The organism is Peptoniphilus grossensis ph5 (genome assembly GCF_000311825.1).
Taxonomy (GTDB): Bacteria; Bacillota; Clostridia; order Tissierellales; family Peptoniphilaceae; genus Peptoniphilus_A; species Peptoniphilus_A hominis.
The window spans coordinates 1-52,749 of the sequence record NZ_HE978568.1; the positions used below are offsets into that span (position 1 = coordinate 1).

Consider the following 52,749-nt stretch of genomic DNA (forward strand, 5'->3'; position numbering starts at 1 on the left):
TTGCTACTTTTTGAAGTAGCTTATTTATTGTACTCTTGTAAATTCTTTTTGTCAAGCTTTTTTTACAATTTTTTAAATTGTTTTTTACTCGACCTTTACAAAAGCCAAGCTGTCTAAATCGACAACTTCTATATGTTATCATTATGAAGTTGTTTTGTCAACTGTTTTTTTAATTTTTTGTTTTTTTAAAATAACAGCTGTCTTTTTCGACAACTGTTATAGTTTACTATTTTCATTTTTATATGTCAATGATTTTTTTGTAATTTTTTTATTTTTTATTCATAAAATATTAGCTAATAGATTAGTCCTTAGTCTTGACCGTATTGGTCCTTTATTCTTTCTTTTAATTCTTCAAAGTCTTTTTGAGTTTCTTCTAGCCTATTGGTCAAATTAGGAAAGGCCATTAATAGTCTCTTTTCGCCCAATATATCTTTTTTCTCTTTCAGTTCTCTTATTCTCTCTTCGATTTCTATTATTTCGGACTTCTTCTTTAGTTCTTGTTGTTTGTTTTCTATTTCTATTGTCTTGTCGTAAACTTTTATTCCTATTCTGTCTGAAACCTTCCTTATGTCTGCGCTAATTTTGTCTAGTGCCTTCATCTTCTTGTTTATGCCTATAATTGTATTAATTGTTGCAAGTAGGTCAATGGTCATAATTATTACAAGTCCAATATCCAAATACTTTAAGGCCCTTAGTGGTATTAGGTCCACTAGACTTTTTGTTACAGGGTGAACTGCTTCGTATAATAAAAAGCAAAACAAGCCCCATATTACTGAAAATTCCATACATATGTAGCCGCCAATATTTAGTTTTTTGTCAGTGTAATCCCACCATCTTTCGTGGAATATCTTCTCCAAAAGAAAGCCTGCCACAAATTCTATTGCCGTTGCAATGACAATTGAGCCTAAAAATAAGACAAATTTGTTTTTTCCTGCTATGTCTGTGAGAAAATATATTACTGATATGGCGCCAAAGCCATAAATGGGACAGTAGGGTCCTGATAAAAATCCTCTATTTATAAACTTTCCAACTGTTACTGCGTGAAAGCTCACTTCTACAACCCAGCCTATAAAGGCATAGATAAAAAAGTACATTAAGTACAAGAAAAAATATCTTTCCATTTAATCCTCTATTCTTAATTTAAAAATATGTTAGGATTACTAACATATTTGATAAAATTATTAAATTTCACTGTAGTTTTTTATGACTTCTCTTCTTCCACTTACTTCTAATTTTTTGTAAAGCACTGTTAGATTATTTTTTATTGTCTTCTCACTGATGTAAATTTCCTTTGAGATGTCCTTATTGGTTTTGCCTGCTATTATTTCCTCTAATAAGTACTTTTCTCTCCTTGTAAGTGTCTTTATCTTGTCGAACTTTTTGTTCCTATTTCTCTTAGCTTCCTTTAAGCTTTCTTCTATATATACATGCCCTCTTAAGGTCTTATCCACTGCTTCAAGTATTTCTTCTTCTGATGACTTAAGGCTTAAAAGGGAGTAATCGATGTTAAGTGGAAGATCCCTATCTTCAACTATCCTTATTTTTTCTTCTCTTCTATTTTCTAAGTTTTTGTCTTCAAAGATCAAGAGATCAAAGTCTTCCCTTGTCAATTCATAAAAATCAAGGACTTCATAATCCTTTAATATATTCTGAAGTCCTCTCTTTATAATTTCACAATTAGTTTCAATGGCAATTCTAGTCATTTAAACTTTTTACACTTTCTCTTTCAAGTATTTCTGATGGAAGCACTACGTTTTCTGAAAAGTCGCTATCTTCCTTGGCAATTTTCTTTAAAATCTTTCTAATGGAAACTGCTCCAATGTCATAATAAGGAATCTTGACAGTAGTAAGTTTTGGTCTATAAATATCTGAAATGTAAGAGCCACCAAAGCCTGTTACAGAAATATCTTGAGGTGTCTTGTAGTTGTTGTCTAAAAGCAAGTTCATTAGGTGAATTGCAATTGTGTCGTAGGATGTGAAGAAGGCTGTAATTTTTTCTTTTTTAAGTGTCTTTATTATTTCTTCTCCTTCATTTTCTACATCCCCTGCATTAAGACCTTCAACAAATAAGTTTATCTTCTTTAGACCATGTTCTTCCATGGCTCTGTTGTAGCCTTCGATTTTTTTCTTTTCAAAGGTTCTGTCATAGTCCTTTCTAATTCCTAGAGAGGCAATATTTTTGTGTCCCTTAGCAATTAAAAGATTTACCATGTCATAGGATGCCTTTTCATAATCAATTGTGGCAGAGAATTTTTCTATGTCGTAGAAATTGCTTATGATGACGTAAGGAATTTTGCTTTCTTCCAACTTGTATTCAAGTTTAGGATTGTGCAAGTTTGAAATTACAATTATTCCTTCCACTTGTTTTTGTGCCAACAAGTTTGCAAACTTCATTTCAGATTCTTGGTCGCCATAGGAGCTTGACAAAAGTATGTCGTATTTATACATTCTTCCAACTTCTTCCACTCCTCTTAGGATTTGTGAAATAAAGTTAGACCCAATGTCTTCTACAATTACACCTATTAAATTAGATTTTTTTGTAACTAAACTTCTAGCCACTTCATTTGGCTTGTAGTCCAAAACATCTATGGCGTGCAATACTCTTCTTCGTGCCTCTGGGCTAACGGGCTTTGAGTCATTTATTACCCTTGATACTGTAGAAATGGACACATCTGCCATTTTTGCTACATCTTTAATTGTAGATGCCATACTTTCCTCCTTATGGTACTATTATTTTCAACCTATTTTCCAACACTTTAAAATTCATAGGAAGTGTAGAAGTCTTTTCTCCGTCAACATCTATTGTCACTTCTTCATCAGATTCTATACTTATGTTTTTTGTCTTTAGGTAAATTACCTTGTTGTGATCTATGTGCTTGCCTCCCATTAGTGAAGCAAAAAGTTCAGGCGCATCAGATATTTTTATTCTCTTAAAAATCAAAACATCTAAATATCCATCAGATACATCGGCAAAGGGCGACATCCTTTTAAAACCACCCACTGAAGTTGAGTTGGTTATTAAAAATAAAAGTGAGTCTACACTTTCGTCGATCTCGTCGCTTTTTACCTTTAAATTAATTGACTTTTGATATTTAAAAATTCTCTTTTCCAAAAGTTCCCTGGCGCCTTCAAGATAGTATGCCATATTGCCAAGACTTGCCTTTTTCTCAGCAGAGACAGTGTAGGCAATTTCAGTTAGCATTCCGCCTGCAGCTACATTTATAAAGGCCCTATCACCAGCAAGGCCAAGGTCAATGGTCTTTATATGGTAATTTTTTATCATTTGATAAAACTTAAAGGGTGAAGTTGGCAGTCCCTGAGCATTGGCAAAGTCGTTTACAGTTCCACTTTGAAGAATTGCAAGGGGAGTATCTCTCTTTGAAAGATATATTCCATTTACAACTTCATTTACTGTGCCATCGCCACCAGAACATATTATAAAATCTTCTCCCGTGTAATTTGCAGCGAAATTTTTGCCGTCGCCTTCCTCATGGGTAAATAATAATTCAATTTCATATTTATCATGGCTCATTAGCTCAATTAATTCTAAAATTTTGCCAAGAGCTGCACCTCTGCCCGAATTTGGGTTTGCAATTATCTTAACTCTCTTCATTCTACTCCTCGTACTATGTAAATTAAATCTCAATCCTTCCTCTTGGTCAAGACTTAATTTTGAAAATAAAAGAAGACGAAGCAATAACTCCGTCCCCTAGATCATTTTAAAAAGACTTCTTTAACTGTCTTTGCAACTTCTCTTAAAATATAAAAATAGTCGATGGCGTTATTTGAACTAAGCGAAATAGTTTTAGCAGTATCAGAAATAACATCTGAAACATTCATAACTGTGTTTGATACCCTTAAAGAAGTATCATCGACCTTTCTTGTAATTCCATTAACAGTGTCTGAAACTGAACCAACTGTGGCAACAACTTTTTCAATTTCTGGTTTTACATCATTGACTAGCTTTGTCGCATCAGTTGAAATTGAATTTACATTTGTAGAAATGTCCTTTGCATTGTCCATTATTGAAGGAACAGTCTTTATAGTGTGATCAATATCACCTTGGTTTCTTTCAATAATTTCATTGACATTTTTCAAGATTTTCATAACATTTAGCAGCGCTAAAAATAGTGCAACTAGTGCAGCTATGCCAGCTACATACAATAAGAAACTTAGTAGGCCACCAATTGTAAATGCTTGATCTAACATTTTATGCCCCCTATCTTATTTTCTAGCTTCTTTTTCTGCCTTTTCTTTTGTTTCTTCAAGAGTTTCCTTTACATTTTCAGAAGATTTTTTTGCTTCTCTCTTGATGTCTTCTGCGCCTTCTTTTAAGTCGCCCTTAACTTCTTCTGCTGTATCTTTAACTTCTTCACTTGTGTTTCTTACATCTTTTTTGATATCTTCAGCTCCAGCCTTGACAACTTCGCCAATTGCTTTAGCCTTTGCCTTAGCTACTTCCACATCTTCGTCAAATTCATATTTTTTAATAGCAGCCTTGTCTCTCAAGTCGCTATAAGTTTTCTTAGCTTGTTCGCCAGCTTGGTATGCCTTAAATTGAATAGTATCTTTAGCATCATTAGCTGCGTTTAGTGCTTGATTAGCAGCTTCCTTTGACTTGTTTGCAATGTCTTCACGAGTTTTTTTGCCTTCTTGTGGTGCAAATAAAATTCCACCAAGAGCTCCAAGTGCAATACCTGTAGAAATCTTAGAAATTTCTTTAAGTCTTCTTCTTCTAGCTGCTTCGTTACGTTTTTCTTCTAAATAATCAAATAGTCCCATAATAACTCTCCTTTTTCTTTGAAAATATCTCTTCCGATTCCTTAATTTATTACCCTATTTATATAAAAATAATCAATTAATTAAAGTCTAATAATAGTAAAAACCGCAATGCCGTTTCCTAATTAATTCACCCCGCCCATTTTCATGGTGGGTTAAAAACTTGATAGCGTCTTCTGACTTCCGCTCAAAGGCGGCTTGTCATATCTCACTCATACACAGTTTCCCGTGTTCTATTTGTCGGTTGAATTAAAAAGGATTCTTTCGAACATCGCAGAATTTACCTAATTAAATTATAACTCAATGAAATCACTTTTTCAATAAAGCGAAGGAAAAAAATGAAAATCTTCAGGAAGATTTGCAAGAATTTCTATTTCCTCATCCTTCCTTGGAAGCTTTAATTTTATGGAATAAGAGTGGAGGGCTTGCCTACTTATTAAATCAGATTTTTCTCCGTAGAGACTATCGCCAATAATGGGGTGACCAAGGTGACTTAGGTGGACTCTAATTTGATGAGTCCTTCCAGTGTGAAGAGTTAAAATTACTAGACTCATATTGTCATATTCACTAAGGACCTTATAAGAGGTCATGGACTTTTTGCCAATTACATAATTTACCTCTCGCCTAATTCCATCTTCACTTGTGGCTATGGGTGCGTCAATGATTCCTTCCTTATCTTCAAAGATCCCCTGGCAAATTGCCAAATATTTTTTCTCAACCTTGTCTCTAAATTCACTAGAAATTTTATCTTGAGCAAAGGGGTTTTTGCAGGCAAGGACTATGCCCGATGTGTCTCTGTCAAGTCTATTAATAAACCTAACCTTTCTCTTAATATTATTTTCCTCAAAATATCCTAAGATATAATTTAAAAGAGTGCCCTGGCTGTCGTCCTTTGCTGTGTGAGTCACCATTAGTGGCTCCTTATTTATTACAAGGAGGTCATCATCTTCATATAAGATGTCAAGAGGTCTTTTTTGGACCTTGCCATTGGGCTCTTCGTCTTCAAATTTTAGAGAAATTATGTCATTTATCTTTAACCTTTTATTTTTTCCTATTAACTTTCCATTTAAGTAAATATTTCCATCTTTTACAGACTTTCTTATCAGGCGAGAAGAGACTCCACGCTCTTTTAAGTAGTCGTTGACCTTCATTTTTTCACTAGCTCTGAAATTTAAAAAGTCTTTTGAATTTAATCTATACATTTTACACCTCTAGTCAAGGAGACTTTATTCGTTTATAATATAAATATTAGAGAAAAAAATCAAGGGGGTTTAAGCTTGTCAAAAATTATAAATATACTTACAAATGCAAATTTCGAATCAAAAAAAACTGCCACAGAATTGCATAAAGTTTTAACAAGATATGGCTACGAGCCCTTTAACGGCTTCAAAAAAAATGCCGAGCTTTCCATTTGCATTGGCGGCGATGGTTCCTTTATAAAGGCTATTCACAAAAATGACTTTCCAGAAATGCCCTTCGTGGGAATAAATACAGGTCACCTTGGCTTTTATCAAGAAATAAAGCCTGACGAAATCGAAAAATTTGTAAAGGACTACAACAGCGGCAACTACATTGTAGATGACATAAAGCTAATAAGATCGGACATCTACACAAAAAATAAGGTCTATAAATTTTATTCAGTAAACGAAGTTGTCTTAAAGGCAGCTCACTCAAAGACCATACACATGAATGTCTTTATAGACAGAAACCATGTGGAAAAATTTTCTGGCGACGGCATCTTAGTTGCAACACCATCGGGCTCCACTGCCTACAACTTTTCATCTGGTGGCGCCATAGTTTTTCCAAGCCTATATGTTCTACAGATGACGCCAATTTCACCAGTGAATTCTGCTGCCTACCGCTCCCTGGGTTCATCAGTAATCGTTCCTGGAGCTCACACAATTTCTCTTGTTGTTGAAAAGCGCTACAAGGATTCAAATCTTTTGTTAGTTGACGGAAACGAATATTTTTTCAACAACCTTCACAGGGTAAACATTAGGCTATCAAACAAGACCATAAAAAAACTCGTCTTCTCAAGTAATTCCTATTGGGACAATTTAAAAGACAAGTTCCTATAAGTTCTGAAAAATTTTCAGATCTTATTAATTTATTTGTGATGAAGCTAAAGCAATATAATAAAAGCTCTTGCTAAGAATAAAAAATCTCACCCAAAATTTATGGATGAGATTTATTTTTTTATTTGTTTTTATTTTTTATTGCTGCCTTTATGAAGCCATTAAATAGTGGATGAACTTTTGTTGGTCTTGACTTAAATTCTGGGTGGAATTGACAAGCAAGGAAGAAGTCATTGTCCTTCATTTCAATTATTTCAACTAAGTCCTTGTCTTCGTTGATGCCAGAAAAAGTCACGCCAGCTGATCTGATTTTTCCACGATAGTCGTTGTTAAATTCGTATCTATGTCTGTGTCTTTCCTTGATTTTTTCTTCGCCATAGAGCTCATAAGTCAAAGTTCCCTTTTCAATTGTGCAGTCATAATTTCCAAGTCTAAGAGTTCCGCCAACATTTTTTACATCCTTTTGATTTTCCAAAAGGTCTATAATTGGATAATTTGTCTCTGGATTTATTTCTGTTGAGTTGGCATCCTTTAAGCCAAGTTTGTTTCTGGCAATGTCAATTAAGGCAACTTGCATTCCGTAGCAAATTCCAAAGTAAGGCACATTGTTTTCGCGAGCGTACTTCGAAGCCATGATCATGCCTTCTGTTCCACGAGAGCCAAAGCCGCCTGGCACAATTATTCCATCAAGCCCTTCTAAGATGCTAGCGTCCTTTTCTATATCTTCAGAATCTATCCATTTAATCTTTACCTTGTAGCCATTTTCACAACCTGCATCAGTAAGTGCTTGGGTTACAGATAGGTAGGCATCGTGAAGGCTTACATATTTACCCACAAGGCCAATTGTAACTTCGCCCTTGACATCCTTAAATCTCTCAACCATTTCTTTCCACTTGCCCTTTGATGCTGGCATATCTTCAAGTTCAAGTTCCTTTAAGATGTAGTCGTCTAAGTGTTGTTCGTGGAAAACTAGTGGCACTTCATAAATTAAGTCTACATTAGTTGATTGAATAACTGCTTCCACTGGCACATCGCAGAATAGAGAAATTTTTTCTCTCAAATCCTTTGTTACAATTCCATTAGACCTAACAATAATTACATCAGTTTTAATTCCGTTACTCATAAGCTCCTTAAAGGAGTGTTGAGTTGGCTTAGTCTTTAGCTCGTCAGAACCTGGAATGTTTGGCACTAGAACTGTGTGGACAAATAAGACATCTGATGTTTTATTTTCTGAGTGAATTTGTCTTATTGCCTCTAAGAATGGTAGGGACTCAATGTCTCCTACTGTTCCGCCAATTTCTGTAATTACAACATCAGCCTTAGATTCTTTGGCAGCCTTATAAACTGCATTTTTAATTTCGTTGGTGATGTGTGGAATTACTTGCACAGTTGCTCCATCATAATCGCCACGCCTTTCCTTGGCAATTACAGTTGAATAAACTTTACCAGTTGTAATTGATGCGTCCTTAGTTAGTTCTTCGTCGATAAATCTTTCATAGTGGCCAAGGTCAAGGTCAGTTTCTGCTCCGTCCTTAGTTACAAAAACTTCTCCATGTTGGTAGGGACTCATAGTGCCTGGGTCCACATTTAGGTAGGGGTCAAACTTTTGCATAAATACAGAGAGCCCTCTGTCCTTTAAAAGTCTTCCAATACTTGCTGCAGAAATTCCCTTGCCAATTCCTGAAACAACTCCACCTGTAACAAATATAAATTTAGTCATACTTCCTCCTAGCTTAGTGAATTAAAAATATCTTCATAAGATGGCAGCGTAATATTTTTTCTTGAAATTAATTTTTCCATGTCATCGGCAACTTCTCTTGTGGCGCGAAGTTTTGTGGCAATATTTCTTTCAACATACTCTGCCTTTTTGTAAATGTCATCTATTTTGCTTGAATGTAAAAGCAAGGCTTCAATTTCACTTTCACATTCCATTAACTTTGTAATCATCTTATCTATTTTATCATACTTAGAGCTTAGCAATTCATTATTTTTAAAATTTAAAACATGACTCAGGTCACTTAGCTCGGCAAGACCCATAGGGATTATGTCCTTTTCAAGCATAGACATCATTATCTTTGCCTCTAAAGTGTGATAGATTACAACTTCTTCTAGGTTTACTTCATAGCTTGCCCTTATTTCCTTTTCAGTATAAATTCCCCTCTTTAAGAAAATATCATTAAAGTCAAAATCCTTTAGGGCAACTAAGGCATCAAAATAAGTCTTGTGATTTGCAAGCCCCCTTCTCTTTGCCTCTTCTCTCCACTCAAGAGAATAATTATCTCCGTCGCAAATTACCCTGTCGTGAGAAATCATAATTTCCCTCACTATTTCAAGGACAAGCCTTCTTAGTTTCTTGTAGTCATCCTTATAGGGCTCAAGTCTTTCATAAATCCTTGAAAGAGAATCTGTCATGGCGCAGTTAAGTGCAATATTTAAATCAGAGCCAGTCTTTGATGAGCCAAGCATCCTAAATTCAAATTTATTTCCCGTAAAGGCAACGGCTGCAGTTCTATTTCTGTCGCTGGAATCCTTTGGCACGCTTAAAAGATTGTAGCCCCTAAAAGTATTATCGTCTTCCTTTTTATATTCTACTTCTTCTTTTATGTCTCTAAAGAGTTCCTCTAGGTCGCTTCCCAAAAATAATGAAACTATAGCTGGTGGCGCTTCGTCTGCTCCAAGTCTAAAGTCATTTGAAGTTGATGATGCGCTAACTCTTAAGAGGCTTTGATACTTGTCTGTTGCCTCAATTAGTGCTGCCACAAATAATAAAAATATGTCGTTGTTGTAGGGATCCTCGCCTGGATCAAAAACATTTAAGCCATAATTTGTGACGATGGAATAATTGTTGTGCTTGCCAGAACCATTTACACTGGCAAAGGGCTTTTCGTGGAAGAGACAGACCAAATTATTTTCTAGGGCAGTTTCCTTTAAAATGTTCATGAGAAGTTGGTTGTCGTCAATTGCCACATTTACATTTTCAAATAAAATTGCCATTTCAAATTGATTTGGGGCAACTTCATTGTGCTCAGCCTCAGAATAAATTCCAAGCTGGTAAAGTTTTTCGTCAACATCCTTATAAAATTTTTCAACTCTTGCAGGAATTTGACCAAAATAGTGGTCAGACAACTCTTGTCCCTTGGGAGATGGAGCTCCAACTATAGTTCTTCCAATATTTTTAAGGTCGCTTCTCTTCTTATAAATTTCCTTGTCAACCAAGAAAAATTCTTGTTCAAGACCGACCTTTACCCTCATCCTGTAGGCATATTCGTCCTTCTTAAATAAATTTACAATTTTTACGCCTTCAGCACTTAAAATTTTTGTGGAATCAATGAGGGGTCCTCTCTTGTCAAGCTTTTCACCCTTGTAAGACATGAAAATAGTGGGGATGTAAAGGACATTTCCAATGATAAAAGAATTTGCTGTAAGGTCCCAATAAGTGTAGCCTCTAGCCTCAAAGGTAGACCTCATGCCACCACTTGGAAAGGATGAGGCATCTGGCTCGCCCTTTACAAGTTCCTTGCCGGAAAATCTATTTATTGGTTCACCATCAGAAGTCCTTGAAATAAAGGCCTCGTGTTTTTTTGCAGTGTGACCACTTAGGGGCAAGAACCAGTGAGCAAAGTGGGTTGCACCATTACTTAAGGCCCAATCCTTCATGGCATGGGCAATGGCATCGGCAGTCTCTCTGTCCAAGTCCTTTTCATTTCTTAAGGCATCCTTCCACTTTAAATAAATTGGATAGGGAAGTGCTTCCTTCATCTTTTTCTTATTAAAACTTTTTATTCCGAATTCCTCGATCATAAGTTTCCCCCCATAAAGTTTTTGAAAAATAAAAAAATGACAATTAATTAAAATTGCCATTATGAAAAACCTGTGGTTTCTTTTTATTTTATTTCAAATTCTATTTCTTGTCAATAAAATATAATCACTCTGAATCCTTTGAAAGCAATACATGGACATCAAACCACTGACCGTGAATGGAAATTTTTACATCGCCACCCAGGATTTCTGAAAGATTTTTTACAATGTTAAGTCCAAGTCCTGAGCCTTCAGAGTGTCTGGACCTGTCTGCCTTTAAAAGTTCTTCAAAGAGTTCATCACTATTCATATTTAATTTTTCATTCATAATATTTTTTACATAAAATTCAACGCTGGACTCCCTTTCAATTACACCTGCAAGGACCTTTGTGCCAGCTCTTGAGTGTTTAGCCGCATTGGAAAGAAGATTTTCCACGATTCTCACAAAGAGATTTACATCTGTGTAAATTAAAATTTCGTCGCTAGTTGAGTTGTAGAGAAAATCCAAGTCCTTTTGCTTAAAGAGAGAATCATAGTCGCCATAAATTTGTAAAATCATTTCATTTAATTCAACTAAGGACCTCTCCACAGCAATGTCCCTGGTGCTAGTCTTTGATGCAAATACTAGGTCCACAATTAGGTCCCTTAGCCTTGTGGAATTTCTCTTTAAAATGCCTATAAATTTTTTTGCCTCCTCGTCTAATTCATCTTTCTTGGACAAGAGGTCGGCATAATTAATTATTGAAGTGAGGGGCGTCTTTAAGTCGTGGGAAATATTTGTTATTAGCTCCACCTTTAATTTCTCTGACCTAAAGTTTTCTTCCAGCCTCTTCCTGTCACGCTTTTTGAAGTCTTCCATTAGGACTGTGATTTTTTCCAGGTACTCATTTTCAAAGGGCTCTGGAATGACAAAGTCGTAGCCATAGAGTATGGACTCCACTAGCTCAATGGATAGGGTGTTTTGTGCAAACTGAACTTCAACAATAAAGACTGCACGAAGTATCATAAAGAGAAGGACATTTAAAAGGACTATGCCCTTGGTAAGTAGGCTGTAAAATAAGATGTATAAAATAAATAGGGTCACATTTAAGGTGCCAAATAGCCTAAAATTTTTAAACTGTCTGTACTTAAAGAGGTTATAGGTAAAAACTGTGTCCAATAATTTTCTTCTCTTGATTTTTATAAGGACAAAAAGAAGAGTAACTATCCAAGCCAGGATAAAGTGTTTGTTGATGTTAAAGAGCTCGAAAATAATTACGCAGGAGGCAAAAATATTTTCCACAAAAATTTTATCTGAAAGATTTACAAAAATTTCCTTAAAATAATCTTTTATATCAGAAAGCATTACTTTGCCTCAATTTTATATCCCATTCCATAGACAGATTTTATTAAATCAGGTTTTCTTGGATTGATTTCCACCTTGTCGCGAAGGTGAGAGATGTGGACAGAAATAATTTTTCTCACATCAATTGCCTCGTCTTCCCAAACTCTTTCATAAATTTCATTGGAAGAAAAAACTCTGCCAGGATTTTTTAAGAGAAGATACAAAATTTTGTATTCATAGGGAGTAAGGCTTACAACTTCTCCCTCAACTCTCACTTCCTTTGACTCATCAGAAAGACTCACTCTTCCAATTTTTATGTCGCCCTTTTTAATTTCTGATGCACCAAGGGAAAAATACCTTCTTATAAGAGAGTTTACCCTTGCAGTAAGCTCCACTGCGTTAAAGGGTTTTGTTATGTAATCATCTGCCCCCACATTTAAGCCCACAATCTTATCTGTAACTTCACTCTTTGCAGAAAGCACAATGATAGGAATATTTGTAACTTCGCGCATTTTCATAATTAGAGTTATGCCATCCATAACGGGCATCATAATGTCTATGATTGCAAGATGTATTTCTTTTTTTTCTAGTATTTCAAGAGCAGAGGCACCGTCTTCTGCAGTAAAAACGCTGTAGCCTTCTGCCTTTAAATAAATTTCTATTGCGTCTAAGATATCTCTCTCGTCGTCGCAAACTAATATATTGTAATCCATAATCATCATCCTTTACTCTATTTTATCATGTAACGAATTGTTATAACATAAAATTTAATATATAATACACAAGAGGTGTTCAATGAAATTTTTAAATAATTTTATAGATAAATCAAAGGACAAAAAAGCCTTTACTTTTTTTGACAAATTAATTTATAGAATATTAAATCACGACACTCTCTCCTATGGAGGCAGTCTCACATATTTTTTAGTTCTATCAATTTTTCCTTTTTTAATTTCATTAATAAATGCAATTAATTTTTCAGGGATTTTAGACCCAGAATATATTTTTTCACTCTTAGATGTGCTTCCCAGTGAAATCCAAAGCATTGTCACAGATTTTTTGAGAGAGCTTCAAAGTTCATCTTCAGGATCTTTCTTCACAATTTCCTTTGTGGCAGGACTTTTTACTGCATCAACTGCAGTTTTTAAATTAATAAAAATAATAAATTCATCCTATGGTTTTGTTGAAAAGAGAGGTTTTATTAAGCTAAGGCTCATTGCCCTCTTCTTCACTCTTTCACTTATCACCATGTTTTTTATGCTGATCCTAACGCAAATCTTTGGCGAAATAATTTATGCAACGGCTATAAAATACTTGGACATAGACAATGAATTTTTCGACAAGATGTGGCGGATAGCAAAAAATATAATCCCCCTAGCCTATATGTTAATTACCTTTATGCTCCTCTACAAGTTTTCTCCATCAAATAGCAAGGAGAACATGGTGACTTTTAAGGGAGTCCTTCCTGGTGCAATTTTTTCAACATTGGGCGTAATCATTGTTTCCATAGTCTTTGGATTCTATGTGTCAAACTTTGGAAATTACTCCATCACCTATGGGTCTCTTGGAGGTATTATAATTTTTTTAATTTGGCTTTATTTACTTTCAATAATTATTTTAATTGGGGCAGAGATAAATGCAACTCTCTACTCCATGAAAAATTTTAAGTCTTTAAATATTTGGCCAAGACATGATTCCATTTTTAAAAATTTTGATAATTAGGCAATTTCTGTGGCTGCAATAAGTGCAGTCACTTTTTTTATGCCTGCAGCCTTGGCAACTTTTACAAGTTCAGAAATAGTTGTGCCTGTAGTTATTACATCGTCTACAATTATTATTTCCTCTGGAGCCTTTTTTACAACAAAGGCATTTTTTAAGTTTTCTTGACGCTGGTCTTTTTTTAGACCTACTTGAAATTTTGTGTCCTTAACTTTCTCGAAGACTTCTTGGCACTTTAAATCAAGTTTCTTTGCAATAGTCTCTGCCAAAATTTTCGATTGATTGTAGCCTCTTTCCCTCTCTCGGCGAGGGTGCATGGGGACAAAGGTCAAAACTACTTCAGATAAATTTCTCTCCAAAAGTTTTTCTATCATAATTTCAGAAATAATTTCTCCATAGGAGAGCTTACCCTTGAACTTAAAGTCGATTATGAGCCTTCTCATTATGCCAGCATAAGTTGAGGAGACAATTAAATCGTCAAGGCCATCTATGTCATAGTAAAAAGTTGGGTTTTTATTGACAAGCTCATAACAAGCAGGGCAAAGTCCATAGTTTTTTACAATTTTTCCGCAGAGGGGGCAATTATTTTCCATTAACTTCATTTTGCTTCCTCAATTTTTCTGCCAAGTTAGAATATCTCTTAACAGTTTTATTATTTTCAATCATCTTCACAAGGTACTCACTTTGACCAACTAAGACCACTGCCTTTGATGCACGAGTTATGGCTGTGTAAATTAAATTCCTAGTAAGTAGCATTGGCGCTGCCCGGTAAAGGGGAATTACAACTACTGGAAATTCACTGCCCTGAGACTTGTGGATAGTCATGGCATAGGCAAGTGCCAGCTCGTCTAAGTTCTCACTTGAATATTCCACGCTTCTCACATCGTCAAAGACCACTGTAAGCTTTTTATTTTCCTTGTCAATTTTTGAAATGTAGCCTAGGTCGCCATTGAAGACTCCCTTTTGTCTGTCCTCATAAAATTCATTTTCAATCTTTGACTCAAGCTCATAATTATTTTTCGTCTGAAGAACTCTGTCGCCAAGCTTAAATTTTTTGCCTAGGACTTCTATGCAGTCTTCATTTTTATTTAAGTGCTCTTGGAGAACCTTATTGAGATTGATAGTGCCGTGATTTCCCTTTTTAGTTGGCGTCAAAACCTGGACTTCACTTTCACTTACATTAAAATAATTGGGAAGTCTAGTCTTTACTAAATCCTTAATAATTTCAAGACCCTTAACCTCTCCTCTTTCAGCAATCATAAAGAAGTCGCCCACATTTAAAATAGGCATCTCGCCCTTATTTATTAGGTGAGCATTTTTTACAATCATGGACTCCTCTGACTGCCTGAAAATTTCTTCCAGGTTCACAGACTCAATTACGCCAGACTTTAAAATATCTGCAAGGACATTTCCTGCCCCAACAGAAGGCAGTTGATCCTTGTCGCCAACTAAAATAAGTCTTGTTGGGCTTTCAATGGACTTTAAAAGTGTTTCCATGAGAAGGATATCCACCATGGACACTTCATCAAGGATCAAAACATCGCATTCAAGCTCTTCAATATTTGAAAAGCCCAGGTCTCCTGCAAAGCCAATTTCAAGAAGCTTGTGAATGGTAAAGGCATCACGACCAGTTTGCTCTTTCATCCTCTTGGCAGCCCTGCCTGTAGGTGCAGCAAGCTTTATGACTTTATTCATGGACTCAAAGATGTCGATTAAGACCTTTAGGGTGGTAGTCTTTCCCGTACCAGGTCCACCAGTTATGACAAAGACTCCTCTATTTATTGCCTCTTTAACAGCCCTTCTCTGAGTCTTTGAAAGCTCAATCTCCCTAAATTTTTCTGTATCAGAAATTTTTTTGTCTATGTCAATTTCTTCCTCAAAGGAAATATTTAAATCATTTAATTTTCCTGCCACATAATTTTCTGCAGCCAGATATCTTGCAATGTAGCAGTTGTAATTTTCGCCATCTCTTTCCACAAAAAAATTTTTCTCAAGACTTAGGGTCCTTGCAAGGTCATCTCTATCTTCAAAATTTAAGCCCAAAATTTTTTCCGATGCCCTAACTAATTTATCCAGAGGAAGATAGGTGTGCCCATCTCTATTGGCAAGCATGAGGGCATACTTTAGGCCTGCAATTTTTCTAAAATCAGAATCCTTTTCTATGCCAAGGCTTTCTGCAATCTCATCAGCCTTTTTAAAACCAATGCCTCTAACACTACCAATTAAATCGTAGGGATTTCTCCTTACAATCTCTATGGACTCTTCGCCATACTCCTTGTAAATTTTTAAAATCACAGAGGCAGGCAGGTTGTACCTAGAAAAATAAAGAAAAATTTTTCTCATGGCATATTGCTTGTCCAGGGCTTCCTTTATATCCCTATATTTCTTTTTCCCAATGCCTTCCACAGACAAAAGTTTCTCGGGATTTTTTTCTATTACATCAAGAGTTTCGTCCTTAAATTTATTTACAATTCGCTCTGCCATTTTTTCGCCAACATGAGGTATATTTGCACTTGAAAGGTAGGAGATAATGGCAGCTTCGCCCTCGGGCATGACTTCTTCCATTTCCACAAAGGCAAACTGCTCGCCGTATTTATTGTGATATGTAAAATCTCCTGTGAATTTGTATTTTAAATTTGTCTTAAAAATTGTAGCAGAGCCCACTATGACAAGGTCACCATCAGTTGAAGTTATCTTGGCAACAGTGTATCCATTTTCTTCATTTCTAAAAATAATTCTCTCCACAATTCCTTCAAGAGTAATCAATTACAACACCTCGCCTTTATTGTATCAATAAATTAGAATTAAATACAGAAAATAATTTAGGCTAAAATCTTATAGGATTCTCAAAAATTTTTATAACTTTTTAAAAATTTTTTCCACTAAAAAAGAGGTCCTCCTGGACCCCTTCTCAATAAAAATCTTCATCAGATTTTTTCTTTTGTTCTTCATAAATATCTCTGTAATTTTCTTCGTAGTCTTTTACTCTTTCATGAGGCTCTTTGAACTTTTCGCCGTAGCTATCATCTATCCTATTGCCATAGGGCTCAGATGGAATGATAATGGCAAGGGCAATGTAAACCCAAATGCTAAGTCCGCCAGGCACTATTAACAAAAAGGTAATCAGCCTAACAATTGTAGAGTCAATGCCCAAATATTCAGCTATGCCACCACAAACGCCTGCCAAGACTCTATCCTTTCGTGACCTATAAAGTTTCTTCATTTCACACTTCCTTTGACTTTAAAATAAAATCTATTCACAAAAATTTTACCCAAGATGAAAGTTTTTATTCAAAGGACAAAAGTAGCTCGCCACTTTCCACCATGTCGCCTTCTCTTACAAAGATATCCTTAACTTTTCCGTCAATGTTTGCCACAATATTTGTCTCCATCTTCATGGCCTCAGCTATAAATAATTTGTCGCCCTTTTTGACTTTTTCACCTTCACTTACAAGGACCTTTACGATCTTTCCTGGAATAGAAGAGCCAACTTCCCTTTCATTTTTTGGATCTGCATAAATTTTTTCCTCACTAGAAATTTCTCCGCTCTTAACAGTTTCGTCCTTGATGTTAATAGTTCTTCTTGAGCCATTTATTTCGAAAGTTAAATTCCTTGTGCCATTTTCCAAAAGTTTTCCAACTTCAATTAATGTGACGATTAAAGTTTTTCCCTCTTCAATGGAAATTTCTGTGGATTCCCCTTCCATTAGTCCGTGGAAAAATACATCAGAGCCAATTCTTGTAACTTCTCCATTTTCTTTTATATAGTCGATGTAGTCGTCAAAGACCTTTGGATAAAGGGCAGAAGAAATTAAGTCCTCTTCACTTGGCTCTATGCCCTTGTCTTCCAAATGTTTTTTTATTGCATCAAAGTCTTCATCAGGAAGAAGCTGGCCAGGTCTTTTTGTAATAGGCTTTTCTCCCTTTAAAATCATATCTTGCAAATCTTTTGGGAAGCCGCCGTAAGGTTGACCCATCATGCCCCTAAAGTAAGTCATTACAGAATCTGGATAGTCAAGATTTTTGCCCTTATCTAAAATATTTTCTGGAGTAAGTTCATTTTGCACCATGAAAATTGCAAAGTCGCCTACCATTTTTGAGGAAGGAGTAACCTTAACTATGTCGCCAACCATTTCGTTGACGCGCTTATACATTTCCTTTACATCCTTAAACTTGTGTCCAAGTCCAAAGGATTCTACTTGTGGCTTTAAGTTTGAATATTGTCCACCAGGAATTTCATACTTATAAATTTCTGTAGTTCCAGATTTTAAATCAGATTCAAAGTTTGCATAGACAGGTCTTACTGCTGCCCAATATTTTGAAATGTCTTCAGCCTTATCGAGATCAATTTCTGTGTCCCTGTCAGTATTTTTAAGGGCAGCCACAACAGAATTTAGGGCAGGCTGTGAAGTTAGTCCACTCATAGAGTTTACTGCTGTATCAACAATGTCAACGCCAGCTTCTTCGGCTTGCAAAATTGTTGCAACGCCGTTACCTGTAGTGTCGTGAGTGTGAAGGTGAATTGGTAGGCCAATTTCTTCCTTCAAGTTTTTAATTAATTTCTTGGCTGCATAAGGCTTTAGTAGTCCAGACATATCCTTTATGCCAATGATGTGGGCACCAGTCTTTTCAAGTTCCTTGGCAAAGTCTACATAATATTTTATAGAATACTTGTCCCTGTATTCGTCTAAGATGTCGCCAGTGTAGCACATAGTTGCCTCTGCAATCTTGTCATTTTTAAGAACCTCGTCAATGGAAAGTTGCATGCCTGGTAGCCAGTTTAGGGAGTCAAAAACCCTAAACAAATCAATTCCATTTTTTGAAGATTCTTTTATGAATTTTACAACAACATTGTCGGGATAATTTTTGTAGCCAACAGTGTTGTTGCCGCGAATTAACATTTGCAAAAGCATATTTGGCATTTTTTCACGCAAAATTTTTAATCTTTCCCAGGGATCTTCGTGCAAAAATCTGTAGGCAACATCAAAAGTTGCGCCGCCCCACATTTCCACAGAGAACAACTTATCCATGTTGTAGTTTAAAGCTTCAGCAATCTTTACAAGGTCAATAGTTCTCATTCTTGTAGCCATGAGAGATTGGTGAGCGTCACGCATAGTTGTATCTGTCAAGAGAAGTTTTTTCTCTTCCAAAATATGTTTCTTTAAGCCTTCTCCACCAAGCTTGTCAAAAATTTGCTTGTAGCCTTCAAAACTTTTCCTTTCAAAGTCTGGCACCTGTGGCACATCAAAATTCTTTTCCAAAGCCTTAGAGTCGTTGACAACTTTTTCGCCAATAATTTTCATTAGCCTTAACTCTTTGTCCTTAGATGATTTTATTTCAAATAATTCTGGATGTTCTTCTATAAAGCCAGTGTCGCAAGTTCCCTCTTGAAATTCTTTTGTATTTAAAACATTTAACAAAAATCCAATATTAGTTTTTACTCCGCCTACCTTAAGTTCAGATAAAGACCTCTTTGCCTTTCTAATTGTGTCCTTCCAAGTCCTTGCTTCGGTGATGACCTTGACAAGAAGTGAGTCGTAATAAGGAGAGATGACAGCACCAGTAAAGCCGTTGCCACCGTCAAGCCTTACACCAAAGCCTGAAGATGACCTATATAAATTAATTTGACCAGTGTCAGGCATAAAATTATTTAGAGGATCTTCAGTTGTCACACGACATTGAATAGAAAAACCTCTGTGTTCAATGGAATCTTGACTCTTGATGCCGATTTCATCACTGTCAAGCTTGTAGCCCATGGCAATTAAAATTTGTGACTGCACAATGTCAATGTCTGTGCACATTTCTGTTACAGTGTGTTCCACTTGCACTCTAGGATTTACTTCTATAAAGAAGTGGTCGCCCTTGGAATCAACTAAAAATTCCACAGTGCCTGCATTAGAATAGCCAATGGACCTGGCAATCTTTAGAGCATCTTGGCAAATTTCTTCCCTGAGTTCCTTTGGAAGAGAGAAGGCTGGAGTGTATTCAATTACCTTTTGGTGACGCCTTTGAATTGAGCAGTCCCTTTCGTAAAGATGGACGATGTTTCCATACTCGTCGCCTAAAATTTGCACTTCAATATGTTTTGGCTTGTGAAGATATTTTTCAATGAACATTGAATCATCGCCAAAGGCTTTTTTTGCTTCATTTTTTGCAGATTCAAATTTTTCTAAAAGTTCATCTTCGCCTTCAGCAATTCTCATTCCTCTACCGCCACCACCAGCAGCAGCTTTTATCATTACAGGATAGCCGCAAGATTTTGCAAATAAGAGAGCCTCTTCTTCATTTTTAATCGGCTTTTCAATTCCAGGAATAGTGGCAACTCCTGCTTCTTTTGCAACGATTTTTGAAGTTATTTTGTCGCCAAGCTTTTCCATGACTTCAGACTTGGGACCAATAAAAGTTATTCCCTCTTCTTCACACTTTCTTGCAAATTCTGGATTTTCAGACAAAAATCCATAGCCTGGATGAATTGCATCAACGCCCTTTTTCTTGGCAAGACTAATTATTTCGTCAATATCAAGATAGGCATCAAGAGGCGATTTCCCCTTGCCAATTAAGTAGGACTCGTCTGCCTTAGTCCTAAAAAGGGCAAGTCTATCTTCTTCAGAATAAATTGCAACAGAGCGAATCCCCATTTCTCTAGCTGCTCTAAATATTCTAATTGCAATCTCACCACGATTTGCTACTAAAATTCTCTTAAACTTTTTCATGTTTTCCTCCCTTTTAGTTTTACATATTATACATCAAATATGAAGTAAAGTGTAGAAGTAAGAAAAAAAAGACCCAAAAATGAGTCTCTAAGATTAAGCTTATATTATTATAAAATTTTTATTTAACTTACAATAGCTTGCTTTACATGTCGATTTAGGTCAATGGCAGACCTGCTTGACCTACCATTAATTTCTTCGTACACTAAGTTAGGCAAGAGCAGACATTTGCTACGAATCGAAGTTCGCTACGGTCTTTCTCCTATTAAAAATTGCAGCTGACCTACCAGCAATTTGCTTCGCAAATTGGGTTAGGTCAAGCAAAAGAGACCTCTGCGAGTCCCTAAAGTTTCCATTATTTAATTTTAAAATCAATCTTTAATATATCTTTTTAATTCTTTATAAAAATTTTCTCTCGTACCAATCATTACAACAATTATTATGAGACCATCATCTTCTATAAGTTCATAGCAAATCTCATAATTAGTCTTGTTGTAAAAAATATCCAAAGACCAAAAATTTTTTAAGTCGCCTATTTTTCTTTGCCCTACAGTGTAATCATCTTTTATTTTGTCTAGCCCTCTTTAATTTTATTTTTTAAATTCTTGTCCTTTAATTTTTTTATGAATTTTTGACTGGATTTTGAAAGTAAAAGCTTAGTCATTGAAAAATTCCTCGTAGTCTAGCATTTCTCCAGACTCATATTCTTCTAATAAATCTTTGCGAAGATTTTTTCTGGCTTCAGGAAAATTATTTTTTATTCTTTTAAATTCCCTTAAAAGTTCGTCGCCCTCATAGCCTTCCTTTATTAAATCTTCAAGAATTAAATCAGAAAAATCATCAAAATTTTCTCGAACTTTAGACAAAACAATTTTATTATTTTGAATTTCTAGGTCCAAATTATCATCTATGCCGAATCCAAGAGAATCTAAAACTAACTTAGGTAGGATAATTCCTTGCGAATTTCCCCATTTTTTTATAGTTATATTCATAATATCACCTAAGGTTAGTATAAACATTGTTTAACTTTTTGTCAATTGATTAATTTTTAGGTCAAGGGCAGACAACTGCTAAAAATCAAAGTTCCCTCTCCTTCTTCTCTTTGGAAGATGGTTGCCACTGACTTACCGCGAATTTCTCCACAAACTTTTTTAGGTCAAGAGCAGACATTTGCTACGAATCGAAGTTCGCTACGGTCTTTCTCCTATTAAGAATTGCAGCTGACCTACCAGCAATTTGCTTCGCAAACTTTTTTAGGCAAAATAATAGAGCCCTGTTGCCAAGGCTCTTGTAAAAATAATATATAATTATCTTTTTGAGAATTGTGGAGATCTTCTTGCTTTTTTAAGACCGTATTTCTTTCTTTCCTTCATTCTCGGATCTCTTGTTAAGAAACCTGCTTTTTTAAGAACTGATCTGTATTCAGGATCAACTTCAAGAAGTGCTCTTGCAACGCCGTGTCTAACAGCGCCAGCTTGTCCTGAGTATCCGCCACCAACTACTTTTACGATTACATCAAAGGATGCTTCTGTATCAGTAAGTTCTAGCGGTTCCTTTGCAACTGTTCTTAGAGTTTCATAATCAAAGTATTCTTCGATATCTTTTCCGTTAACTGTAAATTTTCCATTGCCAGGTAGAAGTCTAACTTGAGCGATGGATTTTTTTCTTCTTCCAGTACCTCTGTATTGTATTGTATCCATTCTTACCTCCAATTAAAATTCATATACTTCAGGTGATTGTGCAGCGTGTGGATGTTCTGGTCCTGCATAAACCTTTAGTTTCTTAATCATTTGTCTGCCTAGTCTTGATTTTGGAAGCATACCCTTAACAGCTAATTCAATAACTTTTTCTGGTCTCTTCGCCATCATTTCAGCATAGACAACTTCTTTTCTTCCGCCTGGATATCCAGTGTGATATGCGTGAATTTTTTGGTTTAGTTTATCGCCTGTCAATACAACTTTGTCTGCGTTAATAACGATGACAAAATCTCCACAGTCCACATGTGGTGTAAAGATAGGTTTTCTCTTTCCTCTTAAAACACTTGCAATTTCAGATGCTAATCTACCAAGGACTTTGCCTTCAGCATCTATTACATACCATTTTCTTTCAACTTCATTTGCTTTAGCCATGTAGCTTTTCAATGAATTTTCCTCCTAAATAGTTTAAAAATTATTCCGGGGCTTTTTAAACATGACCTATATTTTAGACTAGATAGCCTTTTTTGTCAATATTTATGGGAAATTTTTTTATATTATTTTCACTTTTTTTCGTCAGTGATTTTTATATGCTTTCTCTTTCTTTTTCTATATTTACATTTTCAAGTGGAGTAGGATAAATTGATTCCTTCTTGAATTTTTCTATTTGCTTCTTGACTCTATTTACAGATGCAATAGTTCCTACGCCTGCTATACAGCCGCCAGGACAAGCCATACCTTCAAGTAGATATCCGTCAAGCTTACCTGCCTTTGCAATTTTTAACATCTTCATACATTCTGAAAGAGTATGTGCTCCTTGAATGTGGATGTCCTTGTCTGGATTCATTTTTTCTGCCACAATTTTTACAGATTCAGCAACGCCACCTGCAATTGGATAACCTCTACCAAGGGCAGAGCCGTCTTCTACATCTTCTTCTACTTTTATTTCTGATGGTTCAATGTCTTTGGCTACAAACATGCCCATTAATTCTTCAAAGGTTATTACAAAGTCAACATCAGATTTTACCTTTGTGTCAATAGCTTCTAGTTTTTTAGAAGTACAAGGTCCAATAAATACAACAACTGCATCCGGGTCCTTTTCCTTTATGTGATTTGCAGTGTATCTCATTGGAGAGCCTGAGTCAGAAACTTGTTCGAAAAATTCTGGGAACTCATTTCTGATCATGAGAGTCCAAGAGAAACAACAGCTTGTGCCCATGAATGGTATGTCTTCGGGCACTCTCTCAAGGTATTCCTTTGCTTCGTGAAGAGTTGTAAGGTCTGCTCCAAGAGCAACTTCAAGCACATCTTCAAAGCCAAGTTGTTTTATCGCTTCTATAATTTGTTTTGCACTTGTGTTGGCACCAAATTGTCCTATGTAGGAAGGTGCAATGGCTCCATAAACTTTTTTGCCAGACTTTATTGCCTTTATTAGTTGGAAAATTTGTGTCTTGTCTGATATTGCTCCAAAAGGACATTCTGCAATACATCTTCCGCAAGCAACACACTTGTCGTGGTCAATGTCTGCTCTGCCATACTCATCTGATCCAATGGCATTGACGCCACAAGCAGCAGCACATGGTCTTTCGTATTTTACAATTGCTGAATATGGACAGGCATCGTGACATCTGCCACATCTTACGCACTTGTCCTTGTCAATTATAGTCCTGTCTTTGCCCATGGAAATGGCATTTACTGGGCATACATTTATACATGGATGGGCAAGGCACTTTCTGCAATTGTCCGTTGTATAATAAGCCTTAGTTGGACAAGCTTCGCAGCCAAATTTTATTACATTTATCAGTGGTTTTTCATAGGCATTGGTGTCTATGTCTACCTTATCAAATCCGTCAGTTACATTTTTAAATACGCCAATCTCTCTAACATCTAGCCCCATGGCTAGTCTAAGTCTTTCGTCGACAACTGCCCTCTCTCTAAAGATATCACTTCTATATCTCGCCACTTCGCCAGGCACAATCTTGTAGCTGGACTCCTCAAGGGCAGAAATATCTAAATCATTATAGGCAATTCTTGCAACTTCAGCAAAAACTTTTCTTCTTATGTCGACAAGTGTTCCATAAGTTTCTTTCATCTTTTCCCCTTATATCCTTAATTTATCAATAATTTTCGCGCTTACTTCTTGAGCAGTAGCCTTTAGCATAATTTCGTCGTCTACAATTACAACTGGCGATGCTTCGTTGTTGTGAATTTTGCAATAATTTAAGCAGTGTGCAAATTCAATTTCCAAATTTTCTGCAGAACAAAGTTCGGATTCTGGTCCGCACAAATGATCTTGTAAGTACTCTACTGCGTCGTAAATAGCGTTAGCTCCCATAAGAGTGCATCTCGCACCCATGCAAATAGTAACTTTCATATGTCCTCCTCTTCACTCTATACTGATAGTTTAACATTTAAAATTTACTTCTTCAATCATCATTATAGTTTTTTATAATATTATTATTAATAATGTTATAATATAGGTGAGGTGTTATATGGAACTTTCAAAGACGCTAAAAAACTTAAAATTATTTAACAATTTAAATGACTTAGAGCTTGAAGAAGTGAAAAACTTTTTATCTGACATAAAAGTTTATAAAAACAAGACCACTATCTTTAATGTTGGCGACGACATAAAAAATTTTGGAATTTTATTAAGTGGGCAAGTTGAGCTTGAAGTTGACGATGACTTTGGCAACAAAACTATTCTCTCAAAATTAACTGCGCCAGCACTTTTTGCTGAATCCGTCTTAATAAGTGGAGTGAAGGAAATTCCCCTATCTGTAGTTGCAAGTGGTGACGCAGAAATAATTTTCTTCGACTACAATTCTTTTCTTGGCAAAAATTTAAAGTCAAAGGAAAAAGTTAAGGACAACCTTATAAAAATCCTTGCTGGCAAAAATTTATTTATGCGCGACAAATTAAACCTTCTCACCCTTCCCACAGCCCGCACAAAAATTTTGTACTACTTGTCCAATGAAGCAAGAAAAAAAGGCTCAAAATATTTTACCCTTGACTTCAACATTACAGAGTTAGCACAATACTTAAATTTAAACAGGTCTTCACTTTCTCGTGAGCTTTCAAAACTAAAAAAAGAAGGCCTCATTGATTACCACAATAAGACCTTCCGAATTTTATAATTTTATTAAATTTTATTATCTATTTTGATGGGCTATTCTTGCAGATGCTGCTGCGGCAATTGCTGCCACCAAGTCGTCTGCAAAAGTAGTTACCCTCTCAACTTTTTTCTTTTCATCAAGTTCTTTTATTATGCCAATTTTTTTCTTGTCCAGATAGCCAAAGTTGGTAAGTCCAATTGTGCCATACATATTTACAATGCCGAGAGTTAAAATCTCGTCAATGCCATAGAGACCTTCGTCGTCATGGATAATTGATTGAATTGGCTCAGGGAGCTTGCCTTCATTTGCCAAGTCGTCAAGGGCAAGGCCTGTCAAGATGGCGTGAATTGACTCCCTCTTTTTTATTACGCTTTCAACACTTTCTAGGCATCTATCTATATCAAGATCTTTGATGTATTCGCCTTGAAGCTCTTGAACGAGCTTTGCAATTTCAATTAACTCAACTCCAAAATCCTGTAATCTTTTAACAGTATGCTCATAAAGCTCCTGGCTGTCGTATTTATAAAGTATATCTTTCACAAATCCTCCTATTTTTTTCTAATTCTAATTCTCGCTCTATTTCTCTTCATGATCTTTGCCCTAGAAATTTTTATGCTAATGCCATAAATAAATCCAGGAATAAGTGTAGCAACAAAAAGACTTAGGGCATTGTAATTTACGCCCAGAACCTTAATTGCATAAACCTCTGGCATCAAAAAGAATTCCATGGGAAACTTCCAATAGGATCCACCAACTGAGCCAGTAAAAAATTCTTTACCCAAACCCAAAAATCCAAGGGCAAATAAAATTAAGCCAATTAAAAAAATTAAATTGCCTGCAAAAAAATCAAGGCTCCTTGCATTTCTCTTTGAGAGCATTTTTCCAAAGTTATAGTAGAGGACTATTATGACTGCAACTAAAATAATTTTGAAAAAAATATTTCCATAGACCAAATTTCTCATGTTGGTACTTAAATTTATGAGAGCTGAAATGGCAAAGGTTATAAAAACTATTAAGATGTGAAAAATTAATCCTCTAGTATTATTTCTCATTTGCACTCCTATTTATCCAAGAAATTTTGGGCTTTTCCTGATAGTTTTATCTTCATGTCCTTGTCAACCCAAATAATTGCAGAATCAGTTTTATCTGCAAGGGCATTTATCTCATCGTCAGTGGAATTAAAGGCAGCAGTAGATAAAAAGTCACAAAGGCCTGAATCCTCTTTAATAATTGTGATAGACTTTACATTTTCAGAAGGCTTTAAGGTATCTGGGTCGATTATGTGGCAGTACCTCACGCCGTCAAGGTCGAAGTACCTTTGGTAGTCGCCACTTGTAACTATAGATGTGTTAGCAACATTTACTGCAGCAAGAATTGGATCCTGACTTTCAAGATCGGGATTTTGAATGCCAATTTTAAAATTGTCACGACCATCTACTGGCTTTCCAATAATTCTAACATTGCCGCCAGCAGAAATTACTGAGGATTTAACTCCTCTTTCTTCAAGCTCTCTAGCTACAAGTTCTGTTGCAAAACCCTTGGCAGTTGCACCCAAATCAAGCTCCATGCCCCTATCTATTTCAACAGATTTTTTCCCTTCATCTAATTTTACATTTTCAATATTTGTAAAAGGACGGAGCTTTTCTAATTCTTCATCACTTGGTAGAGCCTGACCCTTTAGGGCAATAACTTCTTCCTCAGTTTTTCCAGATTCATAAAGTTCTCTGTACTCATTCCAAAGCTTTGTAACAGGACCAAGGGCAATATTTGTCTTGTGTGAAATATTTTTATTGTAATCCACAGAATCCTTTATTAGCTTAAATAAAGTATCATCCACAACAACAGGCTTTACTCCAGCCTCATCATTAATTGACTTGACATTTACATAGCCATCATAGTTTCTGTAGTTGTCAAAAAGTTTGTGCAGGTCTTCAAACCTTTCCTTGGCATAAGTCAAATTTTCACTGGCAAAACTTTCGTCATCAGTATAAATTGCAATGTGAACCACTGTGTCAAAAGTGTCGTAAAATTCAATTTCGCTCTTTTCACCATCTCTTGAGATTTCTTTTGCAACCGGCTTTTGCTCTGCCTCAATGGCATTTTTATTTTCACTTACATTTGCATTTTTATTTACATTTTTGTCGCCGCAAGCAGAAAGAATCAAAAGACTTCCCAAAGTCACAGCGAGTATTGCTTTTTTCATATTATCACCTTCTATATGATACCATTTAAAGCTAGACTTTTTCAATAAATAATAAGTTTAAGCCTATTTTGTTCAAAATTTTTAAAAAAATAAAAGCCGCCCCTTGGCAGCTCTTATTCAAATAATTTTACTTATTTATTTTTTTGTTTTCTTCTTCCTTTTCCCTTTTCTTGAATCTTCCAAGTAGAAGTAATAGACCTGATGCAAGTCCTGCTGATGCAGTCTCAGCAACTAGTCCAGCGTCTGCTGTCTTAGGAGCTCTGTCATCATTTTTAGCTTGTGCCTTTGCAGCTTCACTTGACATTACTTTATCTGCTTGAGAATTTTCTTGGATTGAGATTTTCTTTTGGTCTTGAGACTTTTCTGCATTTTCAGTTTTATTTACTTCTTCAGATTTTTCAGAATCAGAAATTTTATTTTCCCCTTCAAAGTTTTTGTCCTCAGGATTCTTTCCTTCTGGAGTTTTTTCTTCTGGAGTTTTTCCTTCAGTAACCTTTCCAGGTTCAACTGGCTTATTTGGCTCAACTGGTTTTTCAGGATCAACTGGTTTGTTAGGACTTATGTCATGATTATCTGGTGTGCCTGTAGTGTTTGGTTTGTCAGGAGTTTCTCCACCTGAATTGCCTGGATTATTTGGTTTTGTCGGATCTGTTGGATTTCCTGGATCTGGGCACATATTTTCCGTAGGTTTTGTGCCAACTCTGATAATCTTATCTACAGCTACAGTGATTACTTTATCTTCTCTTGATTCTTCTTTGCTGTTTTTAACCTTAACTGTAGTTTCTTTCTTACCAGTTGCACCTTCTTTTTCAACAACATAAGTTCCTGCATCTAAAGTATTGTCTTCAATGACTTGAACCTTATATGGTATTTCAGATTCTACTTTAAAGCTTCCTTCAGTTAGAGAACCATATTCATAAACTGCATTAGTTGGTTCAATTCTTTCAACCTTAGTTTCAAGCTTTCCTGTTTCCTTGTTGAAGGAGGTTGTAATAGTTACCTTACCTGGAGTTCCCTCAGAAATCTTGTTAACTGTTCCTGCTTTTAGCTCAGGATTGTGATTGTATGTTGTTTCTTGTGGAATATTTTCTTCCTTAACAACTGGCTTGATACCAACTCTTACAACTCTATCTTCTTTTTCTTCGATAACTTTTCCCGCTGAATCAACTGTTATATCACCATCTTTAGTAGTTATAGTTGTTGTTACTATTTCCTTGCCGTCTTTACCTTCGTTGTCTACAACTCTAGTACCTGCTTCAAGCTTATCATCATAGATTACTTTTGTTTCGTAAGGAATTGCTTTTTCGACAGGAGTTTCCCTTTTTCCTTCAAGTGGTTTTGTGCCTACTAGGACAATGTGTTTAGTTGCTTCTACAATTATTGGTTCACCGATTTGTTTAGCTTCGCCGTCTGATTGACCATTTTTAATAGCTTGTTCATAACTTGTAGTCTTAGACCCTGCCACACCTTGTTGTTCTATTTTCTTTTCGCCTTTAGAAAGAGTCGGATCTTCTCTAACTTCAACTTCATAAGGAAGAGGGCAAGTTTTCTTGTATTCATAAGTTCCTGTGAAGTCCTTAGTGCCTACAATTACTTTTTGTACTGCATTAGTTACGACTTCTTCAGTTGTTTGTTCAACTTTACCAGTTTCTGGGTTGTACTTGTCAATGACTCTTGTTTCTACCTTACCTGGGGTAAGTGTACCAGTTTCAACTACTCCCTTGTTTTTGGTATTATCGTAAACATATTCGATTTTTACTTCAACATCTTTAGAATAGTTGTTTTCTGGTGTTTCGACTTTTGTTCCAATTTCAATAATGTGTTTTACAGAATCTTTTCTGTTGGATTCAGTCTTTGTCATTTCACCAACAACTTCTCCATTCTTAAAGTCTTGTTTGTATTCTATATCATAAGAACCCTTAACACCTTTTTGTATTTCATTGTTTGTGCCAGCTGGAAGTTCATTATTGTATCTAACTTCAACTTCAAATGGTATTTCGAAAGTTTCTTTGTGTTTTACTTCGCCTGAAAAATCTGCTGAGCCTACTTCGATAATAGCATCGACAGGTTTTTCTTCAGTAACCTTCTTTTCATCTTGAACTTTTGAATTTACTATCGTCCATTCAGTTTTCCTAGAGCCCAGCTTTCCTTTTTGTTCAACTCCGTCAACAGTCTTGTATCTCCATTCGCCTTTTTTAAGGTCTGGATTTACTTCAACCTTAGTTTCAAATGGTAGAACTTCTGTATGGGAGTGAGGCCCTTCAGTCATTGTACCGACTCTAATAACTTGATTTTTAACATCTTTTGTTTTTTCTACAACTGGCTCATCACTACTTACAACTTTTCCATTTTCGATATGTCTCTTTGTTTTAGTCACTGTTTGGCCATTTTCTCCTGCTTGATCAATTACTTTTTCTCCAGCTTTAAGAGTGTTATCAAAGACTATTTCTGTTTCAAATGGTATGATGTTATTTTTTACCTCTTCAAATTCGCCGTTGTAATTCTGCATACCTACAATAACTTTTCTCTTACCTTTCACTACAACTGTCTCTTGGATTGTTTCAATTTGACCCGTTGCAGGATTGTATTTGTTTTTAGTTCTTGTAATTACCTTTCCTGGAGTTAGGTCAGAAACTTCAATAGTACCCAAACCTTTATTTTCATCAAAAACCCATTCAACATCTACGCCAACTTCATTTTCAACATCTTTAGAATTTTCAACTGGTTTTGTACCAATTTCAATAATATGTTCAATTGGTTCTACATACTTATCAGTAAGCTCTTTTTCAGTGAAGTTTGCACCCTCTTTTAGCTGACCGTTTACAATTTCTCCGCTGTATTCGTAAGTTCTAGATCCAACCTTACCTTCTTGCTTAACATTTGTTGTGCCTGCTGCAAGGTCTGGATTTTCAACAATTTTTACAGTGAATGGTACATCTTTTGTAACTGTATTTTTAACTGAACCAGTGTAATCTTTTTGTCCTACCCTGATTACTGCATTGATAGGATCAGTTTTTTCAAGTTTATAGTCTCCGACAATTTTAGAGTTTTCAATTGTCCAAGTCTTTTTATTTGTACCAGCTACTCCATCTTTTACAATCTTGTAGTTGTCTTTTGCGTCTGGATAGTTTTTATAGAAGTCTGGGTCAAATTCAACTGTATAGCCAAATGGAATCTCGTCTGTGTCGACAACTTTTCCTTCTGTTCCTGCAGGGATTTTGATCTTCTTGTTTTTAGCTTCTTTAGTTGTTGCTTTAGTTACCTTGATTTCACCTGTGTTAGGGTCTCTAGTTGTCGTGATAGTTACAAGACCATCGTTTCCTTCTTCTACTACTTCTGGTTCGCCATCTTTTCTTGTGTAGTCAAGCTCATATTCTAGACCTCTTGGAATTGCAACTTCAGTTGTAGCAGGTTTTGTACCAATTCTAACTTCGCCATCAACGGCTGATGTGATTGTCTCAGTAGTTACAGCTTCCTTGTCCTTTTGGAAAATTCCATTCTCATCAATAATTCCCTTTTCGCCATTGATGACAACTTGTTTGAAAGTTAATTTTTGTTTTCCTTCAGTGCCTGGTCTTTCAATAACCTTTCCTGCTTCCAAAGTATAATCATAGACTACATTTGTTTTATAAGGAATCTTAGTTTCATATTCCTTTGCTACTTCTGCTTTGTATTTAGGACGGGCGATAAATTGAGCTTTGACAGTTTCTTCTTTTTTAACTCCAAATTCGTCTTCATAATTAACTTTTACATCAACAAAAAGATTTTCTCCACCTTTGATATCTGCGCCTTCTGGTACAACTGCAGTTACAACGCCTGTTTCTTTGTCTACAGTAATATTATCCCAAACATGACCTGCGCTGTCCTTATATGTGCCTGGGACTATTTCGTAGGATAAAGGTTTGTTTTTCTTTGTATCTTCTGGAATAGGATCCGGAGTGCTTGTTAATTTATCTCCCTTAAAGCCGATTTTTGCATGGTATTCTGGTCTATAGTTATCAGATTCTTGAACTACAAAGTGGAACCAATGTGTATCTTTTGATCCATTTGTGTAAGTGTATTCCACAGGTACTGCCACAAAGTCTCCTGCTTTAGCAGATTTTGGTGGTGTGATGGAAAATCTGCCAATATCTCCGTCAGTTAGAGTTACCTTCCATTGGTCCTTATCTTCCTTACCTTCATTTGCCTTGTTGACAAAATCTAAGATTACTTCGCCGAAAGCTTCCCCATTTTTCTTGGCTTGGTTCATATCATCTCCAGATTTTATATAAGGGCTAAGGCTATCTTTTGGTTCATAGATTTTTACTTCAAAAGGTTCGCCAGGCTTAACCCCTGATGATGTGTTTTTTGAAGTATCTTCATTATTTCCATCTATAAAAGATTGGTCGTAATAACGTGTGTCGTCGAGGTTTAGTTTAAAGCCGCCGATTAGATTGTAGTGGTCGTAACGGTCAATGCCTTGGAGATCAACTTCAACTTCTTTACCATCGTGGTTAATCTTCTTTGTGCCGGCACCTGTTTCTGTGTAATAGCCATAGCCACCATTGTTCTCAACAATGGCTTTAAATTCACCTGCCGTTCTTGGACGAGCAAAGAATTTAACTTCCAGGTTTTGGATGCCCTTATATTTGGCATCCTTGTAGAAGATGGAATTTTCGTTAATAGAACCATCTGCATTGATTGTTCCATCAGGCATTTCAACGACTACTTTGCCTTCATCATTTATATAAGCCTTAGCTCCCGGAACAACTTCTCCTGTAAGAGGATGGTAGACTTGGCCGACTAATCTTTCTCTGGCGCTGTCATCTAAATTGTCTACTATTACATTGGTCGTAATGGTTTGACCTTGGACAAATTCCTTTTGGTCATGACTGCCGTTAAGCTTAATTAAGTCAAGCTTGTCGTTTTCATTTGGCCATGGGTTTACCGAGAAGGTAAAACTGGAATTGGGCCCTTGAGTGGCTTTGAGACCGTTAGCATTGTCTTTTTTATACTTTCCTTCCCAAGCTATAATGGTAGGATCTTTGGTATTGACACTGTTGATATGCTCTAGATCCTCTTTCGTTGAATAAAGATTTTCGTTCCTTTGAACTCTAGAGCCAGTAATCTCGACTTCTGCTTTTGCTTTATAAGTAGGATCATTGAAGTTTCCCTTTTCCGAAAGCTTATCTCCTACCTCATTGGCAGAAATATTTCCGGGATCAAGGACACCCGCTTGGTTCCCAGAGTTGGTAAATCCAAAGTCAGTGTAGGTTCTTTGACCCTTTTCCTTGTCGAATTCCATCTCGAGACCCCATTGGGTCTTATCTTCGCTTGTTGCAGATGGTTCTAAGGTATCATATCTGAATCCATCTTTGAAATCCATGCTAGGTGTGTCTACCGTGGAATAACTTGTGCCATTGCCCTGTTCCATCTCGGTAGAACGATAGCGTTCCTCTTCGCTATAGTTTTGGATCTTCTTTTCATCTTCGGCATAGTTCGGCTCAGTGGCTTCTTGCCCATCTCTAAGAGGTGCTTCAACTTTTTCTTCTGATGTCTCTAAATTTTCACTTGCCTTTTCATCTTCAGCATTTGCTTCACTAGCTATTTTTTCTGTAGACGCTTTTTCATCTACAGCTGAAGCTTCTTCTGTAGCTTCACTAGGGTCTGAAGCATTAGCTCCTTCAACATTTTCGCTTTCTGTACTAGGATTTTGAGAAGGAAGTGATTCACTTTTCTTATCCCCTGATACTTCAGGAGAATTAGCCGATTCCACTACAGCAACATTTTCTCCTGTGCTAGATTCTTTTGAATCAATAGCAGAAATTTCTTCCTTTTTTTCAGAACTTTCTTCTGAATTTGCAACTACTTCTTTAAAACTACTTGCATGGTTTTTGTTTTCACTTTGGACAACTGCCGTAGCTGCTGATTCTGCAGCCGCGTCAATTTCTGATGCCGCATCTACTTTTACAGACATTGATATTGACATCACTGTCGCCATAGAAAGTACGGCAAAAACCTCTTTACCATTCTTAATTGGGTTCATCTTTTTCTACTCCTTTAAAATAAAATATTAACTTCTACACTTAAGGCATAAGATTTTTAATTTAATGCCAGTCTTGTTTTAAGTCGTCAAAAAATCCGAGATTAATTTAAATTTAAACTTCTCGGATTTAAATTACGGTATTATTAAACGGTATCATTAACCTGATATATAACAATGTATACCTTTTAGTTCCCCTATTTAAACACAAAGCGTATTATTTTTCAAGCAAATTTTCACCAATTTACAAATATTTAATATTAGCTTAATATGATTTGTCTTGTTTAACTCAAAAAATAAAGCAATACAATAAAATTTTTATCAATCTAGCTTGAAACTTTGGTTTTTTATGCAGAATCTTGCCAAAAAATAAACAAAAAAATTTTTATTTTAAAAATCTTTTAACTTCATCTATTTTTAATTTATATTTCCCTAAAATTTTTGACAACAAAAAATCGACAGGATTTTTCCTGCCGACCTTATACTTTTTATAAAAATTTATAACTTCTATTAAATTAAAAATTATTTGCCATAAACTGGTCTAAGTGAGTCCTTGTACTTTTCATTCTTGCCATGAGTCAAGTCATGGAAAAGTTCTTTTAACTTCATTGTGAGCTCGCCTGGCCTTCCATCGGCAACTTTTATGTCGTCAACTTCACCTACTGGTGCAACTTCCATGGCAGTTCCTGAGAAGAAAACTTCATCTGTATTATAAAGCTCAGTCCTTGCAATTGATTTTTCCACGCATTCAATGCCAAGCCTTCTCTGGCAAGCTGCATTACAATATCTCCTGTATTTATTTGTGTCCAATTTTATTTTATAACTTGCCCTATAAAAATTTATCAACTGCAAAAATAAAAATTTCCAAGAAAAAAGAGGCTACAATCTTGTAACCTCTTTAAATAAAATTTTATTAAAATTAAATTTCAGCTTTAATTTTTTGTTCTCTTTCAATTGCTTCAATTAGTTTTGGAACAACTGCGTTGATGTCACCAACAACTCCAAGGTCTGCAATTTCAAAAATTGCTGCTTCAGGGTCTTTGTTAACAGCTATGATAAGGTCAGATTCTTCCATACCTGCAACGTGTTGGATTGCTCCAGAGATACCCATTGCGAAGTAAAGTTCTGGTCTAACTGTCTTACCAGTTTGTCCAACTTGGTGATCCTTAGTTATCCAACCTGAATCTACTGATGCTCTTGATGCAGAAATTTCTGCTTCTAGTTTGTCAGCAAGTTCTTGAAGAGGTTTAAATCCTTCTGGTCCACCGATTCCACGACCACCAGATACTAAGATCTTAGCTTCTGTGATATCTTTCTTGTGAGATTCTTGTTTAGCAATGTCAAGTACCTTAACATTCATGTCAGCGTCAGTGAAGTCAACTTTAATTTCTTCAACTTCGCCCTTTCTTGAATCGTCAGAATCAAGTGCTTGCATAACTCCAGGTCTAACTGTTGCCATTTGTGGTCTAAAGTCTTCGCAAAGGATAGTTGCCATTAGGTTACCACCGAAAGCAGGTCTTGTCATCATAAGGTTTTTAGATTCTTCATCTATTTCTAGTTTTGTACAGTCAGCAGTAAGTCCTGTGTGAATTCTTGCTGCTAGTCTTGGAGCAAGGTCACGACCTATTGATGATGCACCGTAAATTACGATTTCAGGATCTTTTTCTTTTATAATTTGAGTGATTGCCTTAGCATATGGTTCAGTAACATATTCTTTAAGCATTTCATCTTCTACTACAAGAACTTTGTCAGCTCCGTGTCTAATAAGAGTTTGTGCGTGGTCCTTAACTTTTTCGCCAAGCAACATTGCAACAACATCTTGTCCAAGAGCGTCGGCAAGTTCTCTTGCCTTTCCCAAAAGTTCTATACCAACTTTTTCAAGTTTATTGTCTCTTTGTTCTATAAATACAAATACATCTTTACTCATTTTTAAACCCCCAATTAGATAATATACTTTTCTTGAAGTTTAGCAACGATAGCTTGAGCTGCTTCGTCAGCAGTAAGATCAGTTAAAAGAACGCCCTTGCCCTTACCTTGTTTAGGGAAAGATTTTTTAACCTTTGTAGGTGATCCCTTAAGTCCTATGTTTGCCATATCAAGTTTGTCTTTAATATCTTCAAGACCCCAAACTTTGATTTCTTTTTGGTAAGCTTCAAAAACTTTACCAATTGTCATATATCTAGGTTCTGCTAATTCTGCAATTGCAGTGATTAAGCATGGGAATTTAGCATTAATTGTGTGGTATCTGTCTTCGAATTGTCTCTTAACAGTTATACCCTTCATGTCTTTGTCTAGTTCAAGTTCTTCAACATAAGAAACTTGTGGAACTCCAATGTGTTCAGCAATTTGTGGTCCAACTTGTGCAGTATCACCGTCGATAGCTTGTCTACCACAAACAATTAGATCGAAATCTAAGTGTTCAAGAGCTGCAGTGATTGTACAAGATGTAGCCCAAGTGTCAGCTCCACCAAATGCTCTGTCAGAAACTAGAATTGCATCGTCTGCTCCCATTGCTAGAGCTTCTCTTAGAGCAGCTTCAGCTTGTGGAGGTCCCATTGATAAAACTGTTACATGGATATCTGGATTTTCATCTTTAAGTCTAAGTGCTACTTCAAGACCTGATTTATCATCAGGGTTTATAATACTTGGCACACCATCTCTAATAAGAGTGTTAGTAACAGGGTCAAGTCTAACTTCATTAGTATCAGGTACTTGTTTAATACATACTACTATATTCATCTATAATACTCCTTCCGATTATTTAACGCCCATCCAGCCAGATACAACCATCTTCATTACTTCAGATGTACCTTCGTAAATTTCAGTGATCTTAGCGTCTCTCATCATTCTTTCAATTGGATAGTCACGAGTGTATCCGTATCCACCGAATAATTGTAGACATCTTCTAGTAATATCACTTGCTGCATCTGCTGCAAATAATTTAGCCATAGCTGCATAGTGTCCGTAAGCTTCGCCATTACCCTTTGCATCAGCTGCTCTGTAAACTAATAGTTGAGCTGCTTCAGCAGTAGTTTTCATATCTGCAAGTTCAAATTGGGTGTTTTGGAATTGAGAAATTCTTCTACCAAATTGTTTTCTTTCAGAAGTGTATTTAACAGTTTCGTCAATTGCACCTTCTGCAATACCAAGAGCTTGAGATGCGATACCAATTCTACCACCATCAAGAGTCTTCATTGCAAGTTTGAAGCCCTTACCTTCTCTTCCAAGAAGATTTTCTTTAGGAATTCTACAATCTTCAAAGATAAGTTCACAAGTAGAAGAGCCTCTGATACCCATCTTGTCTTCTGGTTCACCAACAGTAAATCCTGGAGTTCCTCTTTCAACTATGAAAGCAGAAATTCCGTGATTTCCCTTAGATCTATCAGTCATTGCTATAATTACAAATACATCAGCAAATCCTGCGTTTGTAATAAATATTTTTGATCCGTTAAGTACGTATTCGTCACCATCAAGTACAGCAGTTGTTCTTTGACCACTTGCGTCAGTACCAGCACCTGGTTCAGTAAGACCGAAAGCACCGATTTTTCTACCTGCTAGTAGATCTGGTAAATATTTTTTCTTTTGTTCTTCTGTTCCATTTTCATAAATTGGAGCACAGCATAGTGAAGTGTGAGCAGAAACAATAACACCAGTAGTAGCACATTTCTTAGAAAGTTCTTCTACTGCCATAGCGTAAGCTACATAGTCTGCACCTTGTCCACCGTATTCTTTAGGAAATGGTATTCCAAAGAAACCATATCTGGCCATTTTTTTAACATTTTCCATAGGAACTTCTTCTGTCGCATCAACATCAGCGGCAACAGGTTCTACTTCAGTTTCAGCAAATGCGCGATACATTTGTTGTAACAATAGATGTTCCTTGTCCATTCTAAAATCCATTTAAAATCCCCCTAACAATTATTATAAAGAATGTTATTTAATTAACATACGTTATTTCTATTATATCATTATGCACTTGTTTTTCAAGGTTTTATTTGCTTAAAAAGTCACTAGAAAAATAAATTTGCCATAACTTTGAAATTGAAATTAAAGTAAAAAATTCTTCTACAAAGGCAAAATTAATAAAGAATTTCTACTTTTTAATTAACTAAAAGTATTAAATCCTCTGCCAAATTTTTAATTTATTTTAAATTAGGATAAGGTTTTTATAAAAATTTACACAAGATAAAATAAATTTACTTTAAAACTCAATAAAGCCTCAAAAAATCACAAAATTTTTACAAAATAAAAAGGCGGTGACCCGCCCCTTATTAAATATCTGCCTTAACTACAAGTACAGATTTCTTTGAATGGTTGATAACCTTGTTGGAAACAGAGCCAAGAAGTGTTCTTGAGAAGGCACCAAGTCCTCTGTTGCCCATTACAATAAAGTCTACATCTTTTTCGTCAGCAAATTTGCAGATTTGTTCGCCAGGATTTCCTGAAGTATAAAAAGTTTCAACCTTGTTTGGATATCCGCTTAAATCTGTTTCTGCGTCCTTAAGTATCATTTCTGCTCTTTCAACATTAGCCTTGTCTATTTCAAGAGTAAAATTAAAGTTTGCTGGATATTGTTCAAAAATTGAAGTTTCTGGAGTAACTGTCAAAATTAAAAGATCTGCTCCTAATTTTTCTCCCATGTCTCTTGCAACTTCGATTGATTTTTTTGAAGACTTTGATCCATCAATTGGTACTAATATTTTCATCTTTACCTCCTATAAATAAGTTCAAATTTCTATTATCTTCTGTTTTAATTATACCCCAAAAGAAATACTTTTAAAATAGCCTTGTAATTCTTTATAAAGTTACAGTAATAACTTTAAAATTTCTTTGCCTTTAAATTATTTTCAAAAATATTTTTAAAATAAATTTGACAAGGCTCCTTAAAAGATTTATTATAAAGAAAATGACACAGTGTCACTTTGGAGGTAATATGGCAAAAAATACTTTTGAAAACTTAGACAAGGATAAGAAAGAAAAAATTTATGACAGCCTAAAGGAATTTTTTGAGGAAGAAGATTTGAAGGATATAAATGTCTCTGGCATAGTAAAAAAACTTGGCATAGCAAGAGGTTCCTTCTACCAATACTTTGAGGACTTGGAGGACTCTTACTTCACTGTCCTTAAGAGAGAGACGGGGGGAATTCACCACAAGTTTTTTAACCTCTACAAGGAAAATGAGGAGGACATGGAAAAAACTTTAAAGGCTTATAGAGATTTTTTAGCCACAGAACTTTACGACAAGAATTTAAAGGCCCTTTACAGACCAAAATTTTTTATCTTTGAAAATTCTTTTATGCTCCACGGCAAAAACTTTTTGCGTCAGCAGTTCTCCAGTGACTTCTACCACAAAATGACTTTCATTATGGCAGTCTTTCACGAACTCATCAAGGAGAGCATCACTTCGGACTACGACAAGGAAAAGTTTTTGGAAGTTTGTAACCTATATATAAATTGCTTGTTAGGGGGAATAAATAATGAATCAATTTGAAATTTTTTTCGACGGGCTATATCTCAGTCTAGTAATTTTTCTCGGCATAAGAATGCTTTTAATAGAAGATAAGGACAGCAGAATTTTAGGTTCCATGACTTTACTTCTTGGTCTTGGCGATTCCTTTCACCTAATACCTAGAATTATTGCAAATGTAGAAAGTAATGGCTTTCTAGTAAACAGCTTTGGACTGTTTTTAGGAACGAGAGTCTCAGCTATTACTATGTCAGTTTTTTATCTATTATTTTATTTTTACATCAAGAAGGCAAAAAAGTCACAGGACAAGGGACTTGACTTGGCAATGATACTTTTATTTGCCCTTAGACTTGCAGGTGTTCTTATTAGCTTTAACCACAGTGAGAAAATGGACCTCATCTCAAATGTCCCCTTTGTCTTAATGGGTCTAATTGACATCTTTCTTCTATATAAAGATAAAAATAGAGAGGACTTTAAAAATTTATACATCTATGTCTTCTTTAGCTTTTTATTCTATGTGCCAGTGGTCTTGTTTAAAAAAGTTAATCCAAGCATTGGCGCACTAATGATGCCAAAGACTGTCATGTATGTATTAATTGTCCTTAAACTTTACAAGAACCTAAAAAAAGATTTTGTCAAAAGGGATATTATGGAATTTGCAGTAGCCTACTTGTTCTCAGGCATATTAGCAGGTGCAGTTTATCGTGAGCTTGGAAAAATTTATCCAGTGGAAGTAAAAATGGCTTTGGTTCACACTCACCTAATTGTCCTTGGCTTTGCCCTTCCTGCAATTTTTTATCTTGTCCTTAAAAATTTAGATATTTCAAATGAAAAGTTGGAAAAATTATTTAGACTCTACAACTTGGGAATTTATTTTAGCTTTACTACAATGTTCCTTCACGGTTTGGTAGACGGATATTCTCCCCTAAACCCTGTGAGAATTGGCATGATTTCAGTATCAGGCATTGGACACATCCTAATCACCCTTGCAGTAATTTTAATTTCCCTAAAGTGTCTAAGGGCAAGGGAGCTTGCAAGGGCTTAAATTTTAAGTAGCCATAAATTTTTAATAATCTTCACTCACTTAAATAGAAAGAAGAAAACCTGTCACTGTGGCAGGTTTTTTTCTTTGCAAAATTTTATGGGTCTTAGATTTATTTATGGTCTGTAATTTTTTTTCGTCTTAGTTTTTTTATCGCTTTAATTTTTTTATGGCCTTAATTTTATTATCGGTCTAAATTAATTTACTGTCTTTAATTCTTCCCCCTTATCCTTCAAAAAAATCTTTCAAAACTTCCCCTTCCCAAGAGCCACACTTTGTAACATAAAAATATCTGTTAGAGATTTACTCCCCAACAGATATTATAGAGCCAAAATTTCTACAAATAAAATAAAGACGACAAGTTTCCTTGCCGCCTTCATTCATATTACATATTAACTTTTATAAAGTTAAGATCATCTCTTATTGCCAAATACTTACTTGGTCCATGCCTTCAATCTTAGCTGCATTGTGTCCGTTAGAAGCATCTAAGATTTCATAGTATGCCCAGTGGCTCTTAGATACATCAGAAAATCTTCTTAGTCCAGCTTCACTTACATTTGCGAAGGAATTTGACTTAGTATTTCTACCAAATACAGAGTTCAAAATTGTAACAGCTTCAGCTCTAGTAAGTTTTTGATCAGGTTTAAATGTGCCATCAGAGTATCCCTTGATGTTCTTGTTGCCGTAAAGTGCACTTATTGCATCAGATGCCCAGTGACCCTTTACATCCTTAAAGCTTCCAGTTCCTGGATAACCATTTTTAACAAAGGTAGAAATCATTTGAGCAAATTCAGCTCTTGTGATAGCTTGGTTTGGTTTAAATGTTCCATCAGAGTATCCCTTGATGAATCCCTTAGCTACTGCATAGTTAATTTCATCAGAATACCAAGCGTTGTTGGCATCCTTGAAGCTTGTAGTTGGGTTCTTAGGGAGTTCTGCACCATTATTTACAAGTTTATCAAACATTCTTACAGCTTCAGCTCTAGTAACTTCTTTGCCTGGTTTAAATGTTCCATCAGGGAATCCTGCTATATATGCAGGTTGATTAACTTTTTCCGTAGACACAGCTACACCCCCAACAGTGTATTCAGTAGTTCTAGCAACTTTTCCTGATTCCTTAGATTCAACTTTAATAGTTTCGCCAGCTCTTAGAGCTCTACTTAAAGAAACATTATAAATACCAGTGTCGCCTGCAGTTGTGCTTCCAAGAGAATTTCCATTTGAATCATATACAGTTATACTTGCATTCGCATCTGCATTACCTCTTACGAATTTTGCTCCAGCAGAAACTGCGTTAATAGTAGGTGCTCCTGAATATTCATTATTTGTACTGTATTTACTACCATATACATAGTATTCTAAATTTCTTGAAGTAGAAATAGAAGGACTATCCCATGTTACTTTGAAATATCCATCACTATCAGTTGTGTCCCTTCCAAGATAATCGTTGCCGTCATAAACATATACTGTTGTATTTCTATATCCCTTCAAATATCCCTTTGTTGAATAGCTAGTTCTAGAAATATCAGTTGGATAAACTCTCTTGTCATAGTCATCTCTATAATATCTGTCAAATCTATCATATCTGTAATTTCTGTAGTATCCATCATAATAATCCAATGTGTATTTAGCTGAATTATATCCACTCTTTTCAGCCTTTAGATATCCATCATAGTATCTATAACGTCTGGATCTATTGTATCTATATGGTCTATAACTTGTCCAATGTTTCTTGCCATTAGAATCGTAATAATACCACTCATCTCCATCTCTGTAATAACGATATCCATCATCATAATAATAATCGTCATCATAATATCGATAATCATAACCTACATAAATATCAAAATATCCATTTTCATCAGTTGTAGTAGACTTACCTGTCTTATCTCCATCATAATCGTAAAGTGTAACTGTTGCATCTTCAACTGCTACACCATCAGCAGTTACCTTACCATAAAATCTTCCATTATCATAGTATCTTTCAGAAATAGAAAGGTCTTTAGTTACTGGTACAGCTGGTTTATCAGCTTCCCATTTTGCTGTTAAAGTAATATCTCTTTTAACTTCATAAGGGAATGTTACTTTATTTGTTCCATCATACCAACCTTTAAAAGTATATCTATCTCTTTTTACACTAGGTTCTTTTAACTTTGTACCTTTAGCGACTTTACTATCAGCTACTTCAGTTCCACCATCTGAATCAAATCTTACTGTGAATTCTTCTACTACTGAATCTGCTGGTGTTGGATCTTTTGATTTTTCTGTGTCAGCCGGATCTATTGTTTCCTCTTTCTCTTTATTGTCTGCTGTATTTTCTTCTTCGTTTCCTGTTTTTTCAGTAGGTGCACCTATTGTAGGTTCTGTTTCCGGTGTTTCTGTTGTTACTACTGGTTCACTATCACCTTTACCTTCATTCTCATCAGCAAATACATTAAATGGCATTGCGGTAATCATTACTCCCGCAAGCGCTAAACTAAGTAATTTTTTATTATTCATAAACTCTCCTCCTTATGATAAATTCCATTCATCAATATTAAAACATTTTCCTTGGTTCTATTATACCCAAAGTCAATGAAAATGTTTAACAATTTACGAAATTTTAACAAATTTAATAATTTTGTAACAATACTAGAGCAAACTTGAAAAAATTTTTAGAATCTTGCTATTTAGATTCTTTTCAAAATAGAATTGACAGGTAAAATTTTTTATTATAAGATAATTTTAAATTTAAAGAGTTTAAAAGATTTTAGATATGGATTTTATAAAAATTTTCATAACTGGAGGCAACATGATAAAAATAGAAAACTTGAGAAAAACTTTTGCCACAAAAATTGCTGTAAATGACCTAACTTTAGATGTGCCTAATGGAGTAGTCTATGGCTTCTTGGGACCCAATGGCGCAGGCAAAACTACAACTATTAAAATGATTGTGGGCATGCTCAGGCAGGACAGTGGCAAAATTGAAATCGACGGCATTGACACCCTAGAGGACCCCATTGGATCAAAGAAAAAATTTGCCTATGTGCCAGACAACCCCGACATCTACGATACCATGACTGCTAGGCAGTATCTAAACTTTATGGCAGATGTCTTCTCCATGAGCTTAGAAAAGAGAAATGAAAATATAAAAAAATACGCGGAAATTTTTGAGATGACAGAAAATTTAGACGCAACAATTTCTACCCTATCTCATGGCATGAAGCAAAAAATAGTTTTAATAGGGGCCCTAATTCACGAGCCAAGGCTTTTAATTTTAGATGAGCCCATGGTTGGTCTTGACGCAAAAAGTTCCTTTAGGCTAAAAAATATTATGAGAGAAGTGGCTGATGGCGGCGGCACAGTTTTCTTTTCCACTCATGTCATGGAAGTTGCAGAAAAAATGTGCGACGAAATTGCAATTATAAACAAGGGAAAATTAATTGCCGAGGGAAGTCTCGATGAAATCAAGGCTACTGCCAAGGACAGGGGAAGTCTTGAAAAAATATTTTTAGAGCTTACGGAGTGATTTTATGAATAGATTTTTTGAATTAAAAACACTTTTAAAAAAAGATTTATACTTAAGTCTTATAGCTCCCCTAAAGAAGCCCTCAAAAAATGGTGGTGACTTTAGGGTTCTAACAGTTTTGGGATTTGTCTTTTTATTTTTCTACCTTGCCTTTTTATATTTTTTCTTAATTCTTGGCTTCATAATTCCCATGGCAAAGCTTGGAAAGGAAAGCCTGGTCCTAATGGTCTTCTTTGGCTTTGTCTCTGTTGGCACAATAGTCTTTACCAGCCCAGGAATTATTTCAAAAATTTATTACTCTAGGGATGTGGAACTCCTACTTCCCCTTCCCCTTAGACAAAATAATATTTATATTTCAAAAATTTTGGGGTCTGTGGCCATAGCCTTCCTTACTAGCCTTGTAATTTTTATTCCCTTAATTTTTCCACTGGTTAAATATGGGAGTTTAAAGCTTATAAAATTTTTCTCAGTAATATTTTTGAATTTATCAAATATTATTTTTACAGTTTTGATTTTGTCAATTATCCTGATTTTATTTATGAGGGCCTTTGCAGGCATAGGCGGACTAAAAAATCTACTTCAGGCTCTTGGTTTTATTTTTGGAATTGGGGCGACCTTGGCACCACAGCTTATCACTAGGTCAGATCTTTCAAAGGAAGTGGTAGAAAAAAACATAATCGGCTTTATCAAGCACCTCTTCCCACAAGTTTATCTAGTGGATAAAATTTATGTGATGAATAATATCCCAGGCTTTTTTATTAGCCTTGGAATACTTCTTCTTATGGCTATAATTTTATTTGACCTAAGCTTTCCACTCTCAAAGTTAATGATAGCTGGAGTTTTAAGGGCAAAGGCTTCAGGCTCAAAGGCAAAGAGAAAGAGAGAAAATAAAAACACATCTATTGCAATTTCCCTTGCAAAAAAAGACGTTGCAAATGTAATAAAGACGCCAGTTTACTTTTTTAACTTGGCAAGTGGAGCTTTTATGTTTCCAATCCTCATGATTTTTGGATTTTTAAAGGGCGAAAGTATAAAATACATTCAAGAATTTTTTGCCAATACAGAGTCTTTCGGTTTTGGAAAAATTGATGTCTTCTTTGCCCTATTAATAGGACTCTTTTTCTACGCAGCCTTTATGACACCACTGTCTATCACAAGCATAACTCGCGAGGGCAAAAATATTTTCCTCATGCAGACTCTTCCAATCTCCTATGAAGATCAGATTAAGGGAAGAATTTTGGGGTCAAGTTTATTTCAATTTGTCTCAACTTTTCCAATAATAATATTTTTAGCCTACCTCATAGGCTTTGATGGCCTATATATTTTGGCTATGCTAATAGGGTCCTGCCTTGGGTCTTATGCTTCATCTTCCTTTGGAATTTATTACGGCATAAAATATCCAAAGCTTGATTGGGAAAACCCCCAAGATGCAGTTAAGAGAAACTTTCCAGTCTTCTTATTTAGCATACTCAGCATGGCTGTTATGGCACTTTCTGCCTTTATAATTTTTAGGATCTATATGGCTTTTAGGTCCGTAAGTTTTGTTAAATTTATTATTATAGGCTATGTCGCTGTGGCAATGGCACTTTCCTTTGCAATAAAAAAACAGGCAGAAATTTCTTTAAAAGAAAAATTGCCTGAATATAATTCTTAAGCTCACCACTGGTGAGCTTTTTTATTTACCAAACATTAATAAGAAGCATTGAGATGTCGTCGGTCTGTTCTCCGTCGTTAAATTCCTCTAACTCGTTATCTAAAATTTCTAGGATATCCTTATTATTTTCTAAGATAATATTGTGGACTCTCTCGTAGCCAAAGGATTCCTTCTTTGAATTTCTAGCCTCCACAACTCCATCTGTCATAAACAAAATGTAGTCGCCTGAATAAAGTTTTATTTCCTTCTCTTCATAATCAGGTCTGGCAAAAAATCTTGAAATTGGATAGCCCTTTGATTCTAAATTCATAAATTCTCTGTCCCTAACCATTATTGGCAGAGGCAAGTGGCCTGCATTGGAAAAAACAAATTTCTTCTTTTTTGTGTTGTAAACTCCATAAAAGCAAGTGAAATAATTTTCTATTTCAAGCCTTAGGCTAGTAAACCTTGTACAAAGCTGTGCCAAAGTTTTCTTAGGAGAAAGAAGAGTATCCTTATTGAGAGTCCTCACAACAGACTTAATAAACATGGTAACCATGGAGGCAGCAAAGCCGTGACCAACAGAGTCGGCTATGTAGATGGCTATGTGGTCATCATCAATTTCAAAGACATCAAACATGTCGCCGCTAAGTATTGTAGAAGGTCTGTAAATATAATTTACCTTCAAATTTTTTATAAAGCCCCTCTCTGGCAAAACTGTCTGCTGGATTAGTGAGGCTGCCATAGTTTCACTGGTCATGAACCTATTTTTCTCGATAATTTCCCTTTGCAGCTTTCGTGCCATAGTTACATTTCTAAAAACTTCAACTACGCCAAGGATTTCTCCCTTTTTATTTATAATTGGTGAACACTTTACGGAAAAAACCATGCTGCCAATATTTTCTTCTCTTTGGATAACTTCGCCGCTTAAAAGTGCCCGTCTAGTTATCTCTGGATCAAAAAGATCTTCGCCCAAGATGCAAACTTTTTTGTCCCTGTCATAACCTAAGAGGTCTTCCATTGCCTTGTTGACAAAGACGACTTTTTCATTGTAGTCCAAAACGCGAACTAAGTCTGCAATGGCATTTAGAACTTGAAAATCAATTTTGTCGTCTATTTTATCCTCTATTCTTTCTTCAGCTAAATATTCTTCCATGTTTCACCACCTTTATTTATTGTTTACAGTATAGCAAATTAAGATTCACATAACAATTATCTTTTTGGCTTTGGACCATAATATTGGTAGTAGTAGGTCTTAAGTCTGCCGTTGTATAATTTTCTATTTCTGTCAGCTTTTTTGCCAAAATTTTTCTCGAAGTTTTCATTTGCAGTAATTACATAAAAGGACCAAGTCTTTAAGCTTTTCGCAAGCTCGCCAAGCTCCTTATTTAACTGGTCAACATCTTCCTTGCCAATTCTCTCACCATAGGGTGGATTTGTTATGATGACGCCATAGTCATCAGGTAGGTCTAAATCTCTTATATCCTTTTGGAAGAAGGAGATGTCTTCCTCTAGTCCAAGGATCTCTGCATTTGACTTGGCAATTTCAATGGCCTTATAGGACACATCTGATGCAAGAATTTCCAATTTTTCATCGTATTTTATTTCAGAGTAGGCTTTTTTCTTTTCTTCCTTAAAAATTTCTGGATCGAAAAATTTAAAATTTTCAAAATCAAATTTTCTCATAAGTCCTGGCGCAATATTTTTTCCCATCATGGCTGCTTCAATGGGAATTGTGCCTGAGCCGCAGAAGGGGTCAGCTAAAATCCTGTCCTTCTTCCAAAAAGTTAGCTTAACAAGACTTGCCGCAATAGTTTCTGAAAGTGGAGCCTTGTAGTTTACCTCCCTATAACCTCTCTTGTGAAGTCCCTCGCCTGATGTGTCAATAGTAATTTCTGCAAGATCATTTAAAAGTGAAACTTCAATTTTTACTCTTGGACCAGTTTTTTCGAACCAGGAAATTTTATACTTCATCTTAAGTTTTTCGATTATTGCCTTTTCAGTAATCCTTTGGCAGTCGGAAATAGAAAATAATTTTGACTTCCTGCTTCTACCTTGGATGATGAAATTATCTTCCTCGCCAAGATAGTCCCACCAGCGAATTTCAAAAACCTTGTCGAAAAGTTCTTCAAAGGTCTCTGCCTTAAAGGAGTCAACTAAGAGTAAAAGTCTCTCTGCCGTCCTTAGCTTTAAATTTAGGATGGCAATGTCCTTAAAATCACAATCTATTTCAATTTTTCCGTCACTTACTTTTAAATTTTCGTAGCCAAGGTCTATAAGCTCTCTCTTTGTCACTGCTTCAAGACCCATATTTGTAGTGGCGATTAATTTTATTTTTTCCATTTTGCACCTCTAATTTATTATACTAAATATAAAAGTTTTTTTCCTTATTTTAAAATTAATGAGTTAATTAATTTAAATGGGGTAATAACTTTTATGTAGTAAAAATATATTTTTTTGGGGGTAATAAAAATGAAATTAACTGAAACAGTACAAACTGCTGATTTTAAATCTGAAAAACACGTTCCTGTAATTCACGTAGAAAAGACTGAGGGTCTTCTAAAGATTAAGGCTCTTGTTGGAGAAGAAATCGAACATCCAAACACTTTAGAACACCACATTGCATGGATTAAAGTATTCTTCAAACCTGAAGGAGAAAAATTCCCAATTGAAGTTGGTTCTTACGAATTTAGCGCACATGGCGAAGGCGAAATCTTTACAGTACCTTGCGTTGAAACAGCTGTTAAAACTGACAAGGGTGGAGAAGTTTATGCACTAAGCTATTGCAATATCCACGGACTTTGGGAAAATTCAGTAGAAGCTTAAAAATAAAATAAGAATAAAATTTTAAAAAGACGAGGATTTTTGTCCCCGTCTTTTTTTTGTGCCTTCATATTCTATTTTTATTTCAAAATTTTTATTTTTTCAAAATTTTTTAAAAACTTATAGAGAAGCCTTATAAATTTCTAAGACGTCTTCCTTTTTAAGTTCCACTACGCCCTTTATTGAGCCGCCAGCATGTCTTGCTGCAGCCTCTGCCATGGCTTCAAGCTTTTTGTCGTCAATGCCAACTTCCCCAAGGGTCATTGGTATATTCATATCATCTTCAAAGAAGATGTGAAGCTGAGCAATTGCTTTTTTGGCGTCATTAAACTTGTCCTCACTTGCCTTTATGCCAAAGACATTTATGCCAAAATCCCTAATCATATCCACTGTGTCATCATTTAAGATGTGGCTTAAAAATCTTGGAGTCAAAATTGCAAGACCAATGCCGTGAGTTATGTCATAGAAGGCAGAAAGTTCGTGTTCCATGGCGTGCACTGACCATCCTGTTGCCTTGCCCGTAGAAAGTAGTCCGTTGATTGCCCAAGATGATGCCCACATAATATTCGCCCTTGCCTCATAATTTTCTGGCTCTTTCATGGCAATAGGTCCGTAGTGGATGCAAGTTTTTAAAATTCCTTCAGCCAGTCTATTTTCCATGTAAGCTCCATCGCCCAGTGTGAAATAATTTTCCATAGTGTGACTCATTATGTCGGCAATTCCTGCTGCAGTGTGCTTGGCATTAACTGTGTAAGTTAGTTCAGGATTTAGGATAGAGAATTTTGGAAGAGTGTAGGCTGATGTGAAGCCAAGTTTTTGTGTAGTTTCGGGATTTGTAATAACTCCGCCCCTGTCCATTTCAGAGCCCGTTGCTGAAAGAGTTAAAATTGTACCAAGAGGAAGTGCCCTTTCAATCTTTGCCTTTCTAATTACAATGTCCCATGGGTCGCAATGAAGATAAACTGCTCCTGCAACGAGTTTTGAAAGGTCAATTACAGAGCCGCCGCCCACTGCCAAGATGAAGTCCAAATCATTTTCTCTAATAATTTTTACGCCCTCTCTTGCTGACTCAACTCTTGGGTTTGGCTCAATGCCAGAGAGTTCCTTGTAGAAAATATTATTTTCTTCAAGTATTTTTATTATCTCGTCATAAAGTCCACTTCTCTTAATGGAGCCTCCGCCATAGGAAAGCAAAACTCTACTTCCATATTTTTTTATTTCAGAAGCCAAATTTTTCATTTGGTCCCTTCCAAAAAGAATTCTCGTACTAACATCAAAAATAAAATCTTTCATATTGACCTCCTAGTCCTTAAATTGTGAATTATATAGCTCTGCATAGACTCCATTTCTTGCAAGAAGTTCCCTGTGATGTCCCTTTTCAACAATGTCGCCCTTGTCCAAAACCAAAATCACATCAGAATTTACAATAGTGGAAAGTCTGTGGGCGATTACAAAGTTTGTCCTCTCGTGAAGTAGATTTTTCATGGCCTTTTGTATTAGCGCCTCTGTCCTTGTATCCACAGAAGAAGTCGCCTCATCTAAAATTAAAATTTCTGGGTCAGACAAGAGGGCTCTTGCTATTGTCAAAAGCTGCCTTTGTCCCTGAGAAATATTTGACGCCTCTTCATTTAACATGGTGTCGTAACCCCTTGGCAGTTTCTCTATAAAGGAGTGACAGTAGGCCTTCTTTGCAGCCTCAATCACTTCTTCTCTTGTGGCATCTTCTCGTCCATACAAAATATTTTCATAAATTGTACCCCTAAAGAGCCAAGAATCTTGGAGAACCATGCCAAAAAGTGAGCGCAAGTTTTTTCTCGACACATCTCTTATGTCTTTGTCATTTATCTTAATAGATCCCCTATCAATATCATAAAACCTCATAAGGAGATTTACAATAGTAGTCTTGCCTGCCCCCGTTGACCCAACTATGGCAACAGTTTTGTTTTTTTCAACTGCAAGATTTAAGTCATTGATGACAGGTTTTTCCTTGTCGTAGGAAAAATATACATGCCTAAATTCAATATCTTCCACTGGTCTTTTTATTTCATCTTTTACAAGTTCAACTTCAGGCTCTTGGTCCAAAAATTCAAAAACTCTTTCGGCAGCAGCAATTGAGGCTTGAAAAATTGACGCCATCTCTGCCAACTGCTCAATTGGGTTGGAGAGCCTTCTCACATATTGAATGACTGCTTGAATGTCTCCCACAAATAATTTGCCAGACACAACTAAAAGTCCGCCTACAATGGAAAGCATTACATAGCCAAGGTTTGAAATAAAAGTCATAATTGGAAGCATAATCCCCGTCATAAAGGAGGCACGATAGGACACTTCGTAGAGATTGTCGTTGATGTCCAAAAACTCCCTCTCTGCCCTTTCTTCATAGTTAAAAGCCTTAATGAGTTCAGAACCAGAAAAGTTTTCTTCGACGAAGCCAACCATAGAGCCCAGTCCCTTTGACTTCCTCCTAAAATATCCCTGAGACTTTTTGGAAATAAATTTTGTGGAAAAGTAGGTCATGGGAAGTGTAAAAAGAAAGACCAAAGTCAAGCTTGGAGAAATTTTTATCATTACAAAGAGTATGCCCACAATTAAAACAATAGAAGATAGGATTGAAGAAATTGTCTGCTGCAAATTCTTTCCCAAAGTCTCCACATCGTTAGTCATCCTAGATAAAAGGTCCCCAGTCTTATTCTTGTCAAAATAAGAAGTTGGAATGTACTTGACCTTTTCGGAGATTTCTCTTCTAAAGCTTGCAATTAAGTCTTGAGTCACATCAACTAAAATTCTGCCCCTAAAAAATTCAAATACAGCTTGAAAAATATAAACGATAGCCATAATTATGCAAATTTTTATGACGAAGTCAAAGTCGATACTGGTCTTCATCTTCACATTTTCAAAAATTCTCGTGGTAATATTTCCCATTAACTTTGGCGAAATTATTTCAAAAATAGATGAGCCAATAGTCAAGAAGATTGCAAGAAATAAAGGGCCCTTATAATTTTTTAAGTAGGAAATTATCCTTAAAATTGTGTTATTCTTCTTCATAAGCTTGCCCCTGACTCACTGCGATTTCCCTATAAATTTCATTTGTCCTCATGAGACTTTCATGATTACCATAGCCTGCCAGCTGACCGTCTTCCAAAACTAAAATCTTGTCGGCATTTAAAATCGTTGCCACTCTTTGTGCCACAACAATGACAATTTTGTCCTGCAGTTTTTCCTTTAAAATCTGCCTAAGCTCATAATCCGTCTTATAATCTAGGGCTGAAAAAGAATCATCAAAGAGGTAAAGTGAGGCATCTCTAGTGAGAGCCCTTGCTATGGCAAGTCTCTGTCTCTGTCCGCCAGAAAGGTTCTTGCCCCCTCTTGCTATTTCCTTATTAAGTGGATCTTGACCCAAAAATTCTATAGCATCAGCATTTTTTATTGCTTCCAGCATTATTTCTTTTTCAGCATCTTCCCTTGCGTAGGATAAATTTTCAGCAACAGTTTTTGAGAAGAAGAAATTTTCCTGTGGCACATAGGAAATTTCCTCTCTAAGCTCAAGGTTTTTTAGACTCTTAATGTCTATGCCGTTAATGAAAAGTTCTCCCTCACCTGGCTCATAAAATTGCAAGAGAAGTCTAAGAAGAGTTGACTTGCCAGAGCCAGTCCCGCCAATTATTCCAAGGGTCTCGCCCTTTTTCACATGAAAATTTATGTCTCTTAAGACTTTTAAACTGGCATCGGGATAGGAAAATGACAGGACTCTTGCCTCAATGTCAAAAATTTCCTCTGATAAAATTTTTTCGCCACCAGTTTTTGTCGCCTCATACTCAAGAACCTCATTAATCCTCTCCATAGATGCAAAAACTCTTGGCAAAAGGCTTAAAAGAAAAGACATCATGATCATGGCAATGAGAACCTGGGTGATGTACTGAATGAAAGCCATAAGTTCGCCAATGCCCATTTCTCTAATATCTACTAACTTTGCCCCATAGTAGAGGACAAAAATAATTCCAAAATTTAAAATGGTGCCAAGCATGGGTCTCACATTGACAAGAAGTTTATTCACAAGACTTGCCATCTCTTGATAAGACCTATTTGCCTGGTCAAAAATTTCTTCCTCGTAGTCATCCTTGGAAAAAGCTCTTATGACGCGAAGACCAGTTAACCTTCTTCTAAAAAGTTCATTTAACTTGTCAAGCCTTCTCTGCAAAATCGGAAAGTAGGGCAGACCCCTTTTGAAGACATAAAAAATTCCAAGTCCAATAAAGGGAATGGTAAGGGGAAAGACAAGAGACAGCTTTACATTTGTGGAAAGGGCCATAATGAGTCCGCCGATAAACATGAGGGGACCTCTAATTAGGGGCCTAAGTCCCATTAAAACCATTTGCTCCACTTGGTTTACATCGTCCGTAGTCCTTGTAATAAGTGATGAAATAGAAAAGTGCTCAACATCGTCAAAGCTAAGATAATTAATTTTCTTAAAGAGCTTGTACCTCAGGTCTCTTGAAAAAGCCATAGTGGTCTTTGAAGAGTTGTAGGCAGCAGATGCCCTGCACATGACAGTTAAAATCACGACGACTATCATGAGGGCTCCAATTTTTAGCACATAAGCTGTGTCACCATAATCCACACCCCTATCAATGACAAGGCTCATAAGTCGTGGCAAAAAAAGTTCGCCTAGAGCATTGCCAAAGGTAAGAAGTATGACAACAATTATTCTAATTTTATATTTATTAAGTCCTTTATATATGCTCATAAAACCTCCGTAAATTCATTTTAGCATATAGACTTTTCAAAAGAAAATTGCAGGAGAAGTTTTATAGTTTTTCCCAAAAAATTTAAAAAAAAGGC

44 protein-coding genes and 1 other RNA gene are annotated in these 52,749 nt (G+C 35.8%); 8 read left to right on the forward strand and 37 right to left on the reverse strand.

Going from position 1 to position 52,749, the window contains the following annotated elements:
• Positions 1-308: 308 nt before the first annotated feature.
• From HGPG_RS07190 to HGPG_RS07220, 8 genes are all read right to left on the reverse strand, one after another.
• The gene (locus tag HGPG_RS07190) at positions 309-1,121 is read right to left on the reverse strand and encodes a putative ABC transporter permease (RefSeq protein ID WP_019125387.1); all 813 of its coding nucleotides are present in this window, start codon (positions 1,119-1,121) and stop codon (positions 309-311) included.
• Between the two features lie 60 nt (positions 1,122-1,181).
• A complete protein-coding gene (locus tag HGPG_RS07195; RefSeq protein WP_019125388.1) occupies positions 1,182-1,703 on the reverse strand; it encodes a LuxR C-terminal-related transcriptional regulator in 522 nt (173 codons plus the stop codon).
• The gene (locus tag HGPG_RS07200; protein ID WP_019125389.1) at positions 1,696-2,709 is read right to left on the reverse strand and encodes a LacI family DNA-binding transcriptional regulator; all 1,014 of its coding nucleotides are present in this window, start codon (positions 2,707-2,709) and stop codon (positions 1,696-1,698) included. The genes HGPG_RS07195 and HGPG_RS07200 overlap by 8 nt, the downstream gene beginning before the upstream one ends.
• A 10-nt stretch (positions 2,710-2,719) precedes the next feature.
• Positions 2,720-3,613: a diacylglycerol/lipid kinase family protein gene (locus tag HGPG_RS07205; protein ID WP_019125390.1), complete on the reverse strand. Its 894-nt coding sequence runs from the start codon at positions 3,611-3,613 to the stop codon at positions 2,720-2,722.
• A gap of 101 nt (positions 3,614-3,714) precedes the next feature.
• Positions 3,715-4,209 carry a hypothetical protein gene (locus HGPG_RS07210; protein ID WP_019125391.1) on the reverse strand — a complete coding sequence of 165 codons (495 nt, stop codon included), beginning with the start codon at positions 4,207-4,209 and terminating at the stop codon, positions 3,715-3,717.
• A gap of 15 nt (positions 4,210-4,224) precedes the next feature.
• Positions 4,225-4,782: a YtxH domain-containing protein gene (locus HGPG_RS07215; protein ID WP_019125392.1), complete on the reverse strand. Its 558-nt coding sequence runs from the start codon at positions 4,780-4,782 to the stop codon at positions 4,225-4,227.
• Positions 4,783-4,878: 96 nt separating this feature from the next.
• Positions 4,879-5,062: non-coding RNA, 6S RNA (gene ssrS / locus HGPG_RS10130), on the reverse strand.
• 34 nt (positions 5,063-5,096) lie between these two features.
• Positions 5,097-5,981: an RluA family pseudouridine synthase gene (locus tag HGPG_RS07220; RefSeq protein ID WP_019125393.1), complete on the reverse strand. Its 885-nt coding sequence runs from the start codon at positions 5,979-5,981 to the stop codon at positions 5,097-5,099.
• Positions 5,982-6,056: 75 nt separating this feature from the next.
• On the opposite strand from HGPG_RS07220, the gene HGPG_RS07225 reads away from it, so the two are divergent.
• The gene (locus tag HGPG_RS07225) at positions 6,057-6,857 is read left to right on the forward strand and encodes an NAD(+)/NADH kinase (RefSeq protein ID WP_019125394.1); all 801 of its coding nucleotides are present in this window, start codon (positions 6,057-6,059) and stop codon (positions 6,855-6,857) included.
• Between the two features lie 118 nt (positions 6,858-6,975).
• On the opposite strand, the gene HGPG_RS07230 is transcribed toward HGPG_RS07225, so the two are convergent.
• The 4 genes from HGPG_RS07230 to HGPG_RS07245 all read right to left on the reverse strand — a co-directional run bounded on the left by HGPG_RS07230 (position 6,976) and on the right by HGPG_RS07245 (position 12,689).
• Positions 6,976-8,574, reverse strand: a complete 1,599-nt coding sequence (locus tag HGPG_RS07230; RefSeq protein WP_019125395.1) for a CTP synthase — start codon at positions 8,572-8,574, stop codon at positions 6,976-6,978.
• Positions 8,575-8,582: 8 nt separating this feature from the next.
• Entirely contained in the window at positions 8,583-10,655 is a 2,073-nt protein-coding gene (locus HGPG_RS07235; RefSeq protein ID WP_019125396.1) for a glutamine synthetase III domain-containing protein, read from the reverse strand.
• A gap of 124 nt (positions 10,656-10,779) precedes the next feature.
• Positions 10,780-11,997, reverse strand: a complete 1,218-nt coding sequence (locus tag HGPG_RS07240) for a sensor histidine kinase (RefSeq protein WP_019125397.1) — start codon at positions 11,995-11,997, stop codon at positions 10,780-10,782.
• On the reverse strand, positions 11,997-12,689 hold the full coding sequence (locus tag HGPG_RS07245; RefSeq protein ID WP_019125398.1) for a response regulator transcription factor: 693 nt from the start codon (positions 12,687-12,689) through the stop codon (positions 11,997-11,999). Before HGPG_RS07245 ends, HGPG_RS07240 begins: the two co-directional genes overlap by 1 nt.
• A gap of 82 nt (positions 12,690-12,771) precedes the next feature.
• Between HGPG_RS07245 and HGPG_RS07250 the strand changes: the two genes are divergently transcribed.
• Positions 12,772-13,695 carry a YihY/virulence factor BrkB family protein gene (locus tag HGPG_RS07250; protein WP_019125399.1) on the forward strand — a complete coding sequence of 308 codons (924 nt, stop codon included), beginning with the start codon at positions 12,772-12,774 and terminating at the stop codon, positions 13,693-13,695.
• Here the strand turns inward: HGPG_RS07250 and HGPG_RS07255 are convergent.
• The 10 genes from HGPG_RS07255 to HGPG_RS07300 form a co-directional block, all read right to left on the reverse strand.
• On the reverse strand, positions 13,692-14,294 hold the full coding sequence (locus tag HGPG_RS07255) for a ComF family protein (protein WP_019125400.1): 603 nt from the start codon (positions 14,292-14,294) through the stop codon (positions 13,692-13,694). The two genes, HGPG_RS07250 and HGPG_RS07255, sit on opposite strands and share 4 nt — an antisense overlap.
• On the reverse strand, positions 14,275-16,458 hold the full coding sequence (gene recD2 / locus HGPG_RS07260) for an SF1B family DNA helicase RecD2 (RefSeq protein ID WP_019125401.1): 2,184 nt from the start codon (positions 16,456-16,458) through the stop codon (positions 14,275-14,277). The genes HGPG_RS07255 and recD2 overlap by 20 nt, the downstream gene beginning before the upstream one ends.
• Positions 16,459-16,603: 145 nt before the next feature.
• The gene (locus HGPG_RS07265; protein ID WP_019125402.1) at positions 16,604-16,915 is read right to left on the reverse strand and encodes a PspC domain-containing protein; all 312 of its coding nucleotides are present in this window, start codon (positions 16,913-16,915) and stop codon (positions 16,604-16,606) included.
• A 64-nt stretch (positions 16,916-16,979) separates the two neighbouring features.
• Positions 16,980-20,405 (reverse strand): pyruvate carboxylase, encoded by a 3,426-nt coding sequence (locus HGPG_RS07270; protein ID WP_019125403.1) that lies wholly within the window; start codon positions 20,403-20,405, stop codon positions 16,980-16,982.
• Positions 20,406-20,773: 368 nt separating this feature from the next.
• Positions 20,774-20,971 (reverse strand): type II toxin-antitoxin system RelE/ParE family toxin, encoded by a 198-nt coding sequence (locus HGPG_RS07275; protein WP_218915216.1) that lies wholly within the window; start codon positions 20,969-20,971, stop codon positions 20,774-20,776.
• An 87-nt stretch (positions 20,972-21,058) separates the two neighbouring features.
• Positions 21,059-21,394 carry an AbrB/MazE/SpoVT family DNA-binding domain-containing protein gene (locus HGPG_RS07280; protein WP_019125406.1) on the reverse strand — a complete coding sequence of 112 codons (336 nt, stop codon included), beginning with the start codon at positions 21,392-21,394 and terminating at the stop codon, positions 21,059-21,061.
• Positions 21,395-21,709: 315 nt separating this feature from the next.
• Entirely contained in the window at positions 21,710-22,102 is a 393-nt protein-coding gene (gene rpsI / locus HGPG_RS07285) for a 30S ribosomal protein S9 (protein WP_019108418.1), read from the reverse strand.
• 12 nt (positions 22,103-22,114) lie between these two features.
• Positions 22,115-22,543 (reverse strand): 50S ribosomal protein L13, encoded by a 429-nt coding sequence (gene rplM, locus HGPG_RS07290; protein ID WP_019125408.1) that lies wholly within the window; start codon positions 22,541-22,543, stop codon positions 22,115-22,117.
• Positions 22,544-22,682: 139 nt separating this feature from the next.
• On the reverse strand, positions 22,683-24,188 hold the full coding sequence (locus HGPG_RS07295) for a 4Fe-4S dicluster domain-containing protein (protein ID WP_019125409.1): 1,506 nt from the start codon (positions 24,186-24,188) through the stop codon (positions 22,683-22,685).
• Positions 24,189-24,197: 9 nt separating this feature from the next.
• Positions 24,198-24,470: an NAD(P)H-dependent oxidoreductase subunit E gene (locus tag HGPG_RS07300; RefSeq protein WP_019108415.1), complete on the reverse strand. Its 273-nt coding sequence runs from the start codon at positions 24,468-24,470 to the stop codon at positions 24,198-24,200.
• A gap of 118 nt (positions 24,471-24,588) precedes the next feature.
• Between HGPG_RS07300 and HGPG_RS07305 the strand changes: the two genes are divergently transcribed.
• Positions 24,589-25,233, forward strand: a complete 645-nt coding sequence (locus HGPG_RS07305; RefSeq protein WP_019125410.1) for a Crp/Fnr family transcriptional regulator — start codon at positions 24,589-24,591, stop codon at positions 25,231-25,233.
• Between the two features lie 15 nt (positions 25,234-25,248).
• Here HGPG_RS07305 and HGPG_RS07310 read toward each other — a convergent pair whose 3' ends face one another.
• The 9 genes from HGPG_RS07310 to HGPG_RS07350 all read right to left on the reverse strand — a co-directional run bounded on the left by HGPG_RS07310 (position 25,249) and on the right by HGPG_RS07350 (position 38,143).
• Positions 25,249-25,752, reverse strand: coding sequence for a phosphatidylglycerophosphatase A family protein (locus HGPG_RS07310; RefSeq protein WP_019125411.1), 504 nt, complete (start codon positions 25,750-25,752; stop codon positions 25,249-25,251).
• Between the two features lie 8 nt (positions 25,753-25,760).
• On the reverse strand, positions 25,761-26,264 hold the full coding sequence (locus tag HGPG_RS07315) for a hypothetical protein (RefSeq protein WP_019125412.1): 504 nt from the start codon (positions 26,262-26,264) through the stop codon (positions 25,761-25,763).
• An 8-nt stretch (positions 26,265-26,272) separates the two neighbouring features.
• Positions 26,273-27,415, reverse strand: a complete 1,143-nt coding sequence (locus HGPG_RS07320) for an FAD:protein FMN transferase (protein ID WP_019125413.1) — start codon at positions 27,413-27,415, stop codon at positions 26,273-26,275.
• Positions 27,416-27,542: 127 nt separating this feature from the next.
• The gene (locus tag HGPG_RS07325) at positions 27,543-33,440 is read right to left on the reverse strand and encodes a G5 domain-containing protein (protein WP_019125414.1); all 5,898 of its coding nucleotides are present in this window, start codon (positions 33,438-33,440) and stop codon (positions 27,543-27,545) included.
• A gap of 519 nt (positions 33,441-33,959) precedes the next feature.
• Positions 33,960-34,247 carry an aminotransferase class IV gene (locus tag HGPG_RS07330; protein ID WP_218915213.1) on the reverse strand — a complete coding sequence of 96 codons (288 nt, stop codon included), beginning with the start codon at positions 34,245-34,247 and terminating at the stop codon, positions 33,960-33,962.
• 109 nt (positions 34,248-34,356) lie between these two features.
• Positions 34,357-35,364 (reverse strand): electron transfer flavoprotein subunit alpha/FixB family protein, encoded by a 1,008-nt coding sequence (locus tag HGPG_RS07335; RefSeq protein WP_019125415.1) that lies wholly within the window; start codon positions 35,362-35,364, stop codon positions 34,357-34,359.
• A gap of 14 nt (positions 35,365-35,378) precedes the next feature.
• On the reverse strand, positions 35,379-36,176 hold the full coding sequence (locus HGPG_RS07340; protein WP_019125416.1) for an electron transfer flavoprotein subunit beta/FixA family protein: 798 nt from the start codon (positions 36,174-36,176) through the stop codon (positions 35,379-35,381).
• Between the two features lie 18 nt (positions 36,177-36,194).
• On the reverse strand, positions 36,195-37,337 hold the full coding sequence (locus HGPG_RS07345; RefSeq protein ID WP_019125417.1) for an acyl-CoA dehydrogenase: 1,143 nt from the start codon (positions 37,335-37,337) through the stop codon (positions 36,195-36,197).
• A gap of 371 nt (positions 37,338-37,708) precedes the next feature.
• The gene (locus HGPG_RS07350) at positions 37,709-38,143 is read right to left on the reverse strand and encodes a universal stress protein (RefSeq protein ID WP_019125418.1); all 435 of its coding nucleotides are present in this window, start codon (positions 38,141-38,143) and stop codon (positions 37,709-37,711) included.
• A gap of 227 nt (positions 38,144-38,370) precedes the next feature.
• On the opposite strand from HGPG_RS07350, the gene HGPG_RS07355 reads away from it, so the two are divergent.
• Positions 38,371-38,928, forward strand: coding sequence for a TetR/AcrR family transcriptional regulator (locus HGPG_RS07355; protein ID WP_019125419.1), 558 nt, complete (start codon positions 38,371-38,373; stop codon positions 38,926-38,928).
• The gene (locus HGPG_RS07360; protein ID WP_019125420.1) at positions 38,915-39,949 is read left to right on the forward strand and encodes a DUF2871 family protein; all 1,035 of its coding nucleotides are present in this window, start codon (positions 38,915-38,917) and stop codon (positions 39,947-39,949) included. Before HGPG_RS07355 ends, HGPG_RS07360 begins: the two co-directional genes overlap by 14 nt.
• Positions 39,950-40,366: 417 nt before the next feature.
• Here HGPG_RS07360 and HGPG_RS07365 read toward each other — a convergent pair whose 3' ends face one another.
• Positions 40,367-42,445: an S-layer homology domain-containing protein gene (locus HGPG_RS07365; RefSeq protein WP_019125421.1), complete on the reverse strand. Its 2,079-nt coding sequence runs from the start codon at positions 42,443-42,445 to the stop codon at positions 40,367-40,369.
• Between the two features lie 292 nt (positions 42,446-42,737).
• Between HGPG_RS07365 and HGPG_RS07370 the strand changes: the two genes are divergently transcribed.
• Positions 42,738-43,454 (forward strand): ABC transporter ATP-binding protein, encoded by a 717-nt coding sequence (locus HGPG_RS07370; RefSeq protein ID WP_019125422.1) that lies wholly within the window; start codon positions 42,738-42,740, stop codon positions 43,452-43,454.
• A 4-nt stretch (positions 43,455-43,458) separates the two neighbouring features.
• The gene (locus HGPG_RS07375; protein WP_019125423.1) at positions 43,459-45,108 is read left to right on the forward strand and encodes a putative ABC transporter permease subunit; all 1,650 of its coding nucleotides are present in this window, start codon (positions 43,459-43,461) and stop codon (positions 45,106-45,108) included.
• Positions 45,109-45,133: 25 nt separating this feature from the next.
• Here HGPG_RS07375 and HGPG_RS07380 read toward each other — a convergent pair whose 3' ends face one another.
• Positions 45,134-46,243, reverse strand: a complete 1,110-nt coding sequence (locus HGPG_RS07380) for a SpoIIE family protein phosphatase (protein ID WP_019125424.1) — start codon at positions 46,241-46,243, stop codon at positions 45,134-45,136.
• Between the two features lie 56 nt (positions 46,244-46,299).
• Positions 46,300-47,430 (reverse strand): THUMP domain-containing class I SAM-dependent RNA methyltransferase, encoded by a 1,131-nt coding sequence (locus tag HGPG_RS07385; RefSeq protein ID WP_019125425.1) that lies wholly within the window; start codon positions 47,428-47,430, stop codon positions 46,300-46,302.
• Positions 47,431-47,559: 129 nt separating this feature from the next.
• On the opposite strand from HGPG_RS07385, the gene HGPG_RS07390 reads away from it, so the two are divergent.
• Positions 47,560-47,913, forward strand: a complete 354-nt coding sequence (locus HGPG_RS07390; protein ID WP_019125426.1) for a class II SORL domain-containing protein — start codon at positions 47,560-47,562, stop codon at positions 47,911-47,913.
• A 117-nt stretch (positions 47,914-48,030) separates the two neighbouring features.
• Here HGPG_RS07390 and HGPG_RS07395 read toward each other — a convergent pair whose 3' ends face one another.
• Genes HGPG_RS07395 through HGPG_RS07405 form a run of 3 tightly spaced genes read right to left on the reverse strand, consistent with a single transcriptional unit; the run spans position 48,031 to position 52,654 of the window.
• Positions 48,031-49,203 carry an iron-containing alcohol dehydrogenase gene (locus HGPG_RS07395; RefSeq protein WP_019125427.1) on the reverse strand — a complete coding sequence of 391 codons (1,173 nt, stop codon included), beginning with the start codon at positions 49,201-49,203 and terminating at the stop codon, positions 48,031-48,033.
• A 9-nt stretch (positions 49,204-49,212) separates the two neighbouring features.
• Positions 49,213-50,955: an ABC transporter ATP-binding protein gene (locus HGPG_RS07400; RefSeq protein WP_019125428.1), complete on the reverse strand. Its 1,743-nt coding sequence runs from the start codon at positions 50,953-50,955 to the stop codon at positions 49,213-49,215.
• On the reverse strand, positions 50,942-52,654 hold the full coding sequence (locus HGPG_RS07405) for an ABC transporter ATP-binding protein (protein ID WP_019125429.1): 1,713 nt from the start codon (positions 52,652-52,654) through the stop codon (positions 50,942-50,944). The genes HGPG_RS07400 and HGPG_RS07405 overlap by 14 nt, the downstream gene beginning before the upstream one ends.
• Positions 52,655-52,749: the final 95 nt, after the last annotated feature.

Bases quoted from the DNA above. Each gene is read 5' to 3' on its own strand.
- HGPG_RS07190 (WP_019125387.1), bottom strand. From the start codon at position 1,121: ATGGAAAGATATTTTTTCTTGTACTTAATGTACTTTTTTATCTATGCC.
- HGPG_RS07195 (WP_019125388.1), bottom strand. From the start codon at position 1,703: ATGACTAGAATTGCCATTGAAACTAATTGTGAAATTATAAAGAGAGGA.
- HGPG_RS07200 (WP_019125389.1), bottom strand. From the start codon at position 2,709: ATGGCATCTACAATTAAAGATGTAGCAAAAATGGCAGATGTGTCCATT.
- HGPG_RS07205 (WP_019125390.1), bottom strand. From the start codon at position 3,613: ATGAAGAGAGTTAAGATAATTGCAAACCCAAATTCGGGCAGAGGTGCA.
- HGPG_RS07210 (WP_019125391.1), bottom strand. From the start codon at position 4,209: ATGTTAGATCAAGCATTTACAATTGGTGGCCTACTAAGTTTCTTATTG.
- HGPG_RS07215 (WP_019125392.1), bottom strand. From the start codon at position 4,782: ATGGGACTATTTGATTATTTAGAAGAAAAACGTAACGAAGCAGCTAGA.
- HGPG_RS07220 (WP_019125393.1), bottom strand. From the start codon at position 5,981: ATGTATAGATTAAATTCAAAAGACTTTTTAAATTTCAGAGCTAGTGAA.
- HGPG_RS07230 (WP_019125395.1), bottom strand. From the start codon at position 8,574: ATGACTAAATTTATATTTGTTACAGGTGGAGTTGTTTCAGGAATTGGC.
- HGPG_RS07235 (WP_019125396.1), bottom strand. From the start codon at position 10,655: ATGATCGAGGAATTCGGAATAAAAAGTTTTAATAAGAAAAAGATGAAG.
- HGPG_RS07240 (WP_019125397.1), bottom strand. From the start codon at position 11,997: ATGCTTTCTGATATAAAAGATTATTTTAAGGAAATTTTTGTAAATCTT.
- HGPG_RS07245 (WP_019125398.1), bottom strand. From the start codon at position 12,689: ATGGATTACAATATATTAGTTTGCGACGACGAGAGAGATATCTTAGAC.
- HGPG_RS07250 (WP_019125399.1), top strand. From the start codon at position 12,772: ATGAAATTTTTAAATAATTTTATAGATAAATCAAAGGACAAAAAAGCC.
- HGPG_RS07255 (WP_019125400.1), bottom strand. From the start codon at position 14,294: ATGAAGTTAATGGAAAATAATTGCCCCCTCTGCGGAAAAATTGTAAAA.
- HGPG_RS07265 (WP_019125402.1), bottom strand. From the start codon at position 16,915: ATGAAGAAACTTTATAGGTCACGAAAGGATAGAGTCTTGGCAGGCGTT.
- HGPG_RS07270 (WP_019125403.1), bottom strand. From the start codon at position 20,405: ATGAAAAAGTTTAAGAGAATTTTAGTAGCAAATCGTGGTGAGATTGCA.
- HGPG_RS07280 (WP_019125406.1), bottom strand. From the start codon at position 21,394: ATGAATATAACTATAAAAAAATGGGGAAATTCGCAAGGAATTATCCTA.
- rpsI (WP_019108418.1), bottom strand. From the start codon at position 22,102: ATGGATACAATACAATACAGAGGTACTGGAAGAAGAAAAAAATCCATC.
- HGPG_RS07295 (WP_019125409.1), bottom strand. From the start codon at position 24,188: ATGAAAGAAACTTATGGAACACTTGTCGACATAAGAAGAAAAGTTTTT.
- HGPG_RS07300 (WP_019108415.1), bottom strand. From the start codon at position 24,470: ATGAAAGTTACTATTTGCATGGGTGCGAGATGCACTCTTATGGGAGCT.
- HGPG_RS07305 (WP_019125410.1), top strand. From the start codon at position 24,589: ATGGAACTTTCAAAGACGCTAAAAAACTTAAAATTATTTAACAATTTA.
- HGPG_RS07315 (WP_019125412.1), bottom strand. From the start codon at position 26,264: ATGAGAAATAATACTAGAGGATTAATTTTTCACATCTTAATAGTTTTT.
- HGPG_RS07320 (WP_019125413.1), bottom strand. From the start codon at position 27,415: ATGAAAAAAGCAATACTCGCTGTGACTTTGGGAAGTCTTTTGATTCTT.
- HGPG_RS07325 (WP_019125414.1), bottom strand. From the start codon at position 33,440: ATGAACCCAATTAAGAATGGTAAAGAGGTTTTTGCCGTACTTTCTATG.
- HGPG_RS07335 (WP_019125415.1), bottom strand. From the start codon at position 35,364: ATGAGTAAAGATGTATTTGTATTTATAGAACAAAGAGACAATAAACTT.
- HGPG_RS07340 (WP_019125416.1), bottom strand. From the start codon at position 36,176: ATGAATATAGTAGTATGTATTAAACAAGTACCTGATACTAATGAAGTT.
- HGPG_RS07345 (WP_019125417.1), bottom strand. From the start codon at position 37,337: ATGGATTTTAGAATGGACAAGGAACATCTATTGTTACAACAAATGTAT.
- HGPG_RS07350 (WP_019125418.1), bottom strand. From the start codon at position 38,143: ATGAAAATATTAGTACCAATTGATGGATCAAAGTCTTCAAAAAAATCA.
- HGPG_RS07355 (WP_019125419.1), top strand. From the start codon at position 38,371: ATGGCAAAAAATACTTTTGAAAACTTAGACAAGGATAAGAAAGAAAAA.
- HGPG_RS07360 (WP_019125420.1), top strand. From the start codon at position 38,915: ATGAATCAATTTGAAATTTTTTTCGACGGGCTATATCTCAGTCTAGTA.
- HGPG_RS07365 (WP_019125421.1), bottom strand. From the start codon at position 42,445: ATGAATAATAAAAAATTACTTAGTTTAGCGCTTGCGGGAGTAATGATT.
- HGPG_RS07370 (WP_019125422.1), top strand. From the start codon at position 42,738: ATGATAAAAATAGAAAACTTGAGAAAAACTTTTGCCACAAAAATTGCT.
- HGPG_RS07375 (WP_019125423.1), top strand. From the start codon at position 43,459: ATGAATAGATTTTTTGAATTAAAAACACTTTTAAAAAAAGATTTATAC.
- HGPG_RS07380 (WP_019125424.1), bottom strand. From the start codon at position 46,243: ATGGAAGAATATTTAGCTGAAGAAAGAATAGAGGATAAAATAGACGAC.
- HGPG_RS07385 (WP_019125425.1), bottom strand. From the start codon at position 47,430: ATGGAAAAAATAAAATTAATCGCCACTACAAATATGGGTCTTGAAGCA.
- HGPG_RS07390 (WP_019125426.1), top strand. From the start codon at position 47,560: ATGAAATTAACTGAAACAGTACAAACTGCTGATTTTAAATCTGAAAAA.
- HGPG_RS07395 (WP_019125427.1), bottom strand. From the start codon at position 49,203: ATGAAAGATTTTATTTTTGATGTTAGTACGAGAATTCTTTTTGGAAGG.
- HGPG_RS07400 (WP_019125428.1), bottom strand. From the start codon at position 50,955: ATGAAGAAGAATAACACAATTTTAAGGATAATTTCCTACTTAAAAAAT.
- HGPG_RS07405 (WP_019125429.1), bottom strand. From the start codon at position 52,654: ATGAGCATATATAAAGGACTTAATAAATATAAAATTAGAATAATTGTT.